Genomic DNA, 57,671 nt, shown 5'->3' on the forward strand with positions numbered 1-57,671 from the left:
TGAATACACCGTTCCCATATCGCTTTGCTCATCGGCACGGGCTTGACCGGCTCTTCGGTAGCCAATAGCAGTCCGAGTAAAAAAGCCTGCTGCCTAGCTGGGGAATGCAGCCGTGGCTCACGCGAATTGTTGCCTTGGGGCTGGCCGATATATCCCTTGCGTGTGACGTGGACCATGCCAGCAATTTCGCGGGTAGCGGAGGCCGTCAGCAACTGCTGCAACTCGGTCACCGTGTCGTGAAGTTGAGAAGTTATATCAGCCATGGGTTCTTACTATCGTGCGACGCCTATTTGTGGCGTACCAAACGTGCAATAGGAAAATATCAGCCTCTACTGCCCCTTTTAGACCAAACTTTTAACCAAGGCCTTTATTCTGAAGCCTTCAGCGTGCTTCCTCCATGTTGCGTAACACGGGGCCGAGTAACAATTTTGATAGGCTGCTGGGTAACAGCTTTATTAGTCGCCCGACTGGCCCATAAAAAAGCTTCGCCAGGGCCGAGTTGGGCTAGGTCGGCAGGGGTAAGCTTATTGAATTGCACAATGGACTTTTGCACATGCTTGAGCCATTGCGGAGAGTTGAAGCGGTGGACAAGTACAGCGCTGCTCAATTCAATAATGGCATTGGGCAAGCTTGGCGGGTCCTGACTAGCAATGAGTAAGCTGACGCCCTTGTGCCGCATTTCACGGATAGCAGTTACAATGCTGTCAGTTAGCTCCTCGTTGCCCATGTATTTATGGGCCTCATCGAAGACAATGAACTTATTGAATGGCTGGCCATCGGGCAAGCGGACGTTAGCAAAAATGTTGAGCATGATGACAAATAGGCCCAACGCATCATCTTGGTCTAGGAATTCGTCGCGTAAATCAACTACAAGCAAGCGACCGGGAGCCAATAGACGACCTAACTGCACCGAATCATCGATATAGTCGGCAGCGAGACTCAGACGGGAGAGAGCGAGGTCGCGCTGGGAAGTTGTGAGCAAGGACGAATTCTGAACGCCCGCTCGTAGCCCATCCAATGTAAGCTGGCCGCGTAGACCACGCATGATGCTGTTGAGGTGCTTCATATAGAGCGCCTGGCTACCGGTGGTCCCCATCAAAAAACGCCAGTCGGCGATACTTAACTCAGCTGAAGAAAGCGTCAATGGTTCTACTTGTAGTTCAGGATATTCGGCACGGCGTTCAGCTAGCTTGGCTTCGGGTACCAGCAGCATTACATCAGCAATACCTTGGGGGCAAGCATCGTACCACTCACGCAGGCGGTTAACCTCCGCTGGCTTTTGATTAGGGTTTACCATCGACGTAAACTCAGGTTTGTAATCCTGGCTTTGACTGTAATGGAAAATAACCCCAGCCAACGGTTTGGGCAGGTTGTTGACATTGGGTATAGACTGGAGTACCATCTCCGTGATGGTTCCTATAGAATAGCTTTTACCCGCACCCTGAACACCAAATAGACTGATGGTTTGAGTACCGTTGAGGTCGAGTGCTATACGTTGCCCCCCTGCAGTGCGCCCCAATAGCCCATACTGGGCGCTGGTTTCGTTCTCGCCGATGTAGATTTCGAAAGCCGGTGCAGCTACTGAAGATGTATCATCAAGTAGGGCTGTTGAAGTTTCAACAACGCCTGGCGCGGGGACTAAAGCCGGAGAGATAGGTGCTACAGCAGGCTCGGGAGCTGCTGTAGCTGCTGGCGAAGCGTCGGCGGGGACTGACGAATTCTGGGCGACGGTTGAATCTAGCTGGCTAACTGGGGACGGCACTAGGGAAGCGGCCGATGAAGCAGGCGAAGCGGGCCTAGCCAGCGGCACTTCGGCAGTAGTGGTAGGGACGGTATCGGGTAGTGAGGGATGCCGCCGGGTGAGGTCGGTGGGCAGTTGGTGCCATTCAGGAGTTGGACGCCTGGTATTGAATTCGGAATCAGGGTCAAGCAATGCTTGAATACCGGACTGACCAACATGGTAAAAAACGGTGTCGTCGGCCAGTTCGTGACGCACGACGCGCACGGGGCTAAGGAGGTTGAACACCAGGCCACGCCGAGTAAATTCTAGCTGGTAAGGCTGTTCGGGAAGTGCCTGAAGAAAAGCGGTGAGGTCGAGGGACTCTCCATCAGTAAGCAAGCCGTAGCGCTTGGCGCGGGCGGCATAGAAAAGCAGCAATTCACTCAGTTCACGGGCACGGAGAGCCTGGTCAAAGCGCGTATAACCGCTGTACGGTTCGGGGGCAAAACGGCGGCGCAGGTGGTCGATGGTATTATCAAGTTGCTTGTTCATCTCGCCGCACAACTCATCCCATCCATTAATATTTAATGATTTGTAACGGGCCTTGATTTCAACCACTTGAAAGTGAATGGTACGGGTGCGAACGTCTACGTCCACGAGTAATAGGTCGGCGCGTTGCTTGCTGTCTGTTTCGTCACCACGAAACAAGTGCTGGTGCAAGTCAAGCGGAATCATGAACTGCTGGCGAAGCAAGCCTTGCTTTTCCAACAAGCGCTTAGCCAGCGCGATACCAGCGTATTCAGTAACCCGGTTTTCGGTGGGCTGGCTGCTCAAGTTCATGACGAGTGAACCACTAACTGCCCGCAGGTCATTGAGAATGAGTTGAGTTTGAGCTTCTACGGTGGTAGTAGACAGGGAACCTACCAGCTTTTGTACCACAGGGGCCAGCAAGTGAGTCAGTTCAGCCCCGGGCTTGCTGGTGAGGAAAGTAGAAACTCCCAAGAATTGCTTACCAGGGATAAAATCGAGCAGGAAGGGGGTTTGTCCAGCCGTGACGGGCAGGTCAAACAGTTCAGGGCCCAAATGGCGGTCAAAGGTGACTACCCAATCGGAATGGTGGTGAATGTTGTCGATGAGAACCGTTTCGCGGCTGTTAAGCTGTAGTTCAGTCGCGGGTAGCGACTCGGTGGGACGGCCTGCCAGACAAGCAGCGGTAAATTGGCTCAGGTGAGCGAAAGAGGTGGCCAAGGATTGGCTGACGGTGGCGGCGCCGGGTGGCACCGAAGATGGAGCGAGGTAGCGCGTCCAAGCGTAGGCTTCAGGCGCTTGCTGGCTGGCAAATTCTACTCGCGGCTCGGCGGCGAGGCCATTTAAGGGTGTTGTTAAACAAATAGGGGAAAACCTCCGACCCAGGCGCACAGCTATCTGGTTTTCATGATTAGTATTCTGTTTGACAGTGTGTTACCCGGTATGTGACCAAAACGATAGTGTTAATGTTCGTTTTCGCTAGCCTCTTTTGATGGCTTTAAGGAGCGTGTAAAGCTATCATCCCTCGCTGCCGTTATGGTGCATTTGTGCCTTATCACGAGCCGTCGCGCTAATTGGCCTCAGAGTCGGAGGTTTTGCCCTATTTGTTTAACAACACCCTAGTTACCTGATGCATGGCAGGTAGCCTTCTCTTGATGCGGGCCACCAGGTTAAATAGGCGGTACGGGCGGTAGGGGAGAAAGTGTTATTTGGGGGTTTTTAAGCCAGCTATTTGTTGCTGTTTATTGGCGTTATAAGTGACCGTTTCGTACAAGGAGTATACAACGCAACCGGTTTTCTTATGAGCCAGCACCACTTTACAACCCAGATCGTTCAGGCTGCTTCCCTTGCCAGCGAAGCATTGCCGTATGTAGGTCAGCCCGCACAAATTCGTTGCGGTTTCGACCGTCCACTCCTGCAATTTTTCCTGAGCATTCTTGCGCAGCCCGATACGGAGGCGGAGGATAGTTTGTATGACAGCCTATTTGAGGTCGGCGGGGGATTGGCCGAGGCAGAGCAGATAGAGCAGGTATGCAAGCATTTTGGCGTCTGCCTGCCCGTGGGCCTGGTAAGCCAGTTGCAGGCAGAGGAACGCCAGAATATTGGTAACCGCGTGGTCATGTGGGATGCCGGCGGCTTCCAGGTGCAATACGAGGAAACTCCTCTGGCCTTGTAGGTCAGGATAGTGCAGCGGACAGAATGCCCCAGGTGAGCTATGGCCAACCTGGGGCATTCTACTGAGCAAGCCAGAAAGGGGAAGGATTTTTTGCAATTAAATTTAATTGCAGTCTGCCTTTTATTTGTAAGTTTGAGGGCCATGAAGCAGCGAGAAGATCAGCCTGTCTTCAACCGAATTTTCCCGCCGCCTTTACCCTTACAGCCCACTTCATATGCTTACCCAGGCCGTACGTCAGAATGTAGCCGTGATTGCTGCCAGCGAGACATTCAAGCAGCAAATCAGCAGTGAGGCAGAGTTGAAGGCCTACGGCTTCTACCTGACATTGCCGGAGTGCTTGGCGCCGCAGTTTCCCGGTATAGATGCCCAGGAACTGGAAGCGCTAGCCGTGTACAGCTATTTGTATTTTCGCTTCATAATTGCCCTGGATAAGCTTATTGATCAGGCAACGGTAGCTACGACGCAGCAAATGCTCGACTGTGTGGCCTTACATGAATACGCGGTGCGCGGATTGGCCCACCTTTTTCCGATTAATGACGCCTTCTGGCAGCGGTTCAAGTGGTGCCAGGAGCGCTACGCCAGCGCGAACCTGCAGGAAAAGGAAGATGCCCGCTGGAGACGCGAGCTAACGCGGGAGCAATTTGAGGAATTGGCTACGGGTAAGTCGGCTATTTGCTTCGCTATCGTGTACGCCCTGGATGAGCTGAGTCGTCGGACAGGGCAGCCCGGGGCCTCCCTGCAGCCCTTGCTCGACTGTCTGGCAGGCATTCACGTCGGGAGCCAGTATTACGATGATATTGACGATTTCACCCAGGACTGGCAGCAAGGCCAGTACACCTATACCCATGGACGGGTACAGGGTTTTCTGCGCGGGCAGGGGATAGAGGAGGCCGGAATGCCTATCGAAACACGCCAGCGTTTCCTGTTCTCATCGGGCATTGCCATTGAACTGATGAGTCTCGGCCAGGCCCACTACGCGGCCAGTCTGGAGCTGGCCAGCCAGTGCGGCCTGCAGCAGTTGTTGGCGTATCTGCAGCCCCAGCTTTCCCGCTACCAGGAGCTGCAAGCCAAGCTTAGCGGTATGATTTCCACGGCCCGGCAGCAGGCCTCCCTGGCTGAGGCATCATGTTAGTCCATTCCTCTGTAAGCCTGAGCGCCTACGACGGGCAACGCTGGGTGATTAACCCGGCTGCGGGTCCTCATCTGCTGGTGAATGCCGGGGGCGCCCGGCTGTTTACCATTCTGCAGCAAGCGACTTGTATAGACCAGGCTTTGCGGGACTTCAACCAAGCCTTTGCCACGTCACTAACGGCCGCGGAATTCTGGCAGCTGGTAACCTCGCGCTTCGCCAGCTACGGAATCCTACGGGCAGAAGCGTCAGTAGACTCTGGGGCTACGCACGGCAAGGATTACATCAAGCTCAGGATTCCATTGCTGACGGCGGCCGGCGCCGGCCGCCTGGCGGCTCCTTTCCACATCCTGTTCGCCCCCCGGGTTTTCTGGGGACTGCTACTGGGCCAAAGCGTGTTGCTGGCAGCCGTTCTGGGGCCGGCGCAGCTGGTGCCCCCGCAAAACGCGCAAGAGGCTTTTGGGGTAGGAGCAGCCGTGTATGGCTCCCTGCTTTTGCACGAGGCGGGGCATATTGCCGCCTGTGCTCGTCTGGGCCTGCGGCACGGAGGCATTGGCTTTGGCTTTTATGCCTACGTGTTTCCCGTCCTGTTTGCGGATATAACCGGCATCTGGCAGGCCACCAAGCAACAACGGGTCATCGGCAACCTGGCCGGCATCTTTATGCAACTGCTGCTGGCCACTGGGTTGACGACGGCCTACCTCCTGCAGCCTTACGCACCGCTGTTACTGGCGAGCACAGGTATTGCCTTAACGGCTGTATGGCAGCTGAACCCTTTTGTCCGTCGGGACGGCTACTGGCTGCTATCGGATCTGACAAACACGCCCAACCTGTCGGAGCAGGCTGCGCAGGCACGGCAGGAGCTGCTGCGCGGGCAGCAGTGGACAGCCCGCCGGCTGGTACTGGGTATCTATGGCCTGCTCAATGGCCTTGCCTTTGGAGCCTTGCTTTTGTATCTGCTCTTTCTGCACGGCCCAGCTATGCTGGAGCTGCCGGCAGCGTTACCGGCGCTGCTGGGTGAGCTGCCAGCCCGTTGGCCCCACCTTACCCATTCTCAGCTGGTGGCCCTGGGCTGTTACCTGGTCTGGCTGCGGGTCGGGGTGGCCACGCTGGTACAACGAAAAAGGAAGCCTTAATCTACCTGGACCGGCTTGATGCGAGTGGCCGCTTCCAGGATTCATCAACTCGCGCATTTCTCTCTTTTTTTACCCCCAATTGTATGTTGAACTCCTCAACTCCCCAGACCCTCGTTGAACAGAAGGTCGCCGAAAACATTAGCGTAGAGGTGCTGGAAAGCCGCCTCGAAAGTGCCTGGTCGATGGGCTCGGATAGCACCAGCCTGGAGCACGAGTCGCCCACACAAGTGCGCAAGTAGACTGTATGGTGGTCAACAAGAAAAAAGCCTGGGCAATGCCCAGGCTTTTTTCTTGTACGCTGTAATTTTATCTGTCACTGCCGCTGCTGAACCAGCAGAACCCGGTCGCGGTCCCGCGTAGTACCGGCTCGCTTTTTCAAGGACTTAAGATATTTCTTAGCCTCCTGATAGTTTGGTGATTTGCGGTCCGCCACGGCCAAAACGCTCTTGTAGTACCTGGATGCCGAAGGGAGGTCTTTTTCTGCTGCCGCAAGGCGGGCCAGATTTAGGTTGGAAAACAGGTAGTAGCCACCACTGGTTTGCTCAGTTGTTTCGCTGAAAACGATACAGCGCTGGTAATAGGATTTAGCCCTGGTAAGGTCTTTATCCTTGTACATATTCTGGCGGATATAGCCCAGAAAGTAGGAAGCGTACCGTCCGCTGAAACCGTCGTACCCTGGCAGGCCCCGATTGTACTTATCCAAAATGGCTAAGCTGGTCTTCTCACAGGCAGCAAAATCACCCTCATTAAAGCACTGCAGCGCGTATAGGCGCTGAAAGTAGGCGTTGTCAGGAAACTCCTGGACCAGCTTACGGGCAACCTCAAGCGCCTCTGCTGTGCGGTTCTCACGTTGACTACCCAGGATCTTTAACAGGAAAAAGCGGGATTCCGGCCCCGTGTAGACGGCATTGGCCGCTACGTTGCGCAGCTGCTGCAGTCCCAGCGGCTTATCTCCCTTCGGAAACAGCAGCAACACCGGTTTCAGCCAGGGATGCTCTTCCGCAATCCACACGGAGTAGTAGTTGAACAAGGCTTGGCCAAACAGGAACTCCGGGCTCAGCCCATTGGCCTCCTTGCTTAGCTCCAGGTATTTGAGGGCCCGTTTTGCCTCGATTGTGGCCCGCGTCCAGTCATGGCGTTCAGCGTGCAGGCGTGAGGAAAAGCCATAAGCAGCCGAGAGAAAGAAGCAGGCCTCATAATTATGGGAATCCTGGTCATACAGCGCCTGGGCTTTCGTAACGGCCGTGTCGATATAGGCAAAAAACGGCTTGTCGAATTGCTGCACCGTTACATTCGTCGGCAGGATTTTCCACCACGTGCTCAGGCCCAGCAGAAAATAAGGAAGCGGATGCGCAGGGTAGCGGCGGCGCAAGCTTCGAAATTGGCGCTCGGCCTTGTCGTACTTGAAATTATAGAGGTTATCCACCCCTCCTTCCAGTTCCGTGCGGATATCGGCGTTGAGCAGCAGCCATCCTTTCGTATCGACGGCAGAGGGCGCAACATCAACATTTTGCAGTTCGATATTGCGTACCGCCGGCTCCTGGGCCTGCACAGTGGTAGCAGTAGCCAGAGAAAGTCCAGCCATGCAAAAGCCGGTGCACAAGTGGACCAGGTACCGAGAAAGTGATCGGGGATGGAGCATGCGTATCAGATCAAGGTGAAAGGAAATAGCAACTGCGGGAGGACTTGAGCTATGTAGCTCCGGTAGGATGCTGGGTCAACCAGGCACCCAGCATTAAGGCTCAGTGGCGCAAGTTAGAGAAAAGGCCATCAAATGCGATTAAGGCTAATTGCGTTCGGGTTCCGCTGACCTTGAATGGGCTACGGGCAGAATCACAGCTCAAAGTAAAGCAACTGCATATAAAAAGCAACAAATAATCGCTGTTATATTCCTCTGGGCAATGCGACCTCTGCTCAAATGGGGGCAGTAGGGAGGAAAGTCGCAACCATGATAATCTATCTTATTGTTTGTTGCCAAAAAGCAACAATCAGGCCGCTTTAAGCGTTTAATTACTATACAACGCAAGCAAACTACCTGATGAAAAAGTCTTCTGCCTCCCCCTCAAAGAAAGCCGCCGCCAGCAACGCCACTACGCCGCGCCTTGATATATGTCAGATGGTCACCGACCGGATCGTTGCCTCGCTTGAAGGGGGCATTATCCCCTGGCGCAAGCCATGGAATGCCGGCGCCGGCGCCCCTCGCAATTACATCAGCGGCCACGTGTACCAAAGCATCAACGCTTTTTTGCTCTCGCTGACGCCCTACGAGCATCCGCTGTTTTTGACGTATAAGCAGGCGCAAGCGGCTGGCGGTCAGGTGCGCAAGGGAGAGAAGGGAATGATGGTCGTTTTCTTTTCCCATATCCTGAAAGAAAACCAGCAGACCGGCGAGAAAGATACCTTCCCGCTCCTTCGGTATTCGACCGTGTTCAATGTTGCCCAGATTGACGGTATTGACTGGAAGCTGCCTGAATTGCAGACCCGTGACCACCAACCCCACGAGGAAGCGGAGCGCATTTGCGCGCATTACATGGGCGAACTGGATGGCCCAAGCCTGTACTTCAAAGGAGAGCAGGCCCTGTACCGTAAATCAGTGGATGAAGTGCTGATGCCTGCCCCGGAGACGTTCAACTCGGTCGAAGGCTTCTACGCCACGCTATTCCACGAATTAGCCCACAGCACCGGCCACCAGCGTCGCCTGAATCGGCCCGAGTTAGTTGAAAATGCTGGGTTCGGCTCCCCGACCTACGCCAAGGAAGAGCTAACAGCCGAAATGACCGCCGCTTTCCTGAGTGCCGCCGCCAGCCTCGATTTGTCGGCCACGATTGAAAACGCTACGGCTTACATCCAGAATTGGTTGAACGCGCTGAAAAACGACAAAACACTGGTGATGAAAGCAGCTAGCCTAGCCCAAAAAGCAGCCTACCATATTCTGGGGCAGGCTGCCCCCAGCTACGAGGCAACCCCGGCCGAGTAGCGCTGCCCACTGACCTGCCTGGCCCCACGCCAGGCAGGTCGAGCTGTTGCCGATAGGCTAGGGGCAGGCATCGAGCCTGCCCCTAGCCTATAAGGTTTATCATTTTTCTCCCGTTTGCGTTATGTTTACCAACTGCCTCTCCCCTATTCCCCTGCTGCCCGTGCTGTTGCCCATGCCTGTCATCGATACGCTGTTGCCCCTGCCCTCGAAGCAGCGGCCCACCCAGCTGCACCTGCTGCAGGGCGGCGGCCTGGTACTGGTGCACCGCGCTGGCCCGGGCGTTGCCGAGCTGGCCCGGCTGCGCGATGCCTGGGGGTTTGCGGATGTGCGCGTGAACCTGATGCAGCCACTGGAAGGCATTCCGATGGTGTTGTTGGCCGCGCAGGCGGGTGAGCTGCCCCCGGTGCTGGTCAATGTGACCCTCTGCAACGTACCGTACGCCAGGGCCCAGCAGTGGCTCGATGAGGCAACGGCTAGCATGCCGGCAACGCTGCAAGTGGTAGTGGTTGAACCAGCGCCCGATTCCCCTGGGAAGGGTATCGTGCGGTGCAGCCGGCCCCTGCCCATCGCGGACCAGAGCTTCTGGCGGCCGCTGTACCGGGCGCTACGCGAGCAGCTGACGCTGGTGGATCAGGGCGAAGCTAGCGTGCTGTCCGTTGCAGCTGACGCGATGCTGTCCCGCGCCGGCGCGGGAGCGGGTGTACTAGCTGGTGGGCCGGTAGAGCAGTTGCTGTCCTAAGCAGGAATGGCTGAATGTAGCTGCCTGAATTGGAATTCCGTAAGTTGACTATCTACTCCTACTACTCTGAAAAACGCTGTGCAAAAGCCCGCTAGTAGCGGGCTTTTGCCTGTTATTCCATGAAAAAAGCCGCCGTGTTACCACGGCGGCTTTTTGATTTGGTTTTCGTGCCAGACAAGTAAGTTACAACGCAAACCCTCTTAACCCTGAAAACCAAAGTATGCAAATATACTGCCTTGAACGGCTACTGGTTACAGCATTGGGAAATTATCACTCACATCAGAGTGGGCAGTAAGGGATAAAGCTTGTTTTGACTGAATCAATCAGCTTTTTGTTGCTTTATATTGGCGGTAGCCACACAATTTTCGTATAAAGACTATACTTCGACAAGCAACTTTCCCTTCGCTTTTATGGATACGCTTAGCCAAGTCCGTCGTTATCTGGAGTGCAATCCCACGCTGTTAGCTGCGGTGCCGGAGGCGCGCAGTTTTGCGCTTGATGTGTACTATGTCCGGCAGAACCGCAAACGTCTGGCGACGGTACTTTGCGCAGTAATTACAGATGCTCTTCAGGCGCCCTTCGGGCTAGGTTCAGGCCCCCAGTGGCTGGAGAGAGGCGGCGAGCTGATGCAGGGAATGCTCGACAATTTCTTAGATGCCGAATTGCTCACCGCTGAGGAAAAGGAACGCGGTAAGCGCGCGGCACAGGGCCCCCATACTCCTTGCTCGCTTCTACTGTTGCTGGCGGCCACCTACACGGCCATAAGACGGCGGCGGGACGCAAAAGCAAGCGTACGCTCTGCGGCTATGCCTATGCAGGTGCAGGCGGCTTAGCCAACCAATATAAGGCCGGGGGTGGAAGGATGCTTTTACCCCCGATTTAGTGCAGGCATCAGCCGATAACCTTTGCTTGGATAGTGCCTGCTTATGCCCTTAATTGCAACTAAATTTAATGGCGTACAAGGCAAACAGAATACGTGCGTTTTGCGTATATGTAGCAACAAAAAACCCTTTTCTGCTGATATATGCAACTGAATCAACTGCCGGCCGCGTACGTCGCCTTGGCTGATATCTGCTTCAAGAAGCAGGGTGAATGGCTCCCTTTGGGAGAAGAAACCTATGCAGAGCAGGGTTTGAGCAGCACTTTATCGCTGGTAGAGCCTCAGACTTCTGGCTCTATGCGGGCAGTCATTGGCGCCCTGCGCGCCGGTACCTACCGGTTTAAAGGACGCGAGTTGAACCGCGAGCAGCTCATGAGCGAGCTGGAGGGCGAACCTGTCGCTTTTCACGCCCAGGTCGAGTGGGATGCAGCAGCGCAGGCCTGGACAGTACAGAAGCGCGACTAATACGCAGGCAATCTACACCCTAGCTGCTTAGTGCATTCCACCGAACAGTATCATGGCTGAAAACACGAAAATCGAATGGGCGCACCACAGTTTTAACTCCTGGGAAGGATGCGCGAAGGTATCGCCGGGTTGTAAGTACTGCTACGCGGAGAGCCAGCACCGCTTTTTGTACTCGGCCTTAGGAAAGAATGAGGGCCCGGGTACCTGTTGGGGGATCAGCGCGCCCCGGCTGGCCAGAAGCGCCGACAACTGGAAAAAGCCCCTGAAATGGAATAGAACGGCCTCAGAGCAGCGCGTACGCTTTCGCGTGTTCTGCGCTAGTATGGCCGACGTGTTCGAGCAGCAGAGCGAACTAAGCCGGGCCTTTGCCGGCTTGACGGCCGAGGTGCCTACCGGCAAAGCCAAGCAGACCCGCACCGTTACGTTTGCCAACCTGGATGAGGAGCGTATCCAGCTGTTTGCCCTGATTTCGGTTACGCCGCAGTTGGACTGGCTGCTGTTGACTAAGCGGCCGGAAGCCATCATGGCCACGCTAAAGCGAATCTTCCGGTTGCTGTGCGAGCCGGACCGGATATCGACCACCGATAAGCGTGCCTTCAACCTGCTGGAAAAATGGGTCCTGGATGAGCGGCCCCCGCATAACGTCTGGCTGGGCACATCGGTGGAAAACCAGGCCGAAGCGGACGCGCGCATTCCGCACCTGGTGCGCGTGCCGGCAGTACTGCACTTCCTCAGCTGCGAGCCATTGTTGAGTGCCGTTGATCTTACCCCCTACCTGGCTGCCCTCTCCTGGGTCATCGTGGGCGGCGAATCGGGCCCGCACTCCCGACCAATTCACCCGGACTGGGTACGCAGCCTGCAGCAGCAGTGCCAGCAGGCACAGGTGAGTTTCTTTTTCAAGCAATGGGGAGAAGCGGTGCCCCAGGGCCAGCTGCTGGGCGACGACTATGGCCATTCCGGTCACCAGCCCTGGCTGCCGGCCGATGGTACCTGTCTGTGGCGTGTCGGCAAGAAGCACGCAGGGCGCCAGCTAGACGGCCAGCTCTATGATGGTGTTGCAGATCCACTCGCTGCTTAGGGGAGGCTGCTACTAACTGGGGCCATAGGGAAAGAATATTTGTTTGCAGCCAGATTTCAGCCCTTTTCTATTGACCAGAGGTAGCGTTTGTCGGTTGCCTTGCGTATATATAACAACAAGATGACTTTCACTTTTCTTTCACTTTAACCCTTTTCCATCATGCATCAGCTCACCCTCACCGGCCATATTGGCAAAGACGCCATTGTCCGCGACGCGCACGGAGCGAAAGCCATCAGCTTTAGCGTAGCCGTGAACGAAACCCACAGCAAGAACAACGAGAAAGTAGAAACGACAACCTGGTACGACTGCACTATCTGGCGTGGGTCCGACGAGAAGACTACCATCGCGGATTATCTGAAAGAAGGCCAGCAGGTGCTGATTCAGGGCAAACCGAAGCCGGGAGTATATAAGAACGCCCAGGGGGACTGGGTGCCGACCATTGAAGTTCGTGTCACCAGCTACGAGCTGCTGGGCCGTAAGCCAGCGAGCCAGAGCACTGAGGCCTCGGCAGAGTATGAAGCAGCCGGCGGATTTATCGCTGATGACAGCAAGAGGTAGAAGATGAGTGACGGGGAAGCGAATCGCTTTCCCCGGCGTTTTCTGTTAACTAAGGCAGTTAGCCTACTGCGCAGTAGCTTTTCCACTGGTGCCCCAATGTCCTACTTCACCGTACTCTTCACGCTTGATTATCATGGTTACAACCTCCCCTCCCTCGATGCCGGCTAACTGCTTCATGGCAGAGCGGCTTACTACCCAATCCCCCAAGGCGGCTACAGGCTGGCCAAGTGCTGCCGCATTTCCCAGAGAGTTGTGTTACGATCGGGAATATCCTGGGGAGTTTATCGGCTCGGTACTCTTCAGCCGCGAAAACCCGGAGGGTCACGAGATAGAAACCTTCTACTACTTCGCCGATGGCCGGGCCCATGGGCACACGTATGTAGCGCCGCAGTCTTCCCCGCTCAGCAGGTATTCATCTTCGACCACGTGGCTCGTTAGCTCTATCGAGCAGCTGCGGGAATGGGTAAAACTGGAGCAACTGGCAGCTGGCCTTCGTCAAGCCTATCAACGCCAGCACGCGGCCGCCACACTGCAGGGCCGTCAGCATGTACCAGCGCTGCAACGTTTACGGGACGCAACGCAGCTGGCAAGCGCTCGGGCTGATGCTCATGCAGGTGCTCCGCTACCAGGGCCATTAAGCTGCTGTGGCTTACTAGCCTAGGAGCGCCCTCCTCATTTCTGATTTTCATATGGCATCTCTCTCTTCAATTCCGGTGATTCGACTTAATCCGGAGGCAGACCAGGTCGATTTGGTCTTTCTGACAACAAGCCAGGCCCTGCGTCGTCGTAACTGGGACCCAGAAGCCTTCGAAATCGATACACTGGGCTTTCCCAACGAACTTAGCGGGCAGGACTATCCCATTGTAATGCGGCTCCAAGGCCCGCTGGACAACCTCACCGGTGGCTGGTTACCGGAAGTATATTTTCACGATGATCAGCCCCTGGAGCCAGTCCGGGCCCGGGATGTGCAAGATGCCTGCAACAGCCTGCGCAAAGCGCAGCAGGTTTGGCTGAAGGCCGACGAGAGCCGTGATCTGGATGGCCAGCTCGTCTCGGGGATTTTGTACAGTAAGGGCAAATAGGGAATACTGGCAGCAGTTACCCAGGTAAGTCTCTCAACCGAAATACCAGTTGGCTGGCCAGGTGGGGCAGCAGGGAATAAAAGCTGCTGTCTTCACAAGATAGCTGCGACGCCACAGAGAAAGAGCTTTCTGTCGGCACTATGTTCGCTTATAATAAGCAACGAATTACGGGTTATATTCTCTCTTAAAAGCTTATTCTATCATTGCCATGACTATTGCCACTTCCATCTCCATCGAACAGCAGGCCCGTCAAGGAGTGACTACCGGCACCTACGAACTATATCTGCCGGGGCAGGAGCACCGGATTCTGTTTGCCAATTCAGCTGACCAGGTTCTGGGCCTGCTCGACTGCTACCTGCAGGTGGATGCTGAACTCGCCGAGTTGGTGCGCACACTGCTGGCCAAGCCGACCCGGCTTACGGATGGTATCAACTGCTGGTCAAGCTGCGTCAGCGATGCCAATGGGCAAGTAGCTTACTTGGCTGCTGGAGCTTCCAGCCGCCGGCTACCGCGGCACGCTGTCGGTGACTCCGTGCGTTTTTACCTGGAGAGCGAGAGTTACCGGGTTACGGGCCTGAGCCTGCAATTTCTGCCCGAGGAGAACAGCACCTGCTGGATGTTCCACTATGGAGAAGGCGAGCGGCTGGGCTGGGGCGTAAGCGAGCGGATTACCCGCTACGGTGCCACCGCCGGCGAGCAGGCGCGAGAGTTGCAGCGGTACCGTGACAGTGGCCAGGAAGTATACTACCGGGTGGTATTGGCTGAGCACGCTCTGCTCGACGTGAGCTGCTATAACACATGCTTAGCTGGCCCCTGGCAGGACCTCGACCGGGATGCCTTTCGGGAAGTCGTATCGCTCATGATGCCGTACGCTTTCACCATCCGGTTACACCGAGCATAAGGAAGTAAAACCAAAGTTCTCCGAGGAATTACCGGGGATTCTACCGCAATCATATTTAATTGCAGTAGAATCTGGTTTTCCCTTGCAGGCCAGGGGTACTGCGCCTTGGCGGCAATGCCCTCCCCACGGGCCGGCGTGCTAATGCCCATGAAAAACTTACTGACGACAATTCCCCAGCGCGGTGATCTACGTCACTGGGCGAACGTGGAAAAGATCCTGCAGGCCTGCGATAGCGAGGAAGATTTCTGGACGTTCGGTTGTCGTTATTTCCCGAAAGAAAGCGGTCCTGGTGCGCTCTGCTTTATGGTGCACAGCGGGTACGTCCGGGGCTATTTCACGGTCCTGGAATTCACTGAGGAGGACGCATGGCGCTGCAGTGAGGACCAGCAGGAGCCGGAGCTGTACCAGGGCCCCAAAGTCAAATTGGCCGTGTGGCGCTCAATCCCAACGGTGCCCCAGCGGGGCTTTCAAGGCTGGCGCTACACGCAGCTACAACCCTGACCTACTACTCGAGCGCAATGAACGATGCAGCAATTCGCCCTCTGCTTTACCCGTTGCTGATCGGCGGCGTCCACATCGACGAACTACCCACCGGCAACACGCTGAAGCGTGTGCCGAACCAGCTACGATGTTAGTGCCAAGCCTATGACCTAGTAAGTTTTGTGGTCATGGAAAAATACATGCTGGGGCTGCAGGCCCTGCTACTGGAGTGGGTCGGTATCTTCGTTGCTAGTGAGGCAGGCATTACGTCCCTGCGACCGGCAGTGCTGCACGACCAGGTACACAAGAAAAATTATCTCAGTTATAAAGCAGAATTACCCCTACTCCCTGTTAGTCCTGCCCTAGCAGTAGGGTAAGGCTTACGATGGAGTTTATTTGAAACTCATACTCATTGGTTTGATTCCTGTTATTTGCAAGGACTTGACCGGCGGAACTTTGCATCACTAATGCGCGGCAAGTTGCCGGTATGGTTTGCCTCCCGGCGGGTCTTTACGGGGACGTTGAGGAGACCCGCAGCTGAGCGCCATCGTTGAATAGTGACAGCAGTGGAGGGCTGCGGAGGTAGCCCAGTGAGCACTTCCCAGGGCGCTTGCGACCAGCACAACCGGTATTGTCTGCGCTTCACAGCCCCTGCTTTTATTGACTTTCTGTCCCTTTGCCCGATGACTTACGTTTTGTCCTCCCCTCCTTTCCTAGCTGACGCCGCGGCTCCCCTAAGGGGCTTTAAGGCTTACGAGTTGGATACCTCGCGCAACCCGGTGCCGTCCTACAACCGGTTCGACTTCTACAAAGTCAGCTTATTAACGGGGCACATCGTGGTGCAGTATGCCACCCGCACGCTAGAGCTCAAGGGCACACACCTGTTCTTTGCCAGCCCCCGCCTCCCTTACTCCACCCTCCTGCTCTCGGCCCAGGTGACGGGCTACGCCTGCCTGTTTACCGAGGCGTTTGTGCAGTCCAATAGCGGGCTCGTTAGCTTCCACCACTCGCCCCTGTTTCAGCCCGACGCTCTGCCCGCCTGCCCGCTCAGCAGCGAGCAAGCAATTCACTGCACCGAAGTGTTTGAACAGATGCTGGCCGCGCAGCACAGCGGCTACATTTTCAAAGGCGAACTGCTGGCCTCTTACCTGCAACTGCTCCTGCACGAGGGAATACGGATGCAGGAGCGGTTGGAAGACCTATTCCTGCCCCGGCCGGCCGCGACGGGCAGTACCCCGCAATTGCTGGGGTAGGGCCGAGCGAAGACGCGCTGGCACCCGCTTGTTTGCAGCAGAAGTTTCACCCCTGGAATTGCGGTATCCTTCCTGCCCACTCTTCCTTCTTACCACCTCGCTTAACGTATGCATAGCCACCTGTTTCGCCCGGCCCTAACGCTCGGCATCCTCGCCACCCTCGTTTCCCTGACCGGTTGCGAGCAGCCCCGCCCCTCCTCAACCTCGGCCAGCGAGTCAGGGCTCATTTTTTCCAAGGGTCAACCGGCGCCCGCGGCCAACTTCACCGGTCAGGCGTGGGTGCAGAGATTAGTGGACAAGGACGATAAGTACGCCTGCGGCGCCGGCAGCGTGCAGTTTGCCCCCGGTGCCCGCTCCAACTGGCACCAGCACCCGGCCGGGCAAATCCTGCTAGTAGTGGAGGGCACGGGGCACTACCAGGAAAAGGGCAAGCCGCTGCGGGTGCTCCGCAAAGGCGACGTCATCAAGGCCCCGGCCGGCGTGGAGCACTGGCACGGCGCCGCCCCGACCTCCTCCATGACCCATGTAGCCATCAACCCTGATTTGACGGCGGTGCCCGTCGTATGGGGCCCTCCTGTGACGGATACGGAGTATCAGGGCAAGCCCTGAATGCTTGCAAGCTGCCTGGCATTCTTCCGAGCAGGGGTTACAACTGATTGTAAGATTTTTAAATAGAAACGCATGCCAGCAGTAAATAGAGCCAACGGCAACCCTATCGCCCAGCCCGCCCGCATTCGCAGCACCGTGCAGAGAGGCCTGGGCATTTTCACGGCACTGGTGACCGACCGCCGGACGGTAATATCAAGATGAACCATCTGAGTTTGTCGACTGCCAACCCGTCCGTCGCGGCTCCCATCCCAACTAGCCCATGAAAACCGCTATCTGGCAGCAGGTACTGCCGTTGCTGCCGCCTGGTGCGGCGGACCGCCAGCCAACGAAGCCGGCCCGGCCCGACTTTGGGCTGGACCCTCTTGACTTTGTCGAGCTGGTGCTGCAGGTAGAGCGGGAGTGCGGCATTCGGTTTTCCGCCGCCGAACTGACGGAACTGCGCATGGTCCAACTTCTACTAAGCGGCGTGGAGCGGCCACTGCGGCAGTCTTTGTCAGCTCAATTCTTCGCGCAGCTGCTCCACAATGGCTCCTGGCTATAAGGTGCAGGCAATTTGGTTGCGGTGCTGACCAAGTGGAGGCAGATCAGGGGCAATCGCTATTCGAAAGCCTTTGGTCGAACAGCTGGGAGGCCCATTTAAGCACTGGTTCCACCCCAGCCTCCCTGGTGGCGGACAGTTGTAAATCTTACTCCATCCATCAGCTTTAAGCGTCATACTAAAGCAAAACGGGTGCAAATAGACCATTGGCAACCGTGTATTAGCTAGTTTACGTTGCGGTTGACAGTCAAAAGCAGGGCAGCGGCCTGTTTGATTTTCATACTAAATGGTTTGATTCTCTTTTTCTGTCCGCTCCAACGCGCCGGACCTTTGTCAGGCAAATTGGAAGCGTCTACATCGCTGCGACTACCCGAAGCGTAATGGGGTAGGCCCCCAGCCAGGCGCTGCCAGACTCCTAAATCGAATCACCTTCTTACCCAAGAGAAAATGCAAACCGTTGAATTAAACAATGGGGTGAAAATGCCCCTGCTGGGTTTTGGCGTGTTCCAGGTTCCCGACCCCGCCGAGTGCGAAAACAGCGTGCTGGAAGCCATCAAGGCCGGTTACCGCCTGATTGATACCGCCGCGTCGTACATGAACGAAGAAGCGGTGGGCAACGCTATCCGCAAGAGTGGCGTGGCACGTGAGGAGTTGTTCATCACCACCAAGCTCTGGGTGCAGGATGCCAGCTACGAGGGCGCCAAGCAGGCGTTTGAAACGTCGCTGCAAAAGCTGCAGCTCGATTACCTGGACCTGTACCTCATTCACCAGCCCTACGGCGACGTGCACGGCGCGTGGCGCGCTATGGAAGAGTTGTACAAAGAAGGCCGCGTGAAAGCCATCGGCGTCAGCAACTTTCAGCCCGACCGGCTCATCGACCTAATTGTGCACAACGAGGTAGTGCCCGCAGTGAATCAGGTGGAAACCCACCCGTTTCACCAGCAGGTAGAAACCCAGCAGTTCATGGTGGACAACAACGTGCAGATTCAGTCGTGGGGCCCGTTTGCCGAAGGCAAGAACGATTTGTTTCACAACGAGCTCCTCGCCGCCATTGGCCAGAAGTACAACAAGAGCATCGCCCAGGTCGTCCTGCGCTGGCTCACGCAGCGCGGCGTGGTGGTCATCCCCAAGTCGGTGCGCCCGGAGCGCATGGCCGAGAACTTCAACAGCCTCGACTTTGAGCTGAGTGCGGAGGATATGGCGTCCATTGCCACGCTCGACACCAAAGCCAGCCTCTTCTTCGACCACCGCGACCCCAACATGGTCAAGTGGATTAGCGAGCGCAAGATTCACGACTAACCCCGGGCTGGCGCAGCCCAAGGCGTCAGCACCATCAGGGAGGCACACCTCCCTAAACAGCAAGAAGGGGCGGCAACGGCCTATGCGTCGTTGCCGCCCCAAACGGCTCTTTAATTTACCTTACTTGGCGCATCAACTGCGTGTTACCCGTCCTTTACGTATGAAAGCCATGACCCACGGAGCAGCCCCTACTAACGCGCCCATCAGCAGCCATCAGGACCTAGACCCCCAGGAGTTAAAGCTCCGGGGCTTTAAGGCGTACGAGGTGGACACGGCAGCGGGCCCGAGTCATGCATACCGCCGCCGGGACTTTTACAAAGTGGCCTTGGTCACCAGCTGCTGCACCGTGGAATACGCGGACCGCAGCATTGAAATCAGCACACCGAGTTTGATGTTCGCCAACCCGCACATTCCCTATTCGGTCGAGGTACACGGCGACCGGCTGACGGGCTACTCCTGCCTGTTCACCGAGGCGTTTATGAAGGAAAACGACCGGTCGGAAAGCCTGCAGCAGTCGCCGCTGTTTAAGGTCGGTGGCACGCCCATCCTACAGCTCAGCCCCGAACAGGTAACCTATGCCAAGGGCATCTTTGAGAAAATCCTGGCCGAGCAGGCATCGGAGTACCTCTACAAGGGCGACTTAATTCGCACCTACCTGCAATTGCTTATCCACGAGGCCTTGCGCATGCAGCCCACGGAAAGCTTCGTGCAGCACAAGAATGCTTCGTCCCGGATTACGGCCCTGTTTCTGGAGCTGCTGGAGCGGCTGTTTCCGGTGGAAACCCCCTCTCAGGCCATGCCCCTGAAAACCGCCCAGGAATTCGCCAATCAACTCGGGGTACACGTCAACCACCTCAACCGGGCGGTGAAGGAAGTGACCGGCAAGCCCACCACCGCGCACATTGCCGAGCGGGTTATCAGCGAAGCCAAGGCCCTGCTGCACCATACCTCGTGGAGCACGGCCGAAATAGCCTACAGCCTGGGCTTCGAGTACCCCACCTACTTCAACAACTTTTTCAAGAAGCACACTGGCACCACCCCACTGGCCTTTCGGCGGGAGGCCGAACGGGTGGTGGAGGCCCAGCCCGCTGCTATTCCGGACGACCAGGCAACCCCTCTGCCCGGCGGCAGGAGCTGATAGCATCCTCCATCGGCCGGGCCGGGATTATACGAATCAAACGAATCAGTAAGGGTTTCAAACAATACTGCGGGCGGGGGCAACCTCCCTACTGCCAGCCGGTATAGCCCTTATCCCGTTGCGGTTTCCGGGTGCTATCGGCGTTCCAAGCAGCGCCACCGGTACCAGCGTAGCTTGCCTTGTTACCCCGCCGCTGTGGGTATCAACGAGGGGGCTTTCCTGCTTTTCTCACCCACCATCTCGTTTTGCCATGGAGTCTGACTTGTTCCCCCCTGCCGACGCCCCCAAGCCCGAAGACGGCTCGCGCCGTTCGTTCATGAAGCTATCCGGCGGCATCCTGGGTTTAGCCTTGGCGCCGCCGCTGGTCAGCCAGGCCGAGCGCCTGACAGCTTACTCCAAGGTACTCAAGGGCGCCACCGACATCACGCTGCGCGTGAACGGCCAGGCCCACACGGTGCGCGTGGAGCCCCGCGTAACGCTGCTTGACACCTTACGGGAGCGGCTGGACCTAACCGGCACTAAAAAAGGCTGTGACCACGGGCAGTGTGGCGCCTGTACGGTGCACGTGAATGGCCAACGCACCCTTTCCTGCCTGACGCTGGCGGTGATGGCGCAGGGCAAGGAAATCACGACCATCGAGGGCTTGGCTAAGGGCGACCAGCTGCACCCCATGCAAGCCGCTTTTCTCAAGCACGACGGCCTGCAGTGCGGCTACTGCACCCCCGGCCAGATTATGTCGGGCGTGGCCTGCGTGAAAGAAGGCCACGCCACCACCGACGCGCAGTGCCGGGAGTGGATGAGCGGCAACCTGTGCCGCTGCGGGGCTTACCCCAACATCCTGGCCGCCGTGCGCGACGTGGCCGGCCAAACCGCCCAAGGCTAAGCACCATGAACGACTTCAGCTACACCCAAGCGGCCACAGCCAAGGAAGCCACGGCCCTGCGCAAGGACACGCCTACGGCGGCTTACATCGCGGGCGGCACTACCCTGCTGGATTTGATGAAGGCCCACCTGCAGGAGCACCCGCAGCTGGTCGACATCAACCTGCTGCCCTTCAAAGGCATCGAGCAAACCAAGGACGGTTTGCGCATCGGGGCGCTGGAAACCATGAGCGCCGTAGGCGAGCACCCGCTGGTGGTGCAGCAGTTCCCGGCCGTGTCGCAGTCCCTGCTGCTGGCGGCCTCCCCGCAGCTGCGCAACATGGCCAGCATCGGCGGCAACATCCTGCAGCGCACCCGCTGCGGCTACTTCCGCGACGCGGCCTTTCCCTGCAACAAGCGCGTCCCCGGCTCGGGCTGTCCGGCCCAAACCGGCGACAACCACAACCTGGCCATCCTGGGCGTGAGCGAAAGCTGCATTGCCAACTCCTACCCGGGCGACTTCTCCGTGGCCCTGGCCGCCTTCGACGCGGTGCTAACCCTGGAGAAGGGCAAAGGCAAGCAGCGCCAGGTGCCGCTGAATGACTTCTACCGGCTGCCCGGTAACACGCCGCACATTGAGACCGTGCTCGAACCGGGCGAGCTGATTGTGGCCATCACCCTGCCAAACGCTGCCCATGCGCAAAGCTCGACCTACCTGAAAGTGCGCGAGCGCAGCAGCTACGCTTACGCCCTGGCCTCCGCCGCCGTGGGCCTGGACGTGCAGGGTGGCACCATCCGCGCAGCCCGCGTGGCCCTGGGCGGGGTCGGCGCGCAGCCCTGGCGCAGCCGCGAAGCCGAGCGCATCCTGACCGGGGCCCCGGCTACCGAAGCCACCTTCCGGGCCGCCGCTGCCGCTGCCTTGCAGGGTGCCCAGCCCCGCGAGCACAACGGCTACAAAGTGGAGTTGGCCCAGAACACCCTCGTGCGCGCCCTGCAGCAAGTGGCCGCGTAACCTCATCCTTTCTTTCTTCCGCCTCCCGATGGATACCGAACCCCAATTCTTCGAAACCAACGCTACGCCAGGCATCGTGGGACAACCCCTGAGCCGCGTGGACGGCTGGGCGAAAGTGACCGGCCAGGCTAAGTACTCGGCCGAGTACAACCGCCTACCCGGGCTGGTGCACGCCGTGCTCAAAACCAGCGACGTGGCCAAGGGGCGCGTGACGGGCATCGACACGAGTGCCGCCCAGCGGCAGCCGGGCGTGGTGGCCATCCTCACCCACCAGAATCTGCCCAAGCCCGTCAAGGTGCCGGACTCGCAGGTAAACAAAGGGACCCTGAATTCGCCCATGGGCTTCTTCCCGATGATGACGGACGAGGTGCACTACGCCGGGCAGCCGGTGGCCATTGTGGTGGCCGACACGCTCGAGCACGCGCAGTACGCGGCCGCTTTGCTCAAGGTCACCATTGCTGCCGAAGCCCCGGTATCATCTTACCTGGACCCCAAGGCCCAGCGCTACGTCCCGAAAAACGTCAAGGGCACGGCGGGCGTCACCAAGCGCGGCGACGCGCAGGCGGCGGTAGCCGGGGCCCCGGTGCAGCTGACGGCCACGTACCACCACGCCACCAATCACCACAACCCCATGGAGCCAGGCGCCACCACGGCCCACTGGGAGGCGCCCGACCGCCTGACGGTGTACGACACCACCCAGGGCGTGTCGGAAACGCAGAAAACGCTGGCCCTGATGCTGGGCCTGGCTACCGAGCAGGTCCGCGTGGTGACCAAGTACCTCGGCGGCGGCTTCGGTTGCAAAGCCTGGGTATGGCCCCACGTGGTGCTCGCTCCCCTGACGGCTAAGGCCGTGGGCCGGCCGGTGAAGCTGGTGCTTTCGCGCCAGCAGCAGTACACGGGCATGGGCCACCGCGAAGAGCAGGAGCAGACGCTGCGCCTCGGCGCCACCAAGGAAGGCAAGCTGCTGGGCATCGTGCACGAGAAAACGTCCACCACTTCGCCCTGGGACGACTACGCCGAGACGAACAGCCGCATCATCAACATGCTGTATGCGCTGCCGGCCTTTGAGTCGACCTACCACCTGGCCAAGGCCAGCGTGATGACCTCGACCTCGACGCGGGCCCCGGGCGACATGCCCGGCTCGTTTGCATTGGAGTGCTCCATGGACGACTTGGCCTACCAGCTCGGCCTCGACCCCATCCAGATTCGGCTGCTGAACTACGCCGAGAAAGACCCTACCAACGGCCACCCCTGGTCGAGCAAAAGCCTCAAGCAGTGCTACGCGAAAGGCGCCGAGCTCTTTGGCTGGAGCAAGCGCAACCCCAAGAACGGGCAGACCCGCGCGGGCAACACCCTGGTGGGCTGGGGCATGGCCACGGCCTCCTACCCCGTGCACAACTCGCAGGGCAACGCCCGCGTGCGCCTGTACGCCGACGGCCACGCCGTGGTGCAGGCCGGCGCCACCGACCTGGGCACGGGCACCTACACCATCATCACCCAGGTGGCCGCCGATGCGCTGGGGTTGCCGCCCGAGAACATCCGCTTTGAGCTCGGCGATACCATCCTGCCCTCGACGCAATGGTCGGGCGGCTCCACGGCGGCAGGCCGGGTGTCCTCGTCGGTGTACCTGGCCGCCCAGGATGTATGGGAGAAGCTCATCAAACTGGCGGTCCGCGACAGAAAGTCGCCGCTGTACGGGGCCAAGGCGGCGGACGTGGTAATGGAAAAGGGGCGTCTGCAGCTGAAGGCCAAGCCGGCCACCGGCGAGGCCTTTAGCGACATCATGAAGCGCGCCAGCCTAGGCGACGTGGAAGGCAGCGCCCAGGGGCGCTACGGCAGCGTCTACAAGGAGCCCAGTGTGGTGGCCGATGCCGACATGAACAAGGAAGAAAAGGAAGCCGCGGCCGGCTACTCCATGCACGCGTTTGGCACCCACTTCTGCGAGGTGCACGTGGACCCCGAGCTGGGCAAGGTGCGCGTCACGCGCTGGGTGAGCGTGATGAGCGCGGGCCGCATCCTCAACCCCAAAACGGCCCGCTCGCAGGTCATCGGCGGCGCCATTTTCGGCATGGGCTCCGCCCTGATGGAGCAGACCGTACGCGACCCGCACCTAGCCCGCTACACCAACGCCGACCTGGCCAACTACCACATCCCGGTCAATGCCGACATTCCGGACATGCGCGTGGAGTTCGTCGACGAGCACGACCCCCACGTGAATGCTATGGGTGTGAAAGGCATCGGCGAAATCTCCATCGTGGGCGTGACGGCGGCCATCGCCAACGCAGTTTTCCACGCCACCGGCCGGCGTCTGCGCTCCTTGCCCATCACCCCGGACAAGGTGCTCGATGCCATGCGCCAACCCGTTTAGAGCCATGAGAAAAATCGCATTGCACTTCCTGAGTCTTGCTGGCCTGCTGCTGCTTTTGGGGTGGCCCGCGCAAGCAACAAGCCTTGACTCGGCGCCCGACGCGCTGACGGCTCGTCAACAGGCCATCGTTACCATCTCGGCCCTCACGGCCAAAGGCGACTTGCCCCGGCTGCATAAGGCCTTAGGGGATGGCCTGGCGGCGGGCCTGACTGTGAACGAGGAAAAGGAGGTGCTGGTGCACCTCTACGCCTATTGCGGCTTTCCGCGCAGTCTCAACGGCCTCAACACGCTGATAAAAGTGCTCGCGGAGCGCAAAGCCAACGGCATCACCGACGTGATGGGCAAAGAAGCCTCGCCCATCACCAGCACCGCGCCCAAGTATGAACGAGGCAAAAAGAACCTGGAAACGCTCACTGGCAAACCCGAAACCGGCCCCAAGACGGGGTACGCGGCCTTAAGCCCCGAAATCGAAGTGTTTCTCAAGGAGCATTTGTTTGCCGACCTTTTTGAGCGCGACGTGCTCACGTTTACGGAGCGGGAGCTGGTCACCATTGCCGCGCTGGTGAGCCTGGGCGGCGTGGAGCCGATGCTCCAGTCGCACCTGGGCATCGGGCTGCACCTCGGGTTAACCCCCACCCAACTCCGGCAGCTGCTGCAGGTGGAGGAAACAAGCATTGGCAAAAAAGAAGCCGATGCCGGCCGGGCCGTGCTCACAAAGGTGTTGGAAACCAGCAAACAGTCCGGCGCGCCCATGCAGAAATAAAACGCAACCCAAGCTCTATAAGCCAGAGCAGCAAGCACGCCAGTTTATCGGGTGCTGCGCTGCTGTGCCCCATATTCTGCTATGACCGAACTCCAACGCCTGCTTGCCGCCTACGACGCCTGTCGTGCCGCTGGCCGCGCCTGTGCCCTGGCCACCGTGGTGGAAGTGGAAGGCTCGGCCTACCGCCGCCCGGGGGCCCGCATGCTCGTCACCGACGACGGGCAGCTGACGGGCGCCATCAGCGGCGGCTGCCTGGAAGGCGACGCCCGGCAGCGGGCCCGCCAGGCCCTGCAGCGCCGCCAGCCGGCCCTGGTGACCTACGATACCAGCGACGAGGACGACCCGCGCCACGGACTCGGCCCCGGCTGCCAGGGCGTGGTGCGCATCCTGTTGGAGCCGCTGGATTTTCAGGACCCCGACAACCCGTTGGAGCTGCTGCGCGGCTTTGCCCGGCACCCCGAGCCGGCCGTGCTGGCCACGGTGATTCGACTCGCTGCCGGCCAGGCCATCGCCGACCTGGGCCACCGCTTGCTGCTGATGCCCAATGGACTGCTGCGGGGCTCGGCCCTGGATAACCCCGCCCTCGCGGCTCAGCTGCGCAAAGATGCCGACCAGGCCCTGGCGCAGGACCAGTCGCTGATTCGCGAGTACGCCACCTTACCCGATGGCCTTGCCCGGGTGTTTTTGGAAGTGCTGCGCCCGCCGCTGCGCCTGTGCGTGTACGGCGCCGGCAACGACGCCCAGCCGCTCGTGCGCCTCGCCGCCTCGCTCGGCTGGCACGTCACGGTGGTCGACGGCCGACCGCGCCAGGCAGCGCCGGAACGATTCCCCGAGGCTGCGGCGGTGCGCGTGGTGCCCTTGGGGGAAGTGCCTGAACAGCCGCTTGGTGCCGACTACGCCGTGCTGCTCACCCACAACTACGCCTACGATTTGGCCGTGCTGCAGCGCCTGCTCGATGCCCCTACTCCGTACATCGGCCTGCTCGGGCCACGCACCAAAGCCACGCGCCTGCTGGAAGAACTTACGCAGGTAGAGCCCGATGCCGAAGCGCGGCTCGAAGGGCGCCTGCACAGCCCCGTGGGCCTTAACCTGGGTGCGGAAACGCCGGAGGAAATCGCCCTCTCGATTACGGCCGAAATCCAGGCGGTGCGGCAGGGACGCGCCGGCGGTATGCTGCGCCTTTCCGATGACCCCATCCACGCCCGCCCGACGCACGTGGGCGCGACCGAAGGGAAGGCACCCTCCGCCGAAGCCAAGCCGCGCTACCGCCACGTCGTGGTGACGGAGCCCAGCTGTGCGGTGTAATACCCCATCGCGGCATTATCCGTCTCAAGGCGAAAGCGGTTGGGTTCGGCCCGTATGCGCCCGTCTTTTTTACATTTTTCAATTAGCACACGATGGAAAAGCGAAAAATAGGCTCTAATGGCCTGGAAGTATCTGCCCTCGGACTGGGCTGCATGGGCCTAAGCTTCGGCTTCGGCTCGGTAACGCCGACCGACGAAGCCATTAACCTGATTCGGACCGCCGTCGACCGGGGCGTGACCTTGTTTGATACGGCCGAGGCCTACGGGGAGCTCAACGAAACGCTGGTGGGCCAGGCCCTGGCGCCGGTGCGCGAACAGGTGGTCATCGCCACCAAGTTCGGCTTCAAAAACGGCGCTCCGGCGCAAGGCATGGACAGCCGGCCCGAGCGCATCCGCCAGGTCGTGGAGCAGTCGCTCCAGCGGATGAAGACCGACTACATTGACTTGTTGTACCAGCACCGGGTGGACCCCAATGTACCGATGGCCGACGTGGCCGGCGCCGTGAAAGACCTGATTCAGGAAGGCAAGGTGAAATACTTTGGCCTTTCCGAAGCCGGCGTGGACGCCATTCGCAGTGCGCACGCGGTGCAGCCGGTATCCGCCCTGCAAAGTGAGTACTCCCTGTGGTGGCGCGAGCCCGAGCAAAGCGTGCTGCCCACGCTGGAAGAACTCGGCATCGGCTTTGTGCCCTTCAGCCCGCTGGGCAAGGGCTTCCTCACGGGTAAGATTGATGAGCATACCAAGTTCGACAAAACCGACTTCCGCAACACGGTGCCCCGCTTCTCGGAAGAGAACCGCAAGGCCAACCAGGCCCTCGTGGACTTGCTAGGCACCATTGCCACCGACAAGCAGGCGACCCCGGCCCAGATTGCCCTGGCCTGGCTGCTGGCCCAGAAGCCCTGGATAGCGCCCATTCCCGGCACCAGCAAATTACACCGGCTCGAGGAAAACATTGGCGGCGCCGCCGTGCAGCTCACACCCGACGACTTGCAGCGTATTGAGGAAGCCGTGACCCAGGTGGAAATCCAGGGCGACCGCTACAATGCGCAGTCGCAGCAAGCCATCAACCGCTAACCAGGCACTAATGCTCCGGGAGTTCCCTTACCGCCCTGGCTACCGGCTCGCGTCGTAGTTGGGGCGGCTTTGTTACACTCCCCTGCCCCACTGGTCCTCGCCTCAAACCCGTACATAACCCTCGGCAAGTCCGGGTTGGGGGTGACGTTTCGGTTGTTCTCTTGGCGTTGCCTGAAGGCAGTTATCGGCTTCTTATATCACATCAGCTTCTCCTGCACCGCCTGATGGACGGTTCGGACTACTGGCTGGAAGCCGAGGCTGCGCGCCAGCGAACTGTCGCTGAGCAGGTACCAGGGATTTGTTAGGGGCTCGGCCGACGATTCCAGTTGCCCACCGACCAGTTGCGCCAACTCGTAAATTGAAGTCGGGGCCTCATCGGCAATATTTACAATGCGGTCGTCCATCACCCCTGTCAATGCTAAGTGCATGGCTGTGGCGATGTCGCGGTGGTGGATGGTACTCATGCGCATGGCGGGATGCCATTTGCCTGCTAGGGCATACTTGGGCAAGTCTTCCAGGTGGCCGTCCCCGTCGCCGTACACGAAGGGAAAGCGCAGCACGGCCCACGTGAGGCCGCTTTCGCGCAGCTCCTGCTCAGCCGCCACCTTACTGGCCGGGTACGCTTGCTGCGGCGCCACGGCGTCATCTTCCCGGCCGGGGCGCCCCTGGTCTGCGGGGTAGACATTGCTGGTGCTCGCCATAATGAAGCGGGCCGCCGGGGCCTGGTCTTTCACGGCGGCGATGAGGGCCCGGGTGCCTTCCAAGTTGCTCTTCCAAATCAGCTCGGTGTCCGGCGTGCGGAACACCGCCGCCAAGTGAATGATATCGGATACCCCCTGCACCGCTTCGGCAAGCGCAACCGGGTCGAACAGGTCGCCCACGACCGCCGGCACGCCGGTTGGGACGTCCTTTTCGTGGCGCACCAGCACGCGACAGTCCAGGCCTGCTTCTACCAGCCGCCGCAGTAGTCGTGCCCCTACCAGACCAGTTACACCGGTCACAAGTATTTTATTCGATTGTGTGCTCATCGTTCAAGTTCTTGATTGTGGGCACAAAGCTCGGAAGTCAGTTGGCGGCAGCGTTGGACGAAAACCGCTAACGTCAGGACAAATCCCGAAAGAAGGTCGCAACGGTTTTGCCCGTGACTTTCTTAAACAGCCGCGAGAAATACGCCGGGTCGTTAAAGCCCAGCTCATACGCCAGTTCCTTCACCGAAGACCGCTGCTGATAATACAGGCGCCGCTTTGCCTCCAACATGAGGCGGTTGGTCAGGAACTCCTTCGGCGAAAGGCCGGCGTACTGCTTCACGAGCTGATATAAACCATCCGTGCTGACGGCCAGGTCTTCAGCAATGCGCTCAATGGTAGGGTGCTCCGTAAGGTTGTCTTCGACGAATAGCTGGAATTCCAGGAACTTCGCCAGCCGGTCATCCGCGGGCTGTTTATCAACCGCAAAATAGGCGGCGTTCATTTCAGTCAGCAGGCTGTTGAGCTGGGCCAGAATGAGCTCGGGATGGGTCTCCGGGGTGCGCAGCAAGCCCAGCAGAAGCTCAAAAATGGTGCGGAGCCGGGCCGCAGCCGCGGCATCAAACCGTATTTTTTGCCGGTGGAGCGGGTTGAGCAGGAAGGCATAGTGGCGGGGCAGCAGGGCCAGACATGCTTCCGGCAAGCCTAACTTATAGTACGTGTTTCCGTGCAAGCTCGCCGACAGCTGTCGAATTTGGTGCGGCAGCGAGAATACCACTTCATGCGTCTTAACCTCAATTTTTTCTAAGTCAACCTCAAACTCGGTAGAGCCCTCCCACACGAAAAGAAAGAAGTAGTAGGTTAAGTGATGCGGCAGGCTATAAGACGCAGCAGCTTCTGGGGACAAGTGACCAAATCCAGGCGCCACAAGTCGGATAGGCAGGCTGTCGTTCTGGCTGAAACCACTAGGCAACGAATCGCGGCTTTCCATAAGTGAGCACTAGGTTAGATACTATGCTGGTCGAACGTTCAGCGCTGGGCTGCGTAGAGCAGCGGCAGTTCGCCAGTCAGTAAAGAGGAGATAGACGCTAAAAGTAGCCAACCGACTTGCTCCGTGAAAGCTATTTTAAAACCAAGCTTTTAACCAAAACTATCTTACTTCGTTATTGTAGAGAGTTACCTAGGCCTGTATTTATTCCTCCTTATCCACCAGCTTGATTCTTTTCAGCCAGGCCCTTATCTCATTCTGAACCCGCTTTTCCTTTTCTCCCTCCATCACGAAAAGCACCCCGTCCCGTTCTATGCCGCCTCGGGTGGAAAACCCTTCCAGCACGGTACTCTTCGGAGCCAGAGCCTTGACCGTTTCCATGCTACTGCCCACTCCGTAGCCCGCATTGGTGTTGAAGGGCACAACGGTTTTCCCACTCAGGTCATACTGCTTCAGAAAGCTCTTCATGGGCGGCGGGAGCTGCATGCCCCAGGTTGGGAAGCCGACGAAGACGACGTCGTACTGCTCCATGTTGGCAATCCTGGTGCGCAAGGGCGGCAAAAAGCCGGTTTCATTCTCCCGGGCCACCTGTTGCACGGTGGTTTGGTAGTTGGCGGGGTAAGGCGTTTCCAGTTCCAGCGCTACCAGCGTACCGCCTATCTCTTTGTGAATGATGCCTGCCACCGCCTTCGTGTTGTTGGTGCGCGACAGATACACAATCAGGGCCTTTTTAATAGGGATGTTTCCCGGCGTCGCCGGTGGAATGTCCTGGGCATTGGAGCAGCCGGACAAAAAGAGCACCGCGGCCATCACCAGCCAGGAGATTGAGATTTTATTCTTCATGTGTTTATCTTAAAGAGTTAAGGGTATACCTCAATCCAAGTTCTTGCTCTTGAGGAACCCAGAGAGATGGTCCGCGATTTGAAGGTTATTCAGGTCCGACATCGGAAAGTGGGTGTTGCCTTTAATCCCTATTTCAGGAAAGTGAACCACCGTTACATCCCCCCCGTGACGGTTGACCGCATCCCGCCATTGCCTGGCCATTGCCAGCCGGAACCGCCAGCCGTCGGCACCCGGATTGGGGGAGGGCTTTTCGGGGATGTTATCGCCGTAGTAAATGATGATGGGAATTTTCGTGAGCTTCATAAACTCCGCCATCGGCACGCCCACTGCTTCCAGGGTCCCGCCGGAGCTAGGCATTGGGGCCGGCACTTCCCCTTCCGGAAACAGGAAGCCACTGCCCGGCTCGTAAGAGGCGATGGCTTTCACATTGGGGCTGTTGACGGCCGTCAGCCACCCCATGCCCCCGGAATGCGAGTGGGTCACCAGAATGGCCGGCCCAATCTTCGTGAACAGGGCGGAAGCCGCGGCCGTCATCACCGGGATGTCAATGGGCCCGATGCTGGGGACCATGGAGCGGAAGTACTGGTTCAGCGTCGCCGAGTCGCGGGCAAACTGTACGCCTTCGAAATAGGTGGGCCAGACACCCACGCGGAAGACATCATACCACTGCTGTTCGTCCGGGGTCGGGGTAATGGTGGCCGCGACCGTGCTGCGGCTGGCATTGCCCCGGCGGGGCTGGTCGAGCAGGTACACCCCGAAACGGCGGCGCAGGAAGATGTTCTGAAAGCCTTCCCGGCCGTCGGGCGTGGTTTCCCAGGTTTTAGAAAACTGCCCGATGCCGTGCCACATCACCAAGGGAAACTGGCGGGCTTTTGCCGGCACCTGGTAGAAAACGTACGCGTGGTCTCCGCGCAGGGTCTGCCCGGCGGGGGTGGGCTTATAGGGGTCAAACGTGCCCGGGTTGGTAACGACCGTCCCCCCAACGGCGAAGCTGCCCTGCTGCTGAATCACCATCGGCCCGCCGCTTTCTTTTAGGGGAGCGCAGGCCGTACTGAACACTGCTGCCGCAATGGATAGAAGGCGTAGCTTCTGGCTTATTTTCCTCGATGTCGTCATAAACAAGTCGTTAAGTTCAGCGGCAAACGTTGTGGTAAAATGAGTGTTGGTGCTTCGCAGCCATCCCTAGCCCCTTCTCCCTGGCTAGGCAGAGGACTTCTTGTCCAGCCCTCATGTCATTCATCGCGAACGCGTTTATTTTCCTGCTGGCTAGTTCTTTATATGCTTTTTCCAAAACCTGATGGCCTCCTCCATCCAGCCTTCGGCATCGGTACCTTTCCCGGTCCCAAAACCATGGCCGGCGGTGAGGTACCGGCGGTATACGACTTCCACGCCCGCTGCTTTTAAGCTCTCCACTCTTCTTTCCACCGTTTTGACACTGGCAATGCCGTCGTTGGCGGCCACCGTGATAAACGTAGGGGGAAAGGCGGCGGAATAGGTGGATTGGCCGGTATAAGCGATAACGGCAGTAGCCGGTTTGGGTAAACTGCCCCCGCCAAACGCCGCCACCCCGCTCAAGGCAATGTTGCCTGCCATCCGGGCGCCGGCAGAGCCGCCCCACAGGGAATAATCCCGGGTGCTTACCCCTAGTTTTTCGGCATTCCGGAAGATGTAGGCGATGGCGGCCGCCAAATCTTCGGTGGCGCTTTGCTCGCTGCCTATCCGGTACCGGATGACAAAGGCATTCAGGTTGCTGCTGCTTATCTGCTGGGCCAGCGGAAAGCCTTCGTGTAAGGAGCCCACGTAACTGAATCCGCCGCCCGGACAGACGATGGCAAACGGGGCCCCGGGGGTTCCCCGGTAAAAGAACAGACCGGTTTGCTGCTTGGAAGCGTCCTGCTGCTTTTGCTGGGCGGAGTAAAAATCATAGAAAATGGTTTTCCCGCCGCTGGCTTCATCAATCAGGTGATTTACCGCCGACAGCACCACCTCCGGACGCACGTGCCCATGGTAGGGCATGAGTGACCCCACCTTGGCAAGCCGGGTCGCATAGTATGGGGAATTGTCATCCCAGGGCAAAAGCTTGTCGCCAAAGCCGGTAAAAGCAGGATGGTCAACTATGTCCCGCACCAGATTCTCCGCTGTCAAATGCGTGCTCATGGCCTTGCTACTGGGTGTGTTCGTTCGCGTGGGAGGTAACGCATCGACGGGTTGATTCTGCCCGGAACAATTGCCGGTGAGCAGAAAGCCGAGCAGCAGGGCTGCGTTGCCCACCAGCCTTTTGAGTTTCTTTACCATATTCCTCGAACAGTTCTGTCGTGCCGAACCACTGGGTCGTGTTCCACGACCTAGCTTATAGCGTCTTGCCGAAGAAACCGACCGCCTTGGCTACGGCCTGATTCACGTACTCCGGCTTCCAGTAGCTCTGAATGTGCGTGGCGCCCTCGATGATGAACAGTTCCTTGTCTTTGGCGTTGGTTGCTTTGGCAAACGCCTCGTCCGTCATGTATTTGGTGTCGGCCTTGCTCCCCGCCATCATCAACAGGGGCTGATTAAGTAGCTCCAGGCCCGCGGTGGCATCCCACGTCATTAGGTCGAGCAGGCTGCTGGTGGTATAGAGAAAGGTGGAGTTGGGATGCGCGTGAGTGCGGTAATAGTACTCGTAGCCTTCCCGGTATAGGTCGGTGGGGGTTCTGGCGATTTCGGCATCGGTAATGCTGGCCACCCCACTATACAGGATTTTACCCCCCGCGGCTTCCTGCGCCCGGGCCGCCGCGGCTTTCTGCAGGCGCGGCTGAATGGTGGCGACGTCCGAATTCTGAAAGCCATTGCGTCGCACCTCGCCGGAATTGAACATGCTCAGGGTGGCAACGGCTTTGAAGCGTTTGTCGGATTGCGCGGTTTTCAGCGTGTACCCGCCGCCGCCACAAATGCCCAATGCACCTAAGCGGTTGGCATCGACTCCGGCGTACTGCGTGATAAAGTCCGCCATGCCCCGAATGTCTTCCGTGCGGGCGGCCGGCTTATCCGTATGCCGGGGCTCGCCGCCGCTGGCGCCCTGGTAGGCGGCGTCGGCCGCAATGGTGATGTACCCCGCCTCGGCCAACCGCTGCGCATACAAGCCCGCCGTCTGCTCTTTGATGCCCCCGTTGGGGTGCGCCACCACCACGGCCGGATAGGTCTTGGACGCGTCGTAGTTGGCCGGGGTGTACACATTCGCCGCGATAGCGATGCCGTTCAGCTTATAGCTCACCGGATGGATATTCACTTTACCCTTTACATTTTCGGTAATCGCATCCCCGTAGACCAGGCCGAACGGGTTGCTTGATTTGGTTGGAGCGGAAGACATCAGGCCGGTTGCCATACTCGCGGCTACAAGAATAAACGTTGTCTTTTTCATTTTTATGGGCATTAGTGCCTCGTGCCTTGCGGAGACGGGCCGGAGCCGAAGCACCGGCCGCTGCAGACCAGGCCCGATACGTCGAGCCTATTGGTGCTCGGCCTTCGCAATGGCGGGTCGAGTGCTGGTTAAAAAGGAAGTACTCCCCCTGCTTTCGCGCTCACGGACGGTTGGTGAGCGCGAACGCGGTTGCCAACGAACCGCGCCAACTGCCAACCCGGCTAGGTCTCACACGCATGGATTATGCAGTGTCAAGCACCTGCGTGGAGCCGGGTACTACCGGCAGCAAGGAGTAACACAAAGGTCCTGAATACCAATCCGGTAGTTAAACACGAATCAAACGAAAGAGTATAATTATCAAACAGGCGCCGGTCCAGCACAGAACGCCCATTTCCCCTCCCCACAGAAAGAGCCTTCTTAAAGCAGCGGGGGATAAAATTATTCTATGGTCCAACCGGGCTGCTTCCAATGGCCTTTGCAACTTGCAGAAACCATTAGGCATACTAGAAACACCCGCAGCACGAGCAGCCGCTCGCCCTTGTTGAGCTGCGGTGGCTCTTGCGCCGCAAGAGCTTACTGAGCAGGTAACGCAGGATGAAGCAGGTTTTAATAAGCCGCCCGTAGCGCAGCTAACGACGGACGCATCATGTAATCCTGTTCCCGCTACGATACCCTTACACGGCCAGACGGGATTCACCCAGAGGTACTGCCCGGAACGAGCGGCAGGAGCCGTGCCAGGTTTTTGGCTTGGCGTAGCGGATATATACCCGCTACAGGTAATCCGGAAGGGAGTAACTAGTGCCGAGGCCGCCAGTGAATGGTTTATAGCCCGTACGCTACCGTTAGGTAATACAAGCCGCCTACGCTCGGCCCGCCTAGATAAGACACGTAGTAGTCGTTGAGCACGTTACTGGCACCCAGCTTCAGGCGCACCTGCGCGGCGGGGATGTGGTAGCTGAGCTGCGCGTCGAGTGATTCATAGGCCGGAACGGTGCCCACCACCAGAAACGTCTGGGAGAAGTAGCGGCTTTGGTGGCGGTAGTTAAGGCCGAAGCCGAAGTTGCCCGCCACGTTGTCGTTGGCCACGCTCAGGTTGTAAACCCAGCGCGGGGTGTTGAAGCCATCTTCCAGCCCGTCGCCGTTCTCGGTGCGGCGCAGGCGGGTGTAGGTGGTGTTGGCCCCCAGCAGGAAGCCGCGGCCCACCTCGTAGCGCACTCCGACCGAGCCGCCGTAGTTGGTCACCCGGCTCTGCGAGTTGGTCCAGAGGCGGTAGCGGGCCTGGCCCCGGACCCCGCCGGCGGGCGCGGTGGTCGTGTTCAGGGCCGTGGCGATGGTGTTAAGGTCGGTGCCGGTGTTGAGGGCCACGCCGGTGCTGGTCTGGGGCACATATGCCTCCACTTGGGCGATGAAGTCGCGGTAGGCGTTATAGTAAAAGTCGACGTCCACCAGCAGCCGGCCCTGGGGCAGAAAGACCGCCTTGTAGCCGGCCTCCAGCGAGCGGATATATTCCGGTTTGATGTACGTATAGGGGTTCTTCACTAGGGTACTCTGGTTGGCCAGCACGGCCGCTGCCCGCTTCTGGGCCGTGGTTTGCGACGACGTGTTGGCGTTGATGGCGGCCGTGACAGCCGTGTTGAACGCGTCGATGCTGGTGCGCAGGTAGCTGTTCTCGAATACGCCGTCCGACATCACCCGCAGCCCGCCGATGCGCTTCACCTGCCCGCTGTTCACATTAGAGAATCCCTCAAACAAACTTGGAAAGCGATAGCCGCTTTGGTAGCTCAGCCGGAAGTTTTGCTGCTGGGTGGGCGAGAACACAGCCGTAAAGCGCGGGTTGAGCTTCACGTCGAAGTAGTCATTTTTGTCCACCCGCAACGTGGCGGTTAGGCGCAGCTTTTCCGCCAAAAAGCGGCCGCCGGCCTGCAGAAAGCCGCCGGTTTTGGCGTAGGTCAAGTTGTCGGCCAGCGGGTCCTGCCCTTTCTCTGGGTTGATGAAGTAGTTGCCGTCGGGTACCACCTCATAGGTACGGTGGTCAGCCCCGGCCAGCGCATCCAGGTTGGTCGGCAGCTGGCCGCCGTGACGCCGCCAGGCTTCGGCCAGGTTCACCTGGGCCTCGACGTGCAGCAGGTCAGCTTGCACGCGCAGGGCCGCGCCCTGGTCCCAGTTGTTAATGTCCTGCAGCTCACTCAGCCGCTGGTTAAAGGGCGGCGTGCCGGGTTGTAGACGGCCGGCATCGGCTACGGTGCGGGCACTGGCGTGGGCCTGAGCCACCGTCTGCCCCGCCGCCACGGCTGCGTTCCAGGCCGAGGTATACTGGCTGTTCCAGGCCGCGTCGGGCTGGAAGCTACGGTCCAGGTTCTCGCCCATGGAGCGCAGATTATAGCTCTTGCCCGTGTTTTCCTGGGTAAGGTAGGCGCGGGCCTGCACCACGGGCGTGGTCAGGGTCAGCGCGTGCTGCTGCAGGCGGTATCCCTGCAGACGGAAACGGTTCGAGCGCTGGTACACGTTGTCGAAGCCGGCCACGCGGTAAGTATAGGCCAACTCCACGTCGGGCTTGAAGCGGTAGTGCAGGGCTGCGTCGGCTTTCAGGCTTTTAACGGTGTAATTCACCAGGTCACGCTCGTCGTAGCCGGTGCGGGCCACCACGTACTGCCGCCCACCGAGGGTGAGTGTGCTGCGGTTCGAGGACTCAGTGCCGTAGCGGTTGACCGGGTCCAAGGCGGGATTCTCAGCGTCAAACAGGCCGGTGGTGGCGTTGCCATTCGGGAACAGGTCGGTCTGGTCACCTGCCACCCAGTCGTAGGCACGCAGGTAAGTCCCATTGACCTTGAAGGCCAGCTTCTCGGCTACCAACACGTGAGCGTAGCGCAGGCTGGTTTCCGAGTACAGGTTTTCTGACGAGCTGCCCAGCCCCAGGGACCGCACGTTGGAGTCGTTAAGGTGATTGATTCCCGTTTGCTGGCGCACGCTCAGCCCCTCGGTGTTGAACGGGTTCTTGGTCTGAAAATTGGCCAGCCCGTTGATGGCATTAAGCCCGTAAAGGGCCGCAGCCGTGCCGGGCACTACTTCCACGCGCTGAATATCCAGGTCACTTGGGCCCAGCATGTTGCCGATGGGTCCACCAATATGCGGGGCTTGGTTGTCCACCCCGTCCACGAGCTGCGCGAAGCGCACGTTGGTCGTGTTGGTGAACCCCCGGGCGTTGATGACTTTGAAGCCCAAACTGGTCGAGAGGACCTGCACGCCTTTCAGATGCTCGATAGCGTCAAAAAACGAGGGGGCGGGTGAGAGCCGGATGGCGCGGGCGCTGAGCTTCTCGACCGTCACCGGCGACTGTAAAAAGCTCTCCTCGACCCGCGAGGCCGATACCACCACTTCCTTTAGCTCGGAGTGCAACGAGTCGGGTGCTGTCGCAGCAGGCCGGGCCTGCCCCTGCGCCGACAGCTTGGGGCTAGCTAGAAGCACAAGCCCGCTGGTGACCAGCCACCAAAAGCCCACCTGGGAATGTAGGGGTTTAAGCATGTGGCAAACGGTTATATTCTGTCAAATATAACGATGACCCTCACTCGGATTAATCTTCTTTTATGCCGGCTAAGAATACAGCCGGGCGGTTTCGTCGGCCAGAAAAGCGGCGAACCGGGCGTGCATGGCCCGGAACTCGGACATCACCTGCTCCCCGGCGGGGGTGAGCGTAGCGCCCCCTCCACGCTTGCCGCCCGTCTGGGTCTGCACCAAGGGCATGCGTGCCTGGGCGTTCATGGAAGCCACGAGGTCCCAGGCGCGCTTGTAGGACATGTTCATAGCTTGAGCCGCCTGCGAGATGGAGCCCAGAGCAGCAATGTCCTCCAGCAGCTGCAGGCGCCCAATGCCCATAAACCGGTCGTTGGGGCTTTGCAGCCACAGTCGGCCGTCGAATCGGAACGGCACGCCGGCCAGCAGCAATTCTTTCATACAGCAATCAACTAGGGTGCGACAGTAGGCGGAGGGCGAAAGGCAAAATAGCGGGTTTTATGGTTACCCATCCTCCCAATGACTTTTCGTTGTGATGTCGCGGTTACCCCCGGGTAACTGCGTGCGTAATTACCAGCTGTTCAAGCTCGGAGAATCCATCTCACCAGGTTACCGTTTGCTTCACCCGCGAGCGGTGGCCAGGGCGACTCTCGTACTGTCGAGGCTCCAAGCCGGCCGGCATCGGTAAGCATCTCTGCTTTTTTGTCTGGTTTGTTGGGGTACTGAGAAGTGGCACTTGGCCCTTACAGCGCTTCGGTTAATAAAAGGAAGGCTTGTCCCAGTCGGTATTCGGCTCGCTCACGCCTAAGCTTTTCTTGACAAAGCGGTCATCCGGTGCCGTGACGATGTCGACGATAAGCTGGGCGACTGCCTGCCGGGTCACCTGGGCCCCGACAAAGGGCTTCCCTTTCTGGGTGAGCATGTACGCGGTATTACCGGCTTGATTATACAGCCAAGTCAGGCGTAGAATCGTGTAGTCGAAGGCCTCGTTCTCAAAAACACGGGTGGCCTCCGCTACTTGGCGTATCCGGCTGGCACCCACCATGCGCGTGTTCCACTTGCCGAAATTGCCGGGTACTTCGTCGTAAATGCCCAGGATGGAGGTATCGATGACCTTTTTCACGCCCGCCGCTTGGATGGCCGCAGCAATGCGTTGCTTGGCATCCGTATCGCCCGCGGCGGTGATGTACACGACATCGACCCCCTGCAGGTGCTTGATTAGGGCCTCGACATCCTGAAAGTCTCCGTTCACCAACCGTACCCGCTCCTGGGCAGTGCCCTTCAGGCGCGTGGTGGCCTTGCGCGCATATAAAATCAGGTCCGCGTCGGTCTGGCGAAGTAAACTCTCGGTGGCCATGCGGGCGATTTGACCGGCGGCTCCCAGAATCATAACGGTCATAAATAGCTTATTAACTGCTGATTAACTCACCCAAACAGGTCGTAATGGATTAGCGTTGCGCCGGGGACGCACTAGCGGGCGCATTCAACTTGACGGGCCGGGCCAGGTGGGAGAAGGTGAGCGAGCCCAGCTTCCATTGGCCCTCCTCTTTGAGGTATACCTCCGTCACCATAAAGGGATTGATGACCTCCTTGCCGCCGACCACGGCCACCAGGTCAATATCATTTAGCAGGATGGCCGTGCTGTCAAACATGTTCACGGAAGCGGCATAGACTTCGGCTTTCTTATACCAAATCATGCCCCCTTTGATGACGCTGAGCTCCTGGTCTTTCCCCCAGCTGCCGCCCATGTGCACAAAGACGGAGTTGTCTTTAAAAAGCCCGTTTAAAGCCGCTACATCCTTATCGGCCATCCACGCCCATTTGGTTTTGGACAGGGCCAGAACTTCCTGCTCCTCTTTGGTAGTGGTGGTGGCGGAGACCGGCAGTTTAGCCTGCGCCAGGGTTAGCTGCAGGCCGGTGAAAAGCAGGCTCACGGTCAGAAAAAGCGTTTTCATAAGATTCAGGGTTCGTGCCGGAAGGTAAACTGATTGAATGCGAGGCAGTATGGCTACTCTGCCCTAGGTTGGCAGGACATGCCCGACTGCGGCAGATTGGCTTCGTAAAGGTCCGGCCGTTTCCAGGCGGCGGAAAAAGCTAATCAAACGAGTTAGTATACTTTTCAAACACTTCCGGTCGGACAGCGCCTTCGTTGGGCTCGGCTGCTAACATCGGATTAGAAGCCAGCAGTAGCTTTTATCAAGGAGCTGGCGCAACGGCGCCCTTTTCCAGCCAAGTCGTCCAGGCTTTTTTAAACTCGGCATGGCTCATGGGGGGCAGCGTACGCCCTTCCCCGGGATGCCAGCCGGCCAGTACGAGTGTATCATCGGCGTGTTCCAGCAACTCCTTCATGGACTTGCGGCCGTTTTGCTTGGGGTCCACCAACTGTTTGGCCAATTGGTTAGGGGTGCGGCCCTGGAAAACCATCTTCATGTTCGCGGGCGGCAGATGCCATTCCGGGTTGCCGGGCGGGGTGTGCCGGCCGGGGGTGTTGGTGGCCTGATGGCAGTTGCCGCACTTCATGGCGAACACGCCTTTGCCATCCACGCCGCGCTGGGGAAGCATGGTATGCAAGTGGCTGTCGTCGCCCTGCAGCGGGACGTTCCCCGCCGGGTGGCAGTTCAGGCAGCGGGGGCTCATCAGCACTTTATAGACTTTGCCAAAGGCCTCCACTGATTCGGCACGGTCCTGCGCGGTCCTTGCCGGTCTCGGGCTGCCGGTGCGTAACGGCGTTTCCCTGCCCCCCGTGCGCGCCCTTTCACCGCTGGAAACCGTGGTGACGGCGGTGGTGATGAAAATAATGAACGACAGGGCCGCCCCTATTTTCAGGAGAGAAGAAGTACGGGGGTTAGGTGCAGGATGGGGTTTCATAGAAGAGAGTCAACACAACGGTGTAGGAAGGCCGATTCAGAGGCTATCAGCCATTGCCGGCTTTGCGCTGCGAGGTAGCGGCCAACCGAATAGCCTCCCGTACCCGCAGGTAGGTACCGCAGCGGCAAATGTTGCCGGCCATGGCCGCATCGATGTCCGCGTCCGTCGGATTCTTGTTTTCCCGGAGCAGTACCGCGGCGGACATAATCTGCCCCGACTGGCAGTAGCCACACTGCGCCACGTCCAGTTCCAGCCAGGCTTTTTGCACGGGGTGGTCCGCCTTTTCTGCCAGCCCTTCAATCGTCACTACTTTTTGCCCGACGGCCCGGCTCACTTTGGTCACACAAGAACGAACCGCCTCCCCGTTCAGGTGCACCGTACAAGCCCCGCATTGCGCGACGCCGCAGCCGTATTTCGTTCCTACCAGGCCCAGCGTATCCCGCAGCACCCAGAGCAAAGGGGTATCCGGGTCGACGTCTACGTGGTAGGCTTTTTTGTTGATGGTTAGGTTAAGCATGGCCGGAATAGGAAAGTAGGAGAAGCCGGAAGATTAAAGAGCCGTCGTATTAGTCAGTTGGGGACCGAAAGGCTGTTGATAGAAACGTTTGCCCGCTGCTTTGTACAAGGCATTGGCCACCGCCCCAAAAACCGGCGGGAATGGCGGCTCGCCCAAGCCGGTCGGGTCGATGTTATTCTGCACGAAATGAACGTCAATCTTTTTCGGGGCCTCGTGCATTCGGATGAGCCGGTAGTTATAGAAGTTCCTTTGTTCGACGGCCCCATTCTTCAGCGTCAGCCCCCCGTAAAAGGCATTCCCAATCCCGTCGATTACGGCGCCCTGCACCATGTTCGCCGCCGCATCCGGATTTATCACGATGCCGCAATCAATGGCGCTGAAGACCCTTTCCACGTAGGGCTGCCCGTCTCGCATCACCATGTCCACCACGTGGGCCGCGTAAGAGTTATGGCAGAAGTAAGCGGCTACCCCTCGGCTGTATTTCTGGTTTGCCGCCTGGTTCCAGCCGGACTTATCGCGCACCAACTTTAGTACCTCGGCGTAGCGGTCGGCATCATACTCATTGTTTTTGCCGACCGGATTTTCCTTGGCTCGTTTCAGCAGCTCCAACCGAAACTCAATCGGGTCTTTGCCCATGGCCTCCGCCAACTCATCCAGGAAGGATTGCTCAGCCGCCGCGTTGAAGTTGGAGCGCGGCGCCCGGAACGCTCCAATCGTGACGTTGGACGGTATCTCCCATCCTTCGGCCAGATAGTTATCGACCGCGCCGGCCGGAAACCGGTTGGCATGAATCGGATGCTCCGGAATACCACCGCCCTTCACGTGGAAGGCAATCAGGTTCTTATTCGCGTCCAGGGCGGCCCGATAGGTCGCCGTATACAGGGGGCGGTAAATTCCGTAGGTCATGTCATCCTCGCGGGTGTAGACCAGCTTGACCGGAGCTTTTACTTTTTTGGATATCAGGGCCGCTTCGGTCAGGTAATGCCCATAGGCCCGGCGCCCGAAGCCGCCGCCCATCCGGGTCATCTGAATTTCTATTTTGTCGGCGGGCAGGTTCAAGACCTTGGCCAGCGTGGGTTCCGTCCACCCCGGAGCCTGCAGCGGGCCGACCAACAAGGCCTTCTCCTCCGTGACATGGGCGAAGAAGTTTATGGGCTCCATGCAGTTATGGGCCAGAAACGGGGCATTATAGGTGCGCTCAATCACCTGGGCGGCATTTTTAAACACCGTTTCCGGGTCACCATCCTTGCGGAGCTGCTCGGCCGGCTTAGCCGCGTATTCCTTCATTTTTTGCAGCTGGGCGTCCGTGCTTTCCAGCTCGCCCGGTACAACGACCTCTCTTTTCTGGCCCCAGCCGCCTATGATGTCCTTGATATCACCGGCCGGCTCCCACTGCACGTTCAGTTTTTTGCGGGCCTGCATCACCTGCCACGTGGTTTTGCCCACGACCACCAGCAACTCGTTGAAGGTGCGGGTGTCGAATCCGCCCTGCTCAAAGCCCTCCTCGTATAGTTTTTGACGGAAAATATCCGTGATGCCCGGCATGCGCAAGGCCTCGGCAGCATCGAAGGATTTGAGCTTCAGGCCAAAGGCCGGCGGATGCTCCACCATGGCAATCAGCATCCCCGGCTGCTGGTAGTCCAAGCCAAACAGGGGCTTGCCGGAAACGATTTTCAGGCCTTCCACATTCTTTTTAGACCGGCTGACGACCGTGAAATCCTTGGCTTCTTTCAGCTTCACGCCTTTGGGAATCGGCAGGCCAGCGGCCTTGGCGGCAAAACTGCCGTAGGTGCCGGATTTACGGCTTTTCCCGTGGTACAGCATACCGGCTTTGGTGGTCACTTCCTCCACCGGCACCCCCCAGGCCTGGGCGGCGGCGTCCCGCAACATCTGGCGGGCCGCGGCTCCCGCTTCGCGCAGCGGTTTCCAGTACATCCGCACGGAATTGCTGCCCCCGGTAAACTGGGGCCCTAATTTCACGCTGTCGTGGGGACCCATCTCCACCACGATTTTCTGCCAGTCTGCGTCCAGCTCTTCGGCAATAATCATGGGCAGCGAGGTCATCACGTTTTGCCCAAATTCCGGATTCGGGTTCAGGATGGTGATGACGTTATCGGGGGTGATTTTTACATACCCGTTGATTTCAACCCATTTTCCAGTCGGGACCGGCTCTTCTTCCCGGCCAGCCGGGGTGAAGGCTGATAACCACGTAAAACTGATCATCAGTCCTCCCCCGGCCAGGGCAGAAGATTTCAGGAATGACCGCCTGCTCATGGATGTTTTTGGAGTTGTCATCACTGAAATTTTCCTTAAAAATGAATTGACTGATAGCTGCCGCGAAGACGCTGGACGTTTAGAATGGGGGTACAGCGCCTACAATATAGCGCCCTCTGGTTAGGGTCGGTCTATTCGATACAGACGGCCTTGGTCGGTGATGGCATACAAGGCGCCATCGGTCCCCTGCGTGATGTCGCGGAAGCGTTGCCCTTCGCTGGCCAGCAGCCGCTCTTCGCCCACCACCCGGTTGTTGTCGATAACCAGGCGCACGATGTGCTGGCCGCTGAGGGCGCCGATGAACAGGTTGTTCTGCCATTCGGCGATGCGGTTGCCCGCGTAAAAGGTCATGCCGCTGGGGGACACCACCGGGTCCCAGTAGTAGACGGGTTGCTCCATGCCCTGTTGCTGCTGGATGCCGCTCAACACGGGCTGACCACTGTACTCAAGGCCGTAGGTAATCGTCGGCCAGCCATAATTAGCCCCCGGCTGAGGGCGGTTGAGCTCGTCGCCGCCCCGGGGGCCGTGCTCGCTTTGCCAGATATCTCCCGTCACTGGATGAATAGCCAAGCCTTGCGGGTTGCGGTGGCCAATGGAGTACAGTTCGGAACGGGCGCCCGCCTGCGTAAACACGGGATTGCCAGGGGCCGGCTGCCCGTCTTTCGTGATGCGGATAACCTTTCCCAGGGCCGCCGTAACGGATTGCGCCTGGGCCCGGGTGGCGTTATCGGCCCGTTCGCCGGTGCTCACTACCAGGTTACCCGACCGGTCGAACACCACGCGGCCGCCGTAATGATTCACACCGGCGTAGGCGGGCTCGGCCCGGTAAATCACGGTGGCCGCCTCGATGGTCCGTTCATCCGTCGCTAAGCGTCCCTTGCCGATGGCCGTCAGGTTGCCGCCCGGGCGGGCTTCCGAGAAGGACCAGTACACCATCCGGTTGGTGGCAAAATCCGGGTCGATACACAAGCCCAGCAGCCCGCCCTGCCCGGAGGCATTGACCGCAGGCAGGCCCGTGATGGGTGCGCTGACCACGCCGGCTGGCGTAACGATGCGCAGCTGGCCGGCTTTTTGGGTTATCAGCAAGCAGCCATCGGGCAAACTTGCCACGCCCCACGGGTTGGTCAGCGAGGACGTGACGATGGCCGCCCGGTAGCTGCTGGCCGGGGTCGTGACGCCACTAACCCGGGTTTGGCCCGTAAAGGCGGGACGATAATTGGCATTGGGCGCATTGGTTTCCACCGGGGACGTGGGAGTAACCGGCGGGGTAGGCGTCGCACCATCATCTCCTCCGCGCGAACACGACAGCAGGGCGAGCGAAGAACCAAAGGCGAAAAGCAGGCGCTGTTTCATGTTAGGGCTTAAAGGTGGTTGAATGGTCTATTTCCCGGCTTAGCTATCCCATACCTAGTGTAATAGCCGGCTGTTATTAAGCGCCCGTCCTATAAGCATGCTTCATCTATGGTACTTCTCCGTTACCCTTTTTAACCAGACGGTTTTGCCTTTTTTGGTAGGGACAGTGGCCAGATAAGGAAAGGTGTTTTGCGGGCACCGTACTATTGCTCCACGCCAGACTGGCATTGAGGATTCCTGCGTTAGCGGAGGCTGCCTGACGTGACGGCCTTTTCAATGACGTCCAGTCGCGCTTTCTTGGGGTCGGGCTCTCCAACGGCAGAGCCATCAGGTCGAAACTCAATGAGTTCATTCTTCCTGGAGTCATACACGGGCCAGGAGGGCAGTCCCTTGCCATTGGGATTACCGGACTTCGCAAAGTTGGCCCAATAGGTATTCATCATTGTGGCCACTTCTTGGTCTTTGGGAACCACAGCCGCCGCATTTTGCCCCCTGATGGTGCCAAATACATATGGAATCTCGGACGCATGTCCTGCGCCATACCGCATGTACTGCTGCATCGAAGGCGAGACATAGGAGAACAGGTAAATGTAGGCGGGCGTACCCTTGGCCGTAAACGCTTTCGCCGTAAATCGGGCCGGCTCTGCCCACACTTTGTCGGTGTTGACCTGCGTGAGCATCTTGGCAAATTCCGTGTTGCCATCCGCATCATAGACAGCGGCTGCCTGGTCCCTCGCGTTGCCGAACAACGAGAGCAGCTGCTCCTTGGAGGTAGCATTGACAAAGCCACCGGGCACCTCCGCGCTGTTGGACCCGATAATTATCGGCACCTGCGGCACCCGGCCGGCTTTGTAGGCACTCTCAGCCGTTTCCACCACGAGCTTGCCATCGAGAATCGGCCCTGGGTAGGTGGGCGGACCACCGGGGCCCGCTGTTTCCTGGCCGTCATCCAATATTTCGGCTGCACTGAGCGCCCGCAGCTTGGCCAAGGCTGCGGCATCTGTCCCTTCGATGTTACACCGCTTAGCAAAATTTACGCCGATGGCTTCCGCTGAAACGGGATAGTGCACATCCACATTTTCCTTATTGATGGGTCGTCCGGTAAGCACACCATCGCGGCCGCCGCCGGACTCCACAATAGCTTTGTGGAACAGCCCTTTCGCCGCGGGTATGGTCAGCAGGGATTGTACGGAAACCCCACCTGCCGACTCGCCGAAAATGGTCACGTTATTGGCGTCTCCCCCAAACTCGGCGATATTCTTCTGAATCCACTGCAGAGCCGCAATCTGGTCCATGTAGGCGTAGTTGCCTTTGGGCTCATTGGGCTTTTCCTGGCTCAAGGCGGGAAACGCGAAGAACCCGAACCGCCCTAACCGGTAGTTCATAGACACCAGCATCACCCCCTGCTTAGTAAACGAGGCCCCGGTAAAATCAGCGCCGCCCCCGCTACCGAACACAAAACCGCCACCGTGAATCCAGACCATTACGGGCAGCTTTGATTTCTTCGTGGCGGAAGCCGGGGCCCACACATTAAGAAACAGACAATCTTCGGAGGAAGTCTTCGACATGCCCGAGCCGCGTGGCCAGCCCGCCTGCGGGGCATCAGCCCCGTACTTGCTGGCCTCCCGCACGCCCTGCCACGCCGGGAAAGGTTGGGGCGGACGCCAGCGATTCGCGCCGACCGGAGCCGCCGCGTACGGGATACCCTTAAAGCTGGTGACATCCCCTTCCGTCACACCGCGTACGACGCCGGCGGCTGTACGAACCGTTGGCATGGGTTGCTGCGCCTGCAGGGCGTGGCTAATCAGCAAGACAAACCCCAGAATCATTCTTTTCATGGTGTGCGCGCTTAGATGGTTACCGTGTTATTTCTTTGGCGCCCTGCCTGCCCGCACTCGGACGGACAGGCACCTTCGCGCTGGACGCGGGCGATGTCGGCGGAATTAATTTCGGGCTTTGGGCGCGGCTTCAACCCCGGAAAATTGGAGCACCATCTGCGGCAGACGCTCGCCTTTAACCTGGATTTTGGCCAGTTCCGAGTTGAATTGCCCGATCTCGTCCGCCGTAAACCGGACGGCATCCGCCCCGTTGTTCTCCAGCATGTGTGCCATCTGCGTGGTGCCCGGGATGGGCACAATAAAAGGCTTTTGAGCCAGCAGCCAGGCCAGCGATATCTGAGCAGGTGTAGCTTGCTTCTGGGTTCCCCATCTTGTTACCAGCTCAACTTGGGCTAGGTTGCCCGGCATGTTCTCCGGCGAAAACCGGGACTCTATGCCGCGAATGTCGCCGGGCGCAAACCGGGTGTTGGCGTCAACGGCCCCGGTGAGGAAACCGACACCCAGCGGGCTCCACGGCACGAAGCCGATGCCGAGCTCCTGGCAGAGCGGAATGACTTCCGCTTCCGGTCCCCGCCAGAGTAGGGAATACTCGTTTTGAATCGCCGTCACCGGGTGAACGGCGTGCGCGCGCCGGACGGTTTGCAAGCCAGGTTCGGACAGGCCGTAATGCAACACTTTCCCCTGTTTGATGAGGTCTTGAAGTGCGCCGACCACGTCTTCGATGGGCACCGCCGGGTCGACCCGATGCTGGTACAGCAGGTCAATGCGGTCGGTGCGCAGGCGCTTAAGCATGTTCTCTACTACGAGCTTGATGTGATCGGGACGACTGTTTAGGCCCGGGAGACGCTGCCCGGTATTCTGGTCGATGTTCCAGCCGAACTTCGTCTCAATCACGATTTTGTTGCGGAAGGGGCCCACGGCCTCGCCGAGGATGCGCTCCACTTCCCACGGACCGTACGCCTCCGCTGCGTCGAACAAGGTAACGCCGTGGTCGTAGGCGCTGCGGATGATGTCGTGCATCTGGGCCCGGTTCGGAACCTCTGTCGTGTACTTGCGGCTCATGTTCTGCACGCCCAGGCCCACGCTGGAAACCTCCAGGGTGCCCAGCTTGCGCCGGCCCTTGACCGTGGAGGATTGCTGCCCGGCCGACTGGGTACTGCTACCAGCGGCACCCGCCGCGAGCGTTTTGCACCCACCGGGCAGCATGGTTACGCCAGCAAGCAGCAAACCTGACTTCAAAATATCCCGACGTTTCAGGCCGGTAGTTGCATCGTTGTTGGGTGGGGTTTCCATAGGTGATTGGTCAGTTTTATTGTGCCATACGCACCTTGCGGTCCAGTGCCTTTTACACGACAAAGATCCTTTCATTCTACAAGGAAGAAAAAAGCTAATCAAACCAATCAGTATGAAATTCAAACACTTTCTGTCTTAGACACTATTACCCTAAGTCCCGCCTCTCGACACCGGGCGACATCATCACGCGCTACCCCCACCTGCTGTGGTAGAGAGCGGTGACAAACCCTAACGAAGTCTGGAGCACGGATATCAACTAGTTACCTGTGGCCAGGGGCATCCTCTACCTGGTGGCCGTGCTCGACTAAGAGCTGAGCAACACGCTGGACTAGGGCTCTTGTCTTACTGCCCTGACCGAGGCTCTGCACTAGCAGCCAGTCCCGCACATCTTCCAATCCGACCAAGGCAGCCAGTTCACCAGCGCCACCTTCGAGCAGTAAAGCTCCGGTAACGTGCGGCTGGTGCGGCCACGTTACCGCCGCCAACAACTACGACTTGAGTACAGGCTATGCCGTCTGCCCGTCGTGCGGAGGCAATTAAAAATAGTTGGTTTTGGGCTAAATATACGGGTTATTTGTTGCTTTCAAGCATCAAAAGGGTGACCAAATTCGTACACGGACTATACAACGCAAACACCCTTCCCGACCGTGAAAGCCCTCGCCCCGAAATCTGCTCCTTTGTTTGCCCCCCGTCTGACCGCCTTTGGCTGCATTGACTGGCCTGCCGTGATGGAAACCTATGAGTTTACGTTCATCGGCTTGTGTAGCGACCCGGATAGGCGCGGCTGCTACGGCCAGCCTTTCATTGAGGACGCCCAGGCGGCTCCCTACCAAGGCTTGCCATTCGTCTCAGGCTTCAACACGGAAGACGACCGGAGTTTGAATGAACTGCTGCACGAACTGCGCTTGGTTGAGCAACACCCCGAACGGGTGGAAAAGCTGATGACCCAGCCGCAACGGGAGTTTCTGGGCACATGGGTACCGGTGGACTTGCCTGTTGAGTTTCGGTGCCTGTATGCTAACATGACGCTAGCTGAGCGTCAGCAGCTCTTTCTGCGCGACCTGATACAGGCAACGCGCCAGCGCATCTACCATCAGCGCCTTAACGCGGCCGAGAGGGTGCAGCAGCAGAACACGCAATGCCGTCGGCAGCAGGAAAGCAACAGCTACTGGGCAAAGGTCGATGCCAACCGTGAACTAAGCCGACAAGTGCGAAGTAAGCTCCAGCGGCAGTCAGGCTACACCCTAACCTTTCATCAGCCTGCCGAGCAGCTAGATTTGTTTGTCAGTCAAGCAGCCTAAATGTGAATAAGCCTGCAATTCTCCGCCTTAAGGTGCGCTACTACGGGCGGCCATTGGAACACTGGGTGTTGTTAAACTCGTCCGGCTCGGTAATGGTCTACTAGCACTTGATGCCGGCCAATTGCTAGGCGTTTACCGAAAGGAGCGAAAGCGCGCACTCTGAAAAGGCAATAGATTTGACCTCTCTGTGCGGGATACTCCTGGTATGGCAGTTTACCCGAACCAGGAGTTCTTACCTGCATCCCCTATGCTTTGGATTTCGTCTCGCTCCTATTGGTTTGGCTTAGCTTCTCACTTCCTACTGCTTGGGGGGGTGTTTACCTTGATAGCTTGTCAAGGACCACCGGCGCAGGTTGCTCCACCCGCCAAAGCCTTTAGCGAAGGCCGAAAGCTGACGTACCAAGTAACGCAGGTTACTCCGGGTAGCCAGCAAGCACAGCTGGATACCATGGTGCTCACCAGCTTTGGTCCCAGTTTAAATTGGGGCGTCGATACGTTCCGTACCGCTCATTTCGCCCTCATCACGCGGCAAACAAAACTAGGCTATAGCTACGATGCCCACGCCGCGCCACATGATTTTTCGGGCGTCATCGAGCACGATTCGCTCTTGTGGCTCCATCCCCCCCGGGAGGAGGCCTATTCTATTTTGGAGCTGAGCCCTTTTCCTTACATCCAATTGCCCGCCAAAACGGGCCATCGGTGGACGTGGGATTTAATGGTGAACGAGAAGTGGGGCAACCCTAAGTGGGCAACGTGGCAGGGCAATATTCAGGTGCGCAGCCAGTATGAAGTCGTCGGTCAGCGGGAATTGCGCACGCCGCTGGGCTCCTTACCATGCTGGCTGGTTCGCGCCCACGCAAGCAGCTCAGTGGGTAACTCTTCCCTGGACCTCTGGTATCATCCCGCCTATGGGTTTGTGCAACTGGACTATCGTACCCTCAACGGTACTCGGTTTATTTTCAAGCTGGTGGCCGAGAGCCTGGAGCACCCCGCCAAGCCATTGCCGCTACCCAATTCATTGCTTTTTGTGCCCCTCATGAGCGCCAGGAGTGGCTGACTCTTATCCTTCCTCAAAACGGCTTCACTGCGGTTCCTGCCGACCAAGCGCTTCCAAACCTATGAGTACGACCCTCCTGGAAATATTCGAGCAGGCCCGCCACACCTTGCGAGTAGAACAAGAACGCCTGCGGTTAAACCGGCAGACGTATAACAGCTACCAGCGGCAAGCAATGGCCGCTGGGATGCCTGCGCCCGAGCGGGAGCAGTACGGCGCCCAGGCCCTGGCACGAGTAGGGCGCAGCATTACGGTTGTGGCTGATGCCGAAGCCCAGGTAGAAGGAGCATACACCGCTATTCCGGAGGCTGACAGGCCAATGGTTGAGTATTGGAGTTGACAGGAGCACCCTGGAGGAAGAAAGCACAACGGCTGGGTATCATACCCGGCCGTTGTGCTTTTGATGGGGTCCTATTTGCCGCTGCAGAACATAGCGGGGGGTGTGCCGTTTAGGGGCCGGGCTTTTCTTTAGGGATTCAGGAAGCGTAGGGGTATGGTTATAGACTCTCCAGAGGGCTCTTAGGGCATGGACAGAAGCCGCACAACCCGTTGAACCTGCTACAAGCACAATAGCGGCGTGAAGGCTATCCATTCGCTTACTGGGCAACGATGTGGAGTGAGGCCATTACATACGGTACACGTAATAGCTTGGAAGAAGCGGAGGATTTGTGTTGCATAAAGCAGAGAGAAAATAGAAGTGTCAAAGTACGAGCGTTTTTGGATTCATTGCAATTATATTTAATTGCAATGAGCAATGCATTACATTACCTTACATGCGATTTAACAGATTTTCGTTCGGCTTCTGAGTACAGATAGTGGCTGTTCAATACCAACAACACCTTTGCCTAAGCTGCCTGATTGTTGCCTTATATAAACCAGTGTTGAATAAACGCGTATATTTGGCAACAACGCAATTCTCTGAGTCATGCAGCCTCGAAGGGTAGCTGGATTCCGCAGCTTTCAGCTAGCTGAGGCAATAGGTCTTGCCGACCTGTAAAGGCTAATTGCCGGGTAAGACTGCATGAGAAAGCCTCAGGACTACCCCGCATTCACCATTTCAGCCTAGCCGGGGGCTATACCCGGACGCACTTATGAGAGATCCTTCAGCATTTCCTTATCCCGAAACCTACTCGGATAATGGTGATGGATTGCCGACCGGAAACAATGACGGCAGCCCAGGTATGTCACTGCTCGACTACTATGCTGGTCAAGCTCTTGTCGGCCTAGCCACAAGGCCAGAATTTCAACAACTAAGCCAGCCCGCAATGGCGACCAAGTGCTTTGAGATTGCACACGCAATGCTCAATGAACGGCAAAAACAACATGCCCCACCGGCAGAACCAGGACTACGCGTAGTGAACTAATACGGAGCTGTGGCAAAGGGTGTAACCAAACTAAAACCTTTTATAAGTGCCACTTTCAGGGAAATCCCTTCGGATGATGCTACGGTTCGGGCGCTTACCCGGCGTCAACAACGCCTGTGCCGTCGAGCAACGTGCGAATGCCAGGCGCCAGCAGTTGGTCAAAATGACCTACCTGGATCAATAGGGCGGCGGCGTATTCTTCCTGCGTAGCAAATTGCAGGGTCAAGGCCTGGACGTAGCCTGCCATTGTAACGTCATCGGGCATAGCGCTTTTGCGGGCCCCTCGGTAGATGGTCAACCACAGGCTACCTACCTGATCCAGTTCTTTCGGCTTCAGCAGGTGTGGCCAGTCTCCGAACGGCACAGCGCCCTGGGTAACGGCCCAAAACATGGCAGCGGTCTTAAGCGGGTGGTCCATGCACCAGAGCATCTGCATCAACAGCGCTTCCATAAGCACCGGGTCGCGCTGCAGCGCGGCCGTACACTTGGGCCACAAAGCCACTTCCACTTTTTTGCCGCGCGGCGGCCACATGGCCGGTATCACGCGCCCGTCCCGGCCTTCCATGAAAAAGGCCGCAATGCCCCGTTCCCGAAAGCGTTGTAAATAAGTGGGGTAGTGCTCCATCCGCAAGCGGTCAGACACCTGCAGAGACAAGGGGTAGAGAAAGCAGCAGTTAAACGGGGTGATTACTAGCACTGCGTTGATGCTCAGACCTACGGCGGTATTCAACTTTTATGCGATGTGTATAATCGGCGCGGGTTTGGGTCACTGGGCGAATGGCACTACCTGGTTGGCGGCCCACACAGTGCTTACCCAATAGCGGAAACTAACGCCGCCGGAGTGCCCCCTGACCGGCCCAAAGCCAGACAGAGGGTAGCTCGCTGACTTCGCTTTGCCAGCAGGACACTAGGAGTCAGGCCAACTCCAATAAAAAACTTTGCAACTAAATTTAGTCGCATTCATTGTTGCAACTAAATTTAGTTGCTATGTTTGGGACGTGGCCGGTATTCAGCCTCCGCGTAAGCCGAAAAGCGAGTAGAGTAGGCATCTGTATTTTCTCTTTCAATACCATGAAAAAAAAATTCACAAGCATCCTGCACTCTGTGCGCCAAAAGGGTAAAAAGGTAGCCGTAGTGGGCGCTTTGTCCGCCGGCATGATGGTGGCCGTAGCGCCAGCGAACAAGGCCGAAGCCAAGTGGTTTGGCACTGCCGTAGAGTGTGACGGCTTCGGCGGCGCCCGCAGCGTCACCCGCATCTTCGGCATTGCCGTTTCCGAAGGTGGTACGGTTCCTAACTCGGCCATGTGCCAGTAACCGTATCCATTGTAGTAGTAAAAAAAGGTCAATACCGGGTAGCGATGCCCGGTATTGCTTTTGTTTCCGACCTTGTAGGTTCACAAAGCTATTATGCTCGCAGCTCTGCTCCTTTTTAGCGGTTCGTTGCTTACCAGCAACCCCGACTCTATCAAGCCCATCGCCCCGCAAACCTTAGCTGGCGTAACTATTCGTCCAGGTCAGGAAGTGACCGTTACGCCCTTTGGGGAGAAGGTTAAACCACTACGTACGTACTACCTGATTGCAGGCACTAACATTGCCGTACAACTGCCGGCCAGCACCAGAGGTACCCTCCGTCGCATTCAGATCCAGCTGAAGCCAACGGACGTGCGCGCCGGGCGCCTGCGCGTGCAGTTGCTGGCCGCTCCGGAAGGAATTGTCAGCACTGTACCGGAAGAAGCCCAGCTACTGCCGGCACCGATTTACGTTACCCCGCAACAGATGAAAGAAGCCCCTAAGGGCTTGCTGACGCTGGATGTAACGGAGTATAATATCCCTATGCCGAACGGCGGCGTTTTCGTGCTGGTAGAAGGGCTGGGCTCCCTTACGGCACCGAATTATGTGGCCATGACGATGCCTACGAAAGGCTCGGGAGCTGCCACGGTCGTGACGGGTGGCGACAATGGCTATGAAACAACCAGGCTAACAGAGTGGGCAGAGCTGGAGCTGGCCACCTCCAACACCGAGCCTCGCACGTGGATAAAAGGTACCGACGGCCGCGGCTGGACGTTGCGCAAGCCTCGGGAGGACCCGAAGAAAGTAATCAACAGCCGCGTTTCCGTGGTAGTTGCAAAGGAATAACCTGGCCAGTAGAGCTTGGTATTAGGCTATTGAAAGCCCCCTGGCTGCGCAGCCAGGGGGCTTTCAATTTTTGTGGGCCGGCGCTTAGATAGGGAAAGCAAACTAAATATTCCTTCCCATTACTTACTATTGGCTAACTATGATAGCCGCCAAAGTCACATATCGAGGTACGGGCATTCAGCTGCAAGGAAGTCCGGAGGAGTTGGAAATGTTGTACAGCACCGTTCACCGCCTTTCATTTGGTGTGTCCACTCTGCAATGGGACCCGCTGCTGCAGGAGTTGATGAGCTTTGCTTATGAGGTGCGCAAGGGCTTCTGCGGAGCGCGCCTACGAATCCAGCGTTCGCCGGAACCAGTTATAATGGGGTTCCGCTATTACTTACCCTACATCATAGTCGTGTCAAATGTCTTGCGCTTTGCTGCAGGACGAGTCACTACGACGAGAGCGGATCAAGGCCAGCTTCAACACCTGGAGACCATACTCAGGCAAGCAATTTTGAAACATAATCCTGCTGCGGACGCGCTGGCTGCGCTGGTGGGACAGGGCCTGTTGGTGGAAACCAGATATGTAGGAGTTCTAACTGAAAAGCTGACACTAGTGTATGTGAAAAGCCGACCGGATAAGTATCGGTTTGGCCGGTTGGCAAGCGATTTACAAGCCTATTTCAATCCTGCAAGCAATCAGTATAAGGCGGTTGAACAACATGTTAAAGCTGCTTTAGACGAACAAGGGGGCTATATATCAGATCTGACTTATGAGAATTATTGGCCCGAAAAGATTATCTGGTAAGGGCGATTGGGCTGATGAAAGCGGAGGGGATAAGCGCCAATAAATAGCAACAAATAAGGGGTCAATGCGTATAAATAGCAACACGCAATTGCCCTTAGATGCTCTCTCCCCAAACGCCTGCTTTCAGCGCATCAGCTGCACCGGGTATGATTAAATTTCACGGCACGCCTATTGGTGGCAGCCGGGCCGATGCAGTGCAGGCGTTGCGCGGCCGCTATGGGCTGGTTAGCTATGCGCGGCCCGATCAGCTCAATATCACCCTGGAAGTTTGCCGGGGATTCATTCTCGACAACGGAGCATTTAGCCAGTGGCGCAAGGGCGCTACCGAGTTCGGGGACTACGACGGCTATACGGCCTGGGTCGAAAAGCTTCAGCAGCACCCACGTTTCTTGTGGGCCATCATCCCCGACCACATTGCCGGCTCAGAGGCCAAGAACAATGAGTACCTGGCCCGCTGGCCCAAGCACCTGCGCGGCGTGCCAGTCTACCACATGCACCATTCGCTTGACCGGCTGTTGTGGCTGGCCCAGAACTACGAAACGGTAGCGCTCGGCGGTGGCATCGGTTACGAGGTGCTGAAAAGCCGGATCTGGTGGCAGCGCATCAGGGAAATGATGGATGTGGTAGACTGGCACGGCCGGCCACTGTGCCGGCTACACAGCCTGCGGATGCTTGACCCCAGGGTGTTCACCGTGCTGCCGCTTAGTTCGGGCGACTCCACTAACGTGTAACGTGGCCCGCAACAGCGGCCAGGTAGCTCGGTTTACTGGCACCACTGCCAAAACGCGCGGCGACCGGGCCTGCCTGATTGCCGACCGCATCGAAGCCTATGATTCGGCCCGCAGCTGGCGCCGCAATGGCCGGCGGGTCTCTTTGTTCGGTTCTTTCCCCAGCGTCGCGCAGGCGGCCTGATTTTGCCTCTTTTCTTCATTTCAACCCCATACCATTATGCGCAATTCTCGCATTCCCCACGCCAGCTTTACCTACGAGTTTAGTGACGACAACATACTGCAGATCATCGATCAGGACCAGGGCAAGACTGTCACCAACGATATCGACTACGTGCTGAGCGAAATCAGCCGGGAAGAAAACCGCCCGCTGGCCGGATGCACGGTGATTTACCGCGACTCTATGGGCTTCTGGGACGGAGTAGCACTTACAGCTTCAGGACAATTCTCGAACTTCTACTCCGTGCGTGAGACCGACGTAGAAAAGGCCCTGCAGAAGGTGCGTGGTACTATTAGGTGAAAAGGGGCAGTAGGAGTAGAAATGCATTAAGGGGCCAAATGAGGCCCTTTTTTGTGGACAAATGGCAACATGCTAGTTTCTTTAGCGTATATATTTAGCAACAAAGGCATCGTGCACTAATCCCCTTAGCACCTATGTTCAACGCTGAATTTTTCCCCTCGACACCCGCCGTAATCGAACGCATGTTGCAGCCCTGGCTGGCCCAGCCCCGCGACACCGGCCGCGGCATGCGGGGCTACCATCAGTCGGACCTTCTGAAAATGACGATTTGCGACACCAGCGCCGGCAGCGGGGCAATTCTGGATTGGATTGATGAGCACCTGCGCCGCACCCATGACGGGCATTGGAACAGCTACAGCAAGCACCTGTACGCATGTGAAATCGACCAGGAGCTGAAGGCCATGCTTCAGGGCAAAAACTACAAAGTCATTGCGGATGATTTCCTGGAGTATACCGGGGATCACCAATTCGACTTAATTGTCATGAATCCTCCCTTCAGCTGCGCCGATAAGCACATTCTGCACGCATTTAAGACGGTAGCGCCCGGGGGCCATGTGGTTTCCATCCTGAACTCGGAAACGATCAACAACCCGTTCACCGAAACGCGCCAGCTGCTGGCCAAGCTTATTGCGGACTACGGTACGGCCCCCGTCGAGGAGCTGGGCCAGGTATTCCTGGCGGAAGACGCCGAGCGCAAAACCGACGTGCACGTTTCCCTAATCCGCCTGCAGCGCCCAGCCGAGCGCGACCCGCTTAATTTTGATTTCCACAGCCGCCGTACGACTTACGACGGCCCGGACCTAAGCGAGGATACGTTTAAGGATGCCGTAATGGTGAACGATGTAATCGGCAATATGATGGTCGGCTACGAGCAGGCAAAGCAGGCCTTCGTAGAGTACATGCGGGCCCGCAGTGCCCTGCAGTTTTACGGTGCCGGGCTGGTGAACTATCAGCGCGATATTCTGGACGTGGCCAACGAAGCACTTGCCAGCAGCGACAACCAGCGGGCGAAGTACAATGAGTTCAGCGACAGCCTGAATCAAAGCGCCTGGCACGTGGTGCTGGACAAACTAAATATCCAGAAGTACCTAACGCACCAGGTCCGGCAGGACTTCGCCAAATATGGTCGCGCGCAGGGCTACATGCAGTTCAATAAAGAGAACGTGGCTAGCTTAGTCGAGATGGTATTTGAGAATCGAGGTACCATCCTTGAAAAGGCCGTGGTAGCCGTGTTCGACATTTTTACAAGCTATTACAAGGAAAACCGCTGCCACGTGGAAGGCTGGAAAACCAATGACCGGTATAAGGTAAATCGCAAGATCATACTCCCGAGCTGGGTACGCTGGGACGACTGGAGCACGCCGCGCGACCTGAAAACCTACGGCAGCCGCTTTACCATGAACTACCATCTGTATGATGAATACAACGATATAGATAAAGTACTCTGCTATTTAACCGGCGAGGACTATGATAAATGCTATACCATCCGCCAGGCCCTGGAAACGCGCTTTAACCGGCTGGGCAAGGTTTACCCCGGCGAACAGTTCGACAGCGAATGCGAAAGCCAGTTCTTTAACCTGCGCTTCTTCAAAAAGGGCACCCTGCACCTTGAATTCAAAGACGAAATGCTGTGGCAGGAATTCAATTTGCGGGCCTGCGCGGGTAAACTGTGGTTGCCGGAGCCGGAAATGAAGGCTTACCGCGAACGGAAACGCAGCCCGTTTGACCCGGCATCAGCCGAGGCCGAGCCCATACCGCAACTGAGGGCCCTCGAAGCCCCGGCCAAAGAAACCGCCCCCGCTCAGGAGCAGCCAACCGTACGCCGGCTGGCCGGGCCGGGCGTGCAGCTTAATTGGCTGGACGCGGCGGCCTAGCGAGTGCAGGGCCACCGCATTGAGCGGTGGCCCTGTTAGAGGTCGGCGGCGCCGCCCTCGTTGGCGAGAGGCTTAACCACGTCCGCTGTGGCCACCTTATCACTTAATGTCAGGTAGCCGCGCTTACCTTCCTTGCCGTTTTCGTGATAGGACCCGACGACTTTTTCACCAATCCACCAGTACCAGCGGCCCGGTAGTCCAGGCCGTTTATCCAATACTGGTTCCCCATACAGCCCCTTCGCCGCGTTGAGCAGCTTATCAGTGTTGTCGCCAAGGACAGTCAGCGTTACACGGGCCAGCTTGTCGTTATGGAAGCCATAGGTAATGGCCTGCACCTCGGCAGTGCCTACCTGCAGCTTTTCCTTCTCAGGCTTTTTCTGGTAATCCTTGAGGGTTACGTTTTCCCGGCCGGGCAGCTCGACCAGATCCGGAATACTGGCGCGGTCCTGGCCGAAGCTCAGCTCCCGAAAACCGTTTTTCTCATCAATCATT

56 protein-coding genes (2 of these 56 running past the window's edge) are annotated in these 57,671 nt (G+C 58.1%); 35 read left to right on the top strand and 21 right to left on the bottom strand.

Annotated elements, in window-relative coordinates:
* Together I5L79_RS15985 and I5L79_RS15990 are read right to left on the bottom strand one after the other, a co-directional pair.
* On the bottom strand, positions 1-230 hold the 5' portion of the coding sequence (locus tag I5L79_RS15985; RefSeq protein ID WP_196956071.1) for a hypothetical protein. Its footprint begins 631 nt before the window's first position; 230 of the gene's 861 nt are visible here — the first part of the coding sequence; it begins with the start codon at positions 228-230; the stop codon falls past the left edge of the window.
* A gap of 137 nt (positions 231-367) precedes the next feature.
* The gene (locus I5L79_RS15990) at positions 368-2,968 is read right to left on the bottom strand and encodes an ATP-binding protein (protein WP_196956072.1); all 2,601 of its coding nucleotides are present in this window, start codon (positions 2,966-2,968) and stop codon (positions 368-370) included.
* A 580-nt stretch (positions 2,969-3,548) separates the two neighbouring features.
* Between I5L79_RS15990 and I5L79_RS15995 the strand changes: the two genes are divergently transcribed.
* The 4 genes from I5L79_RS15995 to I5L79_RS16010 all read left to right on the top strand — a co-directional run bounded on the left by I5L79_RS15995 (position 3,549) and on the right by I5L79_RS16010 (position 6,427).
* Complete coding sequence (locus tag I5L79_RS15995) at positions 3,549-3,923, top strand: hypothetical protein (RefSeq protein ID WP_196956073.1); 375 nt, start codon at positions 3,549-3,551, stop codon at positions 3,921-3,923.
* A gap of 214 nt (positions 3,924-4,137) precedes the next feature.
* Positions 4,138-5,055 (top strand): hypothetical protein, encoded by a 918-nt coding sequence (locus tag I5L79_RS16000; protein ID WP_196956074.1) that lies wholly within the window; start codon positions 4,138-4,140, stop codon positions 5,053-5,055.
* Complete coding sequence (locus tag I5L79_RS16005) at positions 5,049-6,188, top strand: hypothetical protein (protein WP_196956075.1); 1,140 nt, start codon at positions 5,049-5,051, stop codon at positions 6,186-6,188. The genes I5L79_RS16000 and I5L79_RS16005 overlap by 7 nt, the downstream gene beginning before the upstream one ends.
* A gap of 83 nt (positions 6,189-6,271) precedes the next feature.
* Entirely contained in the window at positions 6,272-6,427 is a 156-nt protein-coding gene (locus I5L79_RS16010) for a hypothetical protein (protein ID WP_196956076.1), read from the top strand.
* A gap of 74 nt (positions 6,428-6,501) precedes the next feature.
* Here the strand turns inward: I5L79_RS16010 and I5L79_RS16015 are convergent, their stop codons facing one another.
* On the bottom strand, positions 6,502-7,740 hold the full coding sequence (locus I5L79_RS16015; protein ID WP_196956077.1) for a tetratricopeptide repeat protein: 1,239 nt from the start codon (positions 7,738-7,740) through the stop codon (positions 6,502-6,504).
* A 486-nt stretch (positions 7,741-8,226) separates the two neighbouring features.
* On the opposite strand from I5L79_RS16015, the gene I5L79_RS16020 reads away from it, so the two are divergent.
* From I5L79_RS16020 to I5L79_RS16115, 20 genes are all read left to right on the top strand, one after another.
* Complete coding sequence (locus I5L79_RS16020; protein WP_196956078.1) at positions 8,227-9,165, top strand: ArdC family protein; 939 nt, start codon at positions 8,227-8,229, stop codon at positions 9,163-9,165.
* Positions 9,166-9,286: 121 nt separating this feature from the next.
* Positions 9,287-9,904 carry a hypothetical protein gene (locus I5L79_RS16025; RefSeq protein WP_196956079.1) on the top strand — a complete coding sequence of 206 codons (618 nt, stop codon included), beginning with the start codon at positions 9,287-9,289 and terminating at the stop codon, positions 9,902-9,904.
* 410 nt (positions 9,905-10,314) lie between these two features.
* A complete protein-coding gene (locus I5L79_RS16030; protein ID WP_196956080.1) occupies positions 10,315-10,737 on the top strand; it encodes a hypothetical protein in 423 nt (140 codons plus the stop codon).
* A gap of 191 nt (positions 10,738-10,928) precedes the next feature.
* On the top strand, positions 10,929-11,249 hold the full coding sequence (locus I5L79_RS16035) for a hypothetical protein (RefSeq protein ID WP_196956081.1): 321 nt from the start codon (positions 10,929-10,931) through the stop codon (positions 11,247-11,249).
* Positions 11,250-11,301: 52 nt separating this feature from the next.
* Positions 11,302-12,327 carry a DUF5131 family protein gene (locus tag I5L79_RS16040; protein ID WP_196956082.1) on the top strand — a complete coding sequence of 342 codons (1,026 nt, stop codon included), beginning with the start codon at positions 11,302-11,304 and terminating at the stop codon, positions 12,325-12,327.
* Positions 12,328-12,486: 159 nt separating this feature from the next.
* Positions 12,487-12,885, top strand: coding sequence for a single-stranded DNA-binding protein (locus tag I5L79_RS16045; RefSeq protein ID WP_196956083.1), 399 nt, complete (start codon positions 12,487-12,489; stop codon positions 12,883-12,885).
* Between the two features lie 689 nt (positions 12,886-13,574).
* A complete protein-coding gene (locus I5L79_RS16050; RefSeq protein WP_196956084.1) occupies positions 13,575-13,967 on the top strand; it encodes a hypothetical protein in 393 nt (130 codons plus the stop codon).
* 208 nt (positions 13,968-14,175) lie between these two features.
* Positions 14,176-14,868, top strand: a complete 693-nt coding sequence (locus tag I5L79_RS16055; RefSeq protein WP_196956085.1) for a hypothetical protein — start codon at positions 14,176-14,178, stop codon at positions 14,866-14,868.
* A 147-nt stretch (positions 14,869-15,015) separates the two neighbouring features.
* Positions 15,016-15,369, top strand: a complete 354-nt coding sequence (locus I5L79_RS16060; protein WP_196956086.1) for a hypothetical protein — start codon at positions 15,016-15,018, stop codon at positions 15,367-15,369.
* A gap of 662 nt (positions 15,370-16,031) precedes the next feature.
* Positions 16,032-16,601, top strand: coding sequence for a hypothetical protein (locus tag I5L79_RS16065; protein ID WP_196956087.1), 570 nt, complete (start codon positions 16,032-16,034; stop codon positions 16,599-16,601).
* 108 nt (positions 16,602-16,709) lie between these two features.
* Entirely contained in the window at positions 16,710-17,210 is a 501-nt protein-coding gene (locus I5L79_RS16070) for a cupin domain-containing protein (protein WP_196956088.1), read from the top strand.
* 259 nt (positions 17,211-17,469) lie between these two features.
* A complete protein-coding gene (locus I5L79_RS16075) occupies positions 17,470-17,751 on the top strand; it encodes an acyl carrier protein (RefSeq protein ID WP_196956089.1) in 282 nt (93 codons plus the stop codon).
* Between the two features lie 444 nt (positions 17,752-18,195).
* Entirely contained in the window at positions 18,196-19,047 is an 852-nt protein-coding gene (locus I5L79_RS16080) for an aldo/keto reductase (protein ID WP_196956090.1), read from the top strand.
* A 160-nt stretch (positions 19,048-19,207) separates the two neighbouring features.
* Positions 19,208-20,185 carry a helix-turn-helix domain-containing protein gene (locus I5L79_RS16085; RefSeq protein WP_231403145.1) on the top strand — a complete coding sequence of 326 codons (978 nt, stop codon included), beginning with the start codon at positions 19,208-19,210 and terminating at the stop codon, positions 20,183-20,185.
* 250 nt (positions 20,186-20,435) lie between these two features.
* Positions 20,436-21,068: a (2Fe-2S)-binding protein gene (locus I5L79_RS16090; protein WP_196956091.1), complete on the top strand. Its 633-nt coding sequence runs from the start codon at positions 20,436-20,438 to the stop codon at positions 21,066-21,068.
* 5 nt (positions 21,069-21,073) lie between these two features.
* Complete coding sequence (locus tag I5L79_RS16095) at positions 21,074-22,057, top strand: FAD binding domain-containing protein (RefSeq protein WP_196956092.1); 984 nt, start codon at positions 21,074-21,076, stop codon at positions 22,055-22,057.
* Positions 22,058-22,085: 28 nt separating this feature from the next.
* The gene (locus I5L79_RS16100) at positions 22,086-24,425 is read left to right on the top strand and encodes a xanthine dehydrogenase family protein molybdopterin-binding subunit (protein ID WP_196956093.1); all 2,340 of its coding nucleotides are present in this window, start codon (positions 22,086-22,088) and stop codon (positions 24,423-24,425) included.
* Between the two features lie 4 nt (positions 24,426-24,429).
* The gene (locus I5L79_RS16105; protein WP_231403146.1) at positions 24,430-25,188 is read left to right on the top strand and encodes a carboxymuconolactone decarboxylase family protein; all 759 of its coding nucleotides are present in this window, start codon (positions 24,430-24,432) and stop codon (positions 25,186-25,188) included.
* Positions 25,189-25,269: 81 nt separating this feature from the next.
* Positions 25,270-26,493, top strand: a complete 1,224-nt coding sequence (locus I5L79_RS16110; RefSeq protein WP_196956095.1) for an XdhC family protein — start codon at positions 25,270-25,272, stop codon at positions 26,491-26,493.
* Between the two features lie 92 nt (positions 26,494-26,585).
* On the top strand, positions 26,586-27,566 hold the full coding sequence (locus tag I5L79_RS16115; protein WP_196956096.1) for an aldo/keto reductase: 981 nt from the start codon (positions 26,586-26,588) through the stop codon (positions 27,564-27,566).
* 197 nt (positions 27,567-27,763) lie between these two features.
* Here I5L79_RS16115 and I5L79_RS16120 read toward each other — a convergent pair whose 3' ends face one another.
* The 16 genes from I5L79_RS16120 to I5L79_RS16195 form a co-directional block, all read right to left on the bottom strand.
* A complete protein-coding gene (locus tag I5L79_RS16120; RefSeq protein ID WP_196956097.1) occupies positions 27,764-28,594 on the bottom strand; it encodes an NAD-dependent epimerase/dehydratase family protein in 831 nt (276 codons plus the stop codon).
* A 73-nt stretch (positions 28,595-28,667) separates the two neighbouring features.
* A complete protein-coding gene (locus tag I5L79_RS16125; protein WP_317191389.1) occupies positions 28,668-29,372 on the bottom strand; it encodes a helix-turn-helix domain-containing protein in 705 nt (234 codons plus the stop codon).
* A gap of 351 nt (positions 29,373-29,723) precedes the next feature.
* Positions 29,724-30,362, bottom strand: a complete 639-nt coding sequence (locus I5L79_RS16130; protein WP_231403147.1) for a flavodoxin — start codon at positions 30,360-30,362, stop codon at positions 29,724-29,726.
* 30 nt (positions 30,363-30,392) lie between these two features.
* The gene (locus I5L79_RS16135) at positions 30,393-31,478 is read right to left on the bottom strand and encodes an alpha/beta hydrolase (RefSeq protein ID WP_231403148.1); all 1,086 of its coding nucleotides are present in this window, start codon (positions 31,476-31,478) and stop codon (positions 30,393-30,395) included.
* 150 nt (positions 31,479-31,628) lie between these two features.
* Entirely contained in the window at positions 31,629-32,657 is a 1,029-nt protein-coding gene (locus I5L79_RS16140) for an alpha/beta hydrolase (protein WP_196956099.1), read from the bottom strand.
* A gap of 55 nt (positions 32,658-32,712) precedes the next feature.
* On the bottom strand, positions 32,713-33,708 hold the full coding sequence (locus I5L79_RS16145) for an alpha/beta hydrolase (RefSeq protein ID WP_231403149.1): 996 nt from the start codon (positions 33,706-33,708) through the stop codon (positions 32,713-32,715).
* An 873-nt stretch (positions 33,709-34,581) separates the two neighbouring features.
* On the bottom strand, positions 34,582-37,281 hold the full coding sequence (locus I5L79_RS16150; protein WP_196956101.1) for a TonB-dependent receptor: 2,700 nt from the start codon (positions 37,279-37,281) through the stop codon (positions 34,582-34,584).
* A gap of 69 nt (positions 37,282-37,350) precedes the next feature.
* Complete coding sequence (locus tag I5L79_RS16155; protein WP_231403150.1) at positions 37,351-37,710, bottom strand: winged helix-turn-helix domain-containing protein; 360 nt, start codon at positions 37,708-37,710, stop codon at positions 37,351-37,353.
* A gap of 316 nt (positions 37,711-38,026) precedes the next feature.
* Entirely contained in the window at positions 38,027-38,668 is a 642-nt protein-coding gene (locus I5L79_RS16160) for an NAD(P)H-binding protein (RefSeq protein ID WP_196956102.1), read from the bottom strand.
* 49 nt (positions 38,669-38,717) lie between these two features.
* Positions 38,718-39,224: a nuclear transport factor 2 family protein gene (locus I5L79_RS16165; RefSeq protein ID WP_196956103.1), complete on the bottom strand. Its 507-nt coding sequence runs from the start codon at positions 39,222-39,224 to the stop codon at positions 38,718-38,720.
* Between the two features lie 241 nt (positions 39,225-39,465).
* Positions 39,466-40,137 (bottom strand): hypothetical protein, encoded by a 672-nt coding sequence (locus I5L79_RS16170; RefSeq protein WP_196956104.1) that lies wholly within the window; start codon positions 40,135-40,137, stop codon positions 39,466-39,468.
* A gap of 46 nt (positions 40,138-40,183) precedes the next feature.
* Complete coding sequence (locus I5L79_RS16175) at positions 40,184-40,654, bottom strand: (2Fe-2S)-binding protein (RefSeq protein WP_196956105.1); 471 nt, start codon at positions 40,652-40,654, stop codon at positions 40,184-40,186.
* A gap of 33 nt (positions 40,655-40,687) precedes the next feature.
* Positions 40,688-42,949 carry a xanthine dehydrogenase family protein molybdopterin-binding subunit gene (locus I5L79_RS16180; protein WP_196956106.1) on the bottom strand — a complete coding sequence of 754 codons (2,262 nt, stop codon included), beginning with the start codon at positions 42,947-42,949 and terminating at the stop codon, positions 40,688-40,690.
* Between the two features lie 99 nt (positions 42,950-43,048).
* Positions 43,049-44,281 carry a PQQ-dependent sugar dehydrogenase gene (locus I5L79_RS16185; RefSeq protein WP_196956107.1) on the bottom strand — a complete coding sequence of 411 codons (1,233 nt, stop codon included), beginning with the start codon at positions 44,279-44,281 and terminating at the stop codon, positions 43,049-43,051.
* Positions 44,282-44,523: 242 nt separating this feature from the next.
* Entirely contained in the window at positions 44,524-46,119 is a 1,596-nt protein-coding gene (locus I5L79_RS16190; protein WP_196956108.1) for a carboxylesterase/lipase family protein, read from the bottom strand.
* 105 nt (positions 46,120-46,224) lie between these two features.
* Complete coding sequence (locus tag I5L79_RS16195) at positions 46,225-47,412, bottom strand: aldo/keto reductase (RefSeq protein WP_196956109.1); 1,188 nt, start codon at positions 47,410-47,412, stop codon at positions 46,225-46,227.
* Between the two features lie 647 nt (positions 47,413-48,059).
* Between I5L79_RS16195 and I5L79_RS16200 the strand changes: the two genes are divergently transcribed.
* The 4 genes from I5L79_RS16200 to I5L79_RS16215 all read left to right on the top strand — a co-directional run bounded on the left by I5L79_RS16200 (position 48,060) and on the right by I5L79_RS16215 (position 51,131).
* Complete coding sequence (locus tag I5L79_RS16200) at positions 48,060-48,713, top strand: hypothetical protein (protein WP_196956110.1); 654 nt, start codon at positions 48,060-48,062, stop codon at positions 48,711-48,713.
* Between the two features lie 247 nt (positions 48,714-48,960).
* A complete protein-coding gene (locus I5L79_RS16205) occupies positions 48,961-49,770 on the top strand; it encodes a hypothetical protein (RefSeq protein WP_196956111.1) in 810 nt (269 codons plus the stop codon).
* A gap of 61 nt (positions 49,771-49,831) precedes the next feature.
* Positions 49,832-50,107, top strand: a complete 276-nt coding sequence (locus I5L79_RS16210) for a hypothetical protein (protein ID WP_196956112.1) — start codon at positions 49,832-49,834, stop codon at positions 50,105-50,107.
* A 751-nt stretch (positions 50,108-50,858) separates the two neighbouring features.
* Complete coding sequence (locus I5L79_RS16215; protein ID WP_196956113.1) at positions 50,859-51,131, top strand: hypothetical protein; 273 nt, start codon at positions 50,859-50,861, stop codon at positions 51,129-51,131.
* A gap of 94 nt (positions 51,132-51,225) precedes the next feature.
* Here the strand turns inward: I5L79_RS16215 and I5L79_RS16220 are convergent, their stop codons facing one another.
* Entirely contained in the window at positions 51,226-51,774 is a 549-nt protein-coding gene (locus tag I5L79_RS16220; RefSeq protein WP_196956114.1) for a hypothetical protein, read from the bottom strand.
* Between the two features lie 428 nt (positions 51,775-52,202).
* On the opposite strand from I5L79_RS16220, the gene I5L79_RS16225 reads away from it, so the two are divergent.
* From I5L79_RS16225 to I5L79_RS16255, 7 genes are all read left to right on the top strand, one after another.
* Positions 52,203-52,445, top strand: coding sequence for a hypothetical protein (locus tag I5L79_RS16225; RefSeq protein WP_196956115.1), 243 nt, complete (start codon positions 52,203-52,205; stop codon positions 52,443-52,445).
* 93 nt (positions 52,446-52,538) lie between these two features.
* Positions 52,539-53,267, top strand: a complete 729-nt coding sequence (locus tag I5L79_RS16230; protein ID WP_196956116.1) for a hypothetical protein — start codon at positions 52,539-52,541, stop codon at positions 53,265-53,267.
* Between the two features lie 139 nt (positions 53,268-53,406).
* On the top strand, positions 53,407-54,057 hold the full coding sequence (locus I5L79_RS16235; protein WP_196956117.1) for a DUF6904 family protein: 651 nt from the start codon (positions 53,407-53,409) through the stop codon (positions 54,055-54,057).
* 146 nt (positions 54,058-54,203) lie between these two features.
* The gene (locus I5L79_RS16240) at positions 54,204-54,788 is read left to right on the top strand and encodes a hypothetical protein (RefSeq protein ID WP_196956118.1); all 585 of its coding nucleotides are present in this window, start codon (positions 54,204-54,206) and stop codon (positions 54,786-54,788) included.
* Between the two features lies 1 nt (position 54,789).
* Positions 54,790-54,969 (top strand): hypothetical protein, encoded by a 180-nt coding sequence (locus I5L79_RS16245; protein WP_196956119.1) that lies wholly within the window; start codon positions 54,790-54,792, stop codon positions 54,967-54,969.
* A 36-nt stretch (positions 54,970-55,005) separates the two neighbouring features.
* Complete coding sequence (locus I5L79_RS16250) at positions 55,006-55,305, top strand: hypothetical protein (protein WP_196956120.1); 300 nt, start codon at positions 55,006-55,008, stop codon at positions 55,303-55,305.
* Between the two features lie 182 nt (positions 55,306-55,487).
* Positions 55,488-57,179: a class I SAM-dependent methyltransferase gene (locus tag I5L79_RS16255; RefSeq protein WP_231403151.1), complete on the top strand. Its 1,692-nt coding sequence runs from the start codon at positions 55,488-55,490 to the stop codon at positions 57,177-57,179.
* A 35-nt stretch (positions 57,180-57,214) separates the two neighbouring features.
* Here I5L79_RS16255 and I5L79_RS16260 read toward each other — a convergent pair whose 3' ends face one another.
* On the bottom strand, positions 57,215-57,671 hold the 3' portion of the coding sequence (locus tag I5L79_RS16260) for a hypothetical protein (RefSeq protein ID WP_196956122.1). 164 nt of this gene lie beyond the right edge of the window; the window shows 457 of its 621 coding nt (coding positions 165-621); the start codon falls outside the window, past its right edge — the gene reads right to left on this strand; its stop codon occupies positions 57,215-57,217.

The organism is Hymenobacter guriensis, from assembly GCF_015773195.1.
Lineage (GTDB): Bacteria > Bacteroidota > Bacteroidia > Cytophagales > Hymenobacteraceae > Hymenobacter > Hymenobacter guriensis.

Coding starts and splice junctions, on each gene's coding strand:
- I5L79_RS15995 (WP_196956073.1), top strand. CDS start 3,549: ATGAGCCAGCACCACTTTACAACCCAGATCGTTCAGGCTGCTTCCCTT.
- I5L79_RS16000 (WP_196956074.1), top strand. CDS start 4,138: ATGCTTACCCAGGCCGTACGTCAGAATGTAGCCGTGATTGCTGCCAGC.
- I5L79_RS16005 (WP_196956075.1), top strand. CDS start 5,049: ATGTTAGTCCATTCCTCTGTAAGCCTGAGCGCCTACGACGGGCAACGC.
- I5L79_RS16010 (WP_196956076.1), top strand. CDS start 6,272: ATGTTGAACTCCTCAACTCCCCAGACCCTCGTTGAACAGAAGGTCGCC.
- I5L79_RS16020 (WP_196956078.1), top strand. CDS start 8,227: ATGAAAAAGTCTTCTGCCTCCCCCTCAAAGAAAGCCGCCGCCAGCAAC.
- I5L79_RS16025 (WP_196956079.1), top strand. CDS start 9,287: ATGTTTACCAACTGCCTCTCCCCTATTCCCCTGCTGCCCGTGCTGTTG.
- I5L79_RS16030 (WP_196956080.1), top strand. CDS start 10,315: ATGGATACGCTTAGCCAAGTCCGTCGTTATCTGGAGTGCAATCCCACG.
- I5L79_RS16035 (WP_196956081.1), top strand. CDS start 10,929: ATGCAACTGAATCAACTGCCGGCCGCGTACGTCGCCTTGGCTGATATC.
- I5L79_RS16040 (WP_196956082.1), top strand. CDS start 11,302: ATGGCTGAAAACACGAAAATCGAATGGGCGCACCACAGTTTTAACTCC.
- I5L79_RS16045 (WP_196956083.1), top strand. CDS start 12,487: ATGCATCAGCTCACCCTCACCGGCCATATTGGCAAAGACGCCATTGTC.
- I5L79_RS16050 (WP_196956084.1), top strand. CDS start 13,575: ATGGCATCTCTCTCTTCAATTCCGGTGATTCGACTTAATCCGGAGGCA.
- I5L79_RS16055 (WP_196956085.1), top strand. CDS start 14,176: ATGACTATTGCCACTTCCATCTCCATCGAACAGCAGGCCCGTCAAGGA.
- I5L79_RS16060 (WP_196956086.1), top strand. CDS start 15,016: ATGAAAAACTTACTGACGACAATTCCCCAGCGCGGTGATCTACGTCAC.
- I5L79_RS16065 (WP_196956087.1), top strand. CDS start 16,032: ATGACTTACGTTTTGTCCTCCCCTCCTTTCCTAGCTGACGCCGCGGCT.
- I5L79_RS16070 (WP_196956088.1), top strand. CDS start 16,710: ATGCATAGCCACCTGTTTCGCCCGGCCCTAACGCTCGGCATCCTCGCC.
- I5L79_RS16075 (WP_196956089.1), top strand. CDS start 17,470: ATGAAAACCGCTATCTGGCAGCAGGTACTGCCGTTGCTGCCGCCTGGT.
- I5L79_RS16080 (WP_196956090.1), top strand. CDS start 18,196: ATGCAAACCGTTGAATTAAACAATGGGGTGAAAATGCCCCTGCTGGGT.
- I5L79_RS16085 (WP_231403145.1), top strand. CDS start 19,208: ATGAAAGCCATGACCCACGGAGCAGCCCCTACTAACGCGCCCATCAGC.
- I5L79_RS16090 (WP_196956091.1), top strand. CDS start 20,436: ATGGAGTCTGACTTGTTCCCCCCTGCCGACGCCCCCAAGCCCGAAGAC.
- I5L79_RS16095 (WP_196956092.1), top strand. CDS start 21,074: ATGAACGACTTCAGCTACACCCAAGCGGCCACAGCCAAGGAAGCCACG.
- I5L79_RS16100 (WP_196956093.1), top strand. CDS start 22,086: ATGGATACCGAACCCCAATTCTTCGAAACCAACGCTACGCCAGGCATC.
- I5L79_RS16105 (WP_231403146.1), top strand. CDS start 24,430: ATGAGAAAAATCGCATTGCACTTCCTGAGTCTTGCTGGCCTGCTGCTG.
- I5L79_RS16110 (WP_196956095.1), top strand. CDS start 25,270: ATGACCGAACTCCAACGCCTGCTTGCCGCCTACGACGCCTGTCGTGCC.
- I5L79_RS16115 (WP_196956096.1), top strand. CDS start 26,586: ATGGAAAAGCGAAAAATAGGCTCTAATGGCCTGGAAGTATCTGCCCTC.
- I5L79_RS16120 (WP_196956097.1), bottom strand. CDS start 28,594: ATGAGCACACAATCGAATAAAATACTTGTGACCGGTGTAACTGGTCTG.
- I5L79_RS16130 (WP_231403147.1), bottom strand. CDS start 30,362: ATGAAGAATAAAATCTCAATCTCCTGGCTGGTGATGGCCGCGGTGCTC.
- I5L79_RS16135 (WP_231403148.1), bottom strand. CDS start 31,478: ATGACGACATCGAGGAAAATAAGCCAGAAGCTACGCCTTCTATCCATT.
- I5L79_RS16140 (WP_196956099.1), bottom strand. CDS start 32,657: ATGGTAAAGAAACTCAAAAGGCTGGTGGGCAACGCAGCCCTGCTGCTC.
- I5L79_RS16145 (WP_231403149.1), bottom strand. CDS start 33,708: ATGTCTTCCGCTCCAACCAAATCAAGCAACCCGTTCGGCCTGGTCTAC.
- I5L79_RS16150 (WP_196956101.1), bottom strand. CDS start 37,281: ATGCTTAAACCCCTACATTCCCAGGTGGGCTTTTGGTGGCTGGTCACC.
- I5L79_RS16155 (WP_231403150.1), bottom strand. CDS start 37,710: ATGAAAGAATTGCTGCTGGCCGGCGTGCCGTTCCGATTCGACGGCCGA.
- I5L79_RS16160 (WP_196956102.1), bottom strand. CDS start 38,668: ATGACCGTTATGATTCTGGGAGCCGCCGGTCAAATCGCCCGCATGGCC.
- I5L79_RS16165 (WP_196956103.1), bottom strand. CDS start 39,224: ATGAAAACGCTTTTTCTGACCGTGAGCCTGCTTTTCACCGGCCTGCAG.
- I5L79_RS16170 (WP_196956104.1), bottom strand. CDS start 40,137: ATGAAACCCCATCCTGCACCTAACCCCCGTACTTCTTCTCTCCTGAAA.
- I5L79_RS16175 (WP_196956105.1), bottom strand. CDS start 40,654: ATGCTTAACCTAACCATCAACAAAAAAGCCTACCACGTAGACGTCGAC.
- I5L79_RS16180 (WP_196956106.1), bottom strand. CDS start 42,949: ATGACAACTCCAAAAACATCCATGAGCAGGCGGTCATTCCTGAAATCT.
- I5L79_RS16185 (WP_196956107.1), bottom strand. CDS start 44,281: ATGAAACAGCGCCTGCTTTTCGCCTTTGGTTCTTCGCTCGCCCTGCTG.
- I5L79_RS16190 (WP_196956108.1), bottom strand. CDS start 46,119: ATGAAAAGAATGATTCTGGGGTTTGTCTTGCTGATTAGCCACGCCCTG.
- I5L79_RS16195 (WP_196956109.1), bottom strand. CDS start 47,412: ATGGAAACCCCACCCAACAACGATGCAACTACCGGCCTGAAACGTCGG.
- I5L79_RS16205 (WP_196956111.1), top strand. CDS start 48,961: ATGCTTTGGATTTCGTCTCGCTCCTATTGGTTTGGCTTAGCTTCTCAC.
- I5L79_RS16210 (WP_196956112.1), top strand. CDS start 49,832: ATGAGTACGACCCTCCTGGAAATATTCGAGCAGGCCCGCCACACCTTG.
- I5L79_RS16215 (WP_196956113.1), top strand. CDS start 50,859: ATGAGAGATCCTTCAGCATTTCCTTATCCCGAAACCTACTCGGATAAT.
- I5L79_RS16225 (WP_196956115.1), top strand. CDS start 52,203: ATGAAAAAAAAATTCACAAGCATCCTGCACTCTGTGCGCCAAAAGGGT.
- I5L79_RS16230 (WP_196956116.1), top strand. CDS start 52,539: ATGCTCGCAGCTCTGCTCCTTTTTAGCGGTTCGTTGCTTACCAGCAAC.
- I5L79_RS16235 (WP_196956117.1), top strand. CDS start 53,407: ATGATAGCCGCCAAAGTCACATATCGAGGTACGGGCATTCAGCTGCAA.
- I5L79_RS16240 (WP_196956118.1), top strand. CDS start 54,204: ATGATTAAATTTCACGGCACGCCTATTGGTGGCAGCCGGGCCGATGCA.
- I5L79_RS16250 (WP_196956120.1), top strand. CDS start 55,006: ATGCGCAATTCTCGCATTCCCCACGCCAGCTTTACCTACGAGTTTAGT.
- I5L79_RS16255 (WP_231403151.1), top strand. CDS start 55,488: ATGTTGCAGCCCTGGCTGGCCCAGCCCCGCGACACCGGCCGCGGCATG.